This window comes from Pantoea sp. SM3 (genome assembly GCF_000963995.1).
Lineage (GTDB): Bacteria > Pseudomonadota > Gammaproteobacteria > Enterobacterales > Enterobacteriaceae > Pantoea > Pantoea rwandensis_B.
Map to the genome: position 1 here is coordinate 1 of NZ_JZRD01000047.1, position 43,110 is coordinate 43,110.

The 43,110-nt window shown below is 53.9% G+C and carries 43 protein-coding genes and 2 pseudogenes; 27 read left to right on the forward strand and 18 right to left on the reverse strand.

The features are described from left to right. Positions 1–93 precede the first annotated feature (93 nt). The gene (locus tag VI01_RS22360) at positions 94–774 is read right to left on the reverse strand and encodes an SDR family NAD(P)-dependent oxidoreductase (RefSeq protein ID WP_045816675.1); all 681 of its coding nucleotides are present in this window, start codon (positions 772–774) and stop codon (positions 94–96) included. A 133-nt stretch (positions 775–907) separates the two neighbouring features. On the opposite strand from VI01_RS22360, the gene VI01_RS22365 reads away from it, so the two are divergent. Beyond that, positions 908–1,828, forward strand: coding sequence for a LysR family transcriptional regulator (locus tag VI01_RS22365; RefSeq protein WP_045816676.1), 921 nt, complete (start codon positions 908–910; stop codon positions 1,826–1,828). Here the strand turns inward: VI01_RS22365 and VI01_RS22370 are convergent. Beyond that, positions 1,803–3,086, reverse strand: a complete 1,284-nt coding sequence (locus tag VI01_RS22370; RefSeq protein ID WP_045816677.1) for a histidine-type phosphatase — start codon at positions 3,084–3,086, stop codon at positions 1,803–1,805. The genes VI01_RS22365 and VI01_RS22370 overlap by 26 nt on opposite strands. 60 nt (positions 3,087–3,146) lie before the next feature. Continuing rightward, positions 3,147–4,181 (reverse strand): LacI family DNA-binding transcriptional regulator, encoded by a 1,035-nt coding sequence (locus tag VI01_RS22375; RefSeq protein ID WP_045816678.1) that lies wholly within the window; start codon positions 4,179–4,181, stop codon positions 3,147–3,149. Positions 4,182–4,396: 215 nt separating this feature from the next. Between VI01_RS22375 and VI01_RS22380 the strand changes: the two genes are divergently transcribed. The 5 genes from VI01_RS22380 (at position 4,397) to VI01_RS22400 (ending at position 10,598) form a co-directional block, all read left to right on the forward strand. After that, positions 4,397–5,425 carry an ABC transporter substrate-binding protein gene (locus tag VI01_RS22380; RefSeq protein WP_045816679.1) on the forward strand — a complete coding sequence of 343 codons (1,029 nt, stop codon included), beginning with the start codon at positions 4,397–4,399 and terminating at the stop codon, positions 5,423–5,425. A 118-nt stretch (positions 5,426–5,543) separates the two neighbouring features. After that, positions 5,544–7,766: an iron ABC transporter permease gene (locus VI01_RS22385; protein ID WP_045816680.1), complete on the forward strand. Its 2,223-nt coding sequence runs from the start codon at positions 5,544–5,546 to the stop codon at positions 7,764–7,766. Beyond that, on the forward strand, positions 7,763–8,824 hold the full coding sequence (locus tag VI01_RS22390) for an ABC transporter ATP-binding protein (RefSeq protein WP_045816681.1): 1,062 nt from the start codon (positions 7,763–7,765) through the stop codon (positions 8,822–8,824). Before VI01_RS22385 ends, VI01_RS22390 begins: the two co-directional genes overlap by 4 nt. Before the next feature lie 14 nt (positions 8,825–8,838). Continuing rightward, complete coding sequence (locus tag VI01_RS22395) at positions 8,839–9,639, forward strand: inositol monophosphatase family protein (protein ID WP_045816682.1); 801 nt, start codon at positions 8,839–8,841, stop codon at positions 9,637–9,639. A gap of 158 nt (positions 9,640–9,797) precedes the next feature. Next, positions 9,798–10,598 carry an AraC family transcriptional regulator gene (locus VI01_RS22400; protein WP_045816683.1) on the forward strand — a complete coding sequence of 267 codons (801 nt, stop codon included), beginning with the start codon at positions 9,798–9,800 and terminating at the stop codon, positions 10,596–10,598. Here VI01_RS22400 and VI01_RS22405 read toward each other — a convergent pair. Beyond that, a complete protein-coding gene (locus VI01_RS22405; RefSeq protein ID WP_045816684.1) occupies positions 10,569–11,207 on the reverse strand; it encodes a LysE family translocator in 639 nt (212 codons plus the stop codon). The genes VI01_RS22400 and VI01_RS22405 overlap by 30 nt on opposite strands. Positions 11,208–11,402: 195 nt before the next feature. Here VI01_RS22405 and VI01_RS22410 point away from each other — a divergent pair, with 195 nt between their 5' ends. The 8 genes from VI01_RS22410 (at position 11,403) to VI01_RS22445 (ending at position 18,928) form a co-directional block, all read left to right on the forward strand. Beyond that, positions 11,403–12,260 carry a MurR/RpiR family transcriptional regulator gene (locus VI01_RS22410; protein WP_045816685.1) on the forward strand — a complete coding sequence of 286 codons (858 nt, stop codon included), beginning with the start codon at positions 11,403–11,405 and terminating at the stop codon, positions 12,258–12,260. Positions 12,261–12,388: 128 nt separating this feature from the next. After that, on the forward strand, positions 12,389–13,717 hold the full coding sequence (locus VI01_RS22415) for an aspartate aminotransferase family protein (protein WP_045816686.1): 1,329 nt from the start codon (positions 12,389–12,391) through the stop codon (positions 13,715–13,717). Beyond that, on the forward strand, positions 13,714–14,268 hold the full coding sequence (locus VI01_RS22420) for a carboxymuconolactone decarboxylase family protein (RefSeq protein WP_197079617.1): 555 nt from the start codon (positions 13,714–13,716) through the stop codon (positions 14,266–14,268). Before VI01_RS22415 ends, VI01_RS22420 begins: the two co-directional genes overlap by 4 nt. 129 nt (positions 14,269–14,397) lie before the next feature. Beyond that, positions 14,398–15,150, forward strand: a complete 753-nt coding sequence (glnH, locus tag VI01_RS22425; protein WP_034830281.1) for a glutamine ABC transporter substrate-binding protein GlnH — start codon at positions 14,398–14,400, stop codon at positions 15,148–15,150. A gap of 51 nt (positions 15,151–15,201) precedes the next feature. Next, positions 15,202–15,858, forward strand: coding sequence for a glutamine ABC transporter permease GlnP (gene glnP / locus VI01_RS22430; RefSeq protein WP_045816687.1), 657 nt, complete (start codon positions 15,202–15,204; stop codon positions 15,856–15,858). A gap of 2 nt (positions 15,859–15,860) precedes the next feature. Then, on the forward strand, positions 15,861–16,583 hold the full coding sequence (gene glnQ, locus VI01_RS22435; protein ID WP_045816712.1) for a glutamine ABC transporter ATP-binding protein GlnQ: 723 nt from the start codon (positions 15,861–15,863) through the stop codon (positions 16,581–16,583). Between the two features lie 21 nt (positions 16,584–16,604). Beyond that, a complete protein-coding gene (locus VI01_RS22440) occupies positions 16,605–17,624 on the forward strand; it encodes an acyl-CoA--6-aminopenicillanic acid acyl-transferase (protein WP_045816713.1) in 1,020 nt (339 codons plus the stop codon). A gap of 194 nt (positions 17,625–17,818) precedes the next feature. Next, entirely contained in the window at positions 17,819–18,928 is a 1,110-nt protein-coding gene (locus VI01_RS22445; protein ID WP_045816688.1) for a lactonase family protein, read from the forward strand. Between the two features lie 41 nt (positions 18,929–18,969). Here VI01_RS22445 and VI01_RS22450 read toward each other — a convergent pair whose 3' ends face one another. The 6 genes from VI01_RS22450 to nthA form a co-directional block, all read right to left on the reverse strand. Next, positions 18,970–19,869, reverse strand: a complete 900-nt coding sequence (locus VI01_RS22450; RefSeq protein ID WP_045816689.1) for an alpha/beta hydrolase — start codon at positions 19,867–19,869, stop codon at positions 18,970–18,972. A gap of 192 nt (positions 19,870–20,061) precedes the next feature. Beyond that, positions 20,062–21,048, reverse strand: coding sequence for a HoxN/HupN/NixA family nickel/cobalt transporter (locus tag VI01_RS22455; RefSeq protein ID WP_052697021.1), 987 nt, complete (start codon positions 21,046–21,048; stop codon positions 20,062–20,064). A 17-nt stretch (positions 21,049–21,065) separates the two neighbouring features. Further along, a complete protein-coding gene (locus tag VI01_RS22460) occupies positions 21,066–21,524 on the reverse strand; it encodes a nitrile hydratase accessory protein (protein ID WP_045816690.1) in 459 nt (152 codons plus the stop codon). Continuing rightward, positions 21,517–21,888 (reverse strand): SH3-like domain-containing protein, encoded by a 372-nt coding sequence (locus tag VI01_RS25965; protein ID WP_052697022.1) that lies wholly within the window; start codon positions 21,886–21,888, stop codon positions 21,517–21,519. Before VI01_RS25965 ends, VI01_RS22460 begins: the two co-directional genes overlap by 8 nt. Positions 21,889–21,894: 6 nt before the next feature. Further along, positions 21,895–22,197 (reverse strand): SH3-like domain-containing protein, encoded by a 303-nt coding sequence (locus tag VI01_RS25970; protein WP_045816691.1) that lies wholly within the window; start codon positions 22,195–22,197, stop codon positions 21,895–21,897. 13 nt (positions 22,198–22,210) lie between these two features. Beyond that, positions 22,211–22,702: a nitrile hydratase subunit alpha gene (nthA, locus tag VI01_RS22475; protein WP_231638578.1), complete on the reverse strand. Its 492-nt coding sequence runs from the start codon at positions 22,700–22,702 to the stop codon at positions 22,211–22,213. 558 nt (positions 22,703–23,260) lie between these two features. Between nthA and VI01_RS22480 the strand changes: the two genes are divergently transcribed. The 6 genes from VI01_RS22480 (at position 23,261) to VI01_RS22505 (ending at position 28,573) form a co-directional block, all read left to right on the forward strand. Then, positions 23,261–24,496, forward strand: coding sequence for an ABC transporter substrate-binding protein (locus tag VI01_RS22480; RefSeq protein WP_045816692.1), 1,236 nt, complete (start codon positions 23,261–23,263; stop codon positions 24,494–24,496). 12 nt (positions 24,497–24,508) lie between these two features. Next, a complete protein-coding gene (locus VI01_RS22485) occupies positions 24,509–25,378 on the forward strand; it encodes a branched-chain amino acid ABC transporter permease (protein ID WP_045816693.1) in 870 nt (289 codons plus the stop codon). Further along, positions 25,378–26,409 (forward strand): branched-chain amino acid ABC transporter permease, encoded by a 1,032-nt coding sequence (locus tag VI01_RS22490; protein WP_045816694.1) that lies wholly within the window; start codon positions 25,378–25,380, stop codon positions 26,407–26,409. The genes VI01_RS22485 and VI01_RS22490 overlap by 1 nt, the downstream gene beginning before the upstream one ends. Further along, positions 26,406–27,137, forward strand: coding sequence for an ATP-binding cassette domain-containing protein (locus VI01_RS22495; RefSeq protein ID WP_045816695.1), 732 nt, complete (start codon positions 26,406–26,408; stop codon positions 27,135–27,137). The genes VI01_RS22490 and VI01_RS22495 overlap by 4 nt, the downstream gene beginning before the upstream one ends. Beyond that, positions 27,130–27,834, forward strand: a complete 705-nt coding sequence (locus VI01_RS22500; RefSeq protein WP_045816696.1) for an ABC transporter ATP-binding protein — start codon at positions 27,130–27,132, stop codon at positions 27,832–27,834. The genes VI01_RS22495 and VI01_RS22500 overlap by 8 nt, the downstream gene beginning before the upstream one ends. Positions 27,835–27,982: 148 nt before the next feature. Beyond that, entirely contained in the window at positions 27,983–28,573 is a 591-nt protein-coding gene (locus VI01_RS22505) for an ANTAR domain-containing response regulator (RefSeq protein ID WP_045816697.1), read from the forward strand. A 40-nt stretch (positions 28,574–28,613) separates the two neighbouring features. Here VI01_RS22505 and VI01_RS22510 read toward each other — a convergent pair whose 3' ends face one another. Beyond that, a complete protein-coding gene (locus tag VI01_RS22510; RefSeq protein WP_045816698.1) occupies positions 28,614–29,555 on the reverse strand; it encodes a helix-turn-helix domain-containing protein in 942 nt (313 codons plus the stop codon). A gap of 118 nt (positions 29,556–29,673) precedes the next feature. Further along, positions 29,674–31,068 (reverse strand): amidase, encoded by a 1,395-nt coding sequence (locus tag VI01_RS22515; protein ID WP_045816699.1) that lies wholly within the window; start codon positions 31,066–31,068, stop codon positions 29,674–29,676. A gap of 226 nt (positions 31,069–31,294) precedes the next feature. On the opposite strand from VI01_RS22515, the gene VI01_RS22520 reads away from it, so the two are divergent. Further along, entirely contained in the window at positions 31,295–32,716 is a 1,422-nt protein-coding gene (locus tag VI01_RS22520) for a hypothetical protein (RefSeq protein ID WP_045816700.1), read from the forward strand. A gap of 108 nt (positions 32,717–32,824) precedes the next feature. Here VI01_RS22520 and VI01_RS22525 read toward each other — a convergent pair whose 3' ends face one another. Continuing rightward, on the reverse strand, positions 32,825–33,727 hold the full coding sequence (locus tag VI01_RS22525; protein ID WP_045816701.1) for a LysR family transcriptional regulator: 903 nt from the start codon (positions 33,725–33,727) through the stop codon (positions 32,825–32,827). 100 nt (positions 33,728–33,827) lie between these two features. Here VI01_RS22525 and VI01_RS22530 point away from each other — a divergent pair, with 100 nt between their 5' ends. Continuing rightward, positions 33,828–34,895 (forward strand): SDR family oxidoreductase, encoded by a 1,068-nt coding sequence (locus tag VI01_RS22530; protein ID WP_045816702.1) that lies wholly within the window; start codon positions 33,828–33,830, stop codon positions 34,893–34,895. Between the two features lie 89 nt (positions 34,896–34,984). Here VI01_RS22530 and VI01_RS22535 read toward each other — a convergent pair whose 3' ends face one another. Then, complete coding sequence (locus tag VI01_RS22535; RefSeq protein WP_045816703.1) at positions 34,985–35,338, reverse strand: hypothetical protein; 354 nt, start codon at positions 35,336–35,338, stop codon at positions 34,985–34,987. Between the two features lie 135 nt (positions 35,339–35,473). On the opposite strand from VI01_RS22535, the gene VI01_RS22540 reads away from it, so the two are divergent. The 4 genes and pseudogenes from VI01_RS22540 to VI01_RS22555 form a co-directional block, all read left to right on the forward strand. Then, complete coding sequence (locus VI01_RS22540) at positions 35,474–35,803, forward strand: TonB family protein (RefSeq protein ID WP_045816704.1); 330 nt, start codon at positions 35,474–35,476, stop codon at positions 35,801–35,803. Positions 35,804–36,041: 238 nt separating this feature from the next. Beyond that, positions 36,042–37,565: pseudogene (locus VI01_RS22545) on the forward strand (MFS transporter). Then, positions 37,546–38,559 carry a 3-dehydro-L-gulonate 2-dehydrogenase gene (gene yiaK, locus VI01_RS22550; protein ID WP_045816705.1) on the forward strand — a complete coding sequence of 338 codons (1,014 nt, stop codon included), beginning with the start codon at positions 37,546–37,548 and terminating at the stop codon, positions 38,557–38,559. Before VI01_RS22545 ends, yiaK begins: the two are co-directional and overlap by 20 nt. Before the next feature lie 109 nt (positions 38,560–38,668). After that, positions 38,669–38,893, forward strand: a pseudogene (locus VI01_RS22555) (winged helix-turn-helix transcriptional regulator); the annotation flags it as partial. A gap of 135 nt (positions 38,894–39,028) precedes the next feature. Here the strand turns inward: VI01_RS22555 and VI01_RS22560 are convergent. The 4 genes from VI01_RS22560 to VI01_RS22575 are packed head-to-tail and all read right to left on the reverse strand — an operon-like array spanning position 39,029 to position 42,037. Then, positions 39,029–39,658: an NrsF family protein gene (locus VI01_RS22560; protein WP_045816706.1), complete on the reverse strand. Its 630-nt coding sequence runs from the start codon at positions 39,656–39,658 to the stop codon at positions 39,029–39,031. After that, complete coding sequence (locus VI01_RS22565) at positions 39,651–40,202, reverse strand: sigma-70 family RNA polymerase sigma factor (protein ID WP_045816707.1); 552 nt, start codon at positions 40,200–40,202, stop codon at positions 39,651–39,653. Before VI01_RS22565 ends, VI01_RS22560 begins: the two co-directional genes overlap by 8 nt. Before the next feature lie 17 nt (positions 40,203–40,219). Further along, on the reverse strand, positions 40,220–41,449 hold the full coding sequence (locus VI01_RS22570; protein WP_045816708.1) for a protein-disulfide reductase DsbD: 1,230 nt from the start codon (positions 41,447–41,449) through the stop codon (positions 40,220–40,222). 15 nt (positions 41,450–41,464) lie between these two features. Beyond that, complete coding sequence (locus tag VI01_RS22575) at positions 41,465–42,037, reverse strand: peroxiredoxin (protein WP_045816709.1); 573 nt, start codon at positions 42,035–42,037, stop codon at positions 41,465–41,467. Between the two features lie 144 nt (positions 42,038–42,181). Here VI01_RS22575 and VI01_RS22580 point away from each other — a divergent pair, with 144 nt between their 5' ends. Continuing rightward, a complete protein-coding gene (locus VI01_RS22580) occupies positions 42,182–42,724 on the forward strand; it encodes a chorismate mutase (RefSeq protein WP_045816710.1) in 543 nt (180 codons plus the stop codon). Positions 42,725–43,110 lie beyond the last annotated feature (386 nt).

Genomic DNA, 43,110 nt, shown 5'->3' on the forward strand with positions numbered 1-43,110 from the left:
AGCCCACAGCCCACAGCCCACAGCTCACAGCTCACAGCTCACAGCTCGCAGCCCAAAGCCCACAGCCTTCAGCGTACGGTGCGTCCTTTTACTTCACCAGGGCACGATGCGACCCAGATAATCGAGATAATGCAGGCCGGTGCGACCCGCATACGCCTCCATAGTGTTGAGCAGATTCGGGATACTTTCGTCGATGGTCAGGCGCGCTTCCGGCCCGCCCATATCGGTTTGCACCCAACCCGGCGCCATCAACAGCAATGTACGCGCATCCTGATGACGGGCGGCAAAGCTGCGCATAAACATGTTCAAGGCTGCTTTGCTACCGCGATACACCTCGTAGTTGCCATTGGTGTTGTTGGTCAGACTGCCCTGACCGGAAGACATCACGGCAATCGTGCCGCTGATGCTGACCCGATCTTTGAATGTCTCGATCACGCGTAATGGGCTGAGCGCGTTGGTCACCATCACACGGGTGAACTCCTCGGTTGAAACATCGGCGATGGTTTCCCGATCGTCATTTTTCACCCCGGGATTGACGAACAGCATGTCAAACTCCGTCCCGGTCAGGCGTTGATGCAGGGCGTGAACCTGGTCGGGTGCTGTAATATCCACCGTTTCCACCGTCAGCTGTTGCGGATAGCGTGCAGCCAGCTGCACCAGTTTATCGGTAGAATGGGCTCGCCCGGTGGCCACAACCTGATAGCCTCGCTGCAGCATGGTTTCTGCCAGTGCGAATCCCAGCCCGCGTGATGTGCCAATCAATAATGTTTTCATCATTTGTTCCTCAGTAAGCGTTGATGGGGAAAGTCTAGCCCGTGACAAGGGGAGGCGGAACACGCAGCCTATGCAGTGATAACCTGCATCAAACGCCTTGTTATGCAGCGTGACATCCAGCAGGATATTGACCATGAACACCACCGATCTGAATTTACTCACGGCACTCGACGCGCTGCTCACCACGGGCAGCGTGGTGGGCGCGGCACGCCAGCTCAACCTGAGCGAATCCGCGATGAGCCGTACGCTGGGCCGCCTGCGCAAGGTGACGGGCGATGCGTTATTGGTACGCGCCGGCCGGCAGATGGTGCTGACCCCTTATGCAGAAGCGATACGAGAACGGACGCAGCGTACGTTGCGGGAAGCGCATGCAGTGCTCAGCCCGGATGCTGAAACGCTGGATTTGGCACAGCTGAATCGCTGTTTCAGGCTGCGCACCAATGAAGGCTTTGTTGAAGCGTTTGGCAGCGCGCTGATTGCGGCTGTGACCGCGCAGGCACCGAATGTCGAGTTGGTCTTTGTGGCAAAACCGGAGAAAAGCGATCGTGAGTTGCGTGATGGCAGCATCGATATAGAGATTGGCGTGCTCGGCAATATGGGGCCTGAAATTCGCTTGCAGGCGCTGTTTCGCGATCGTTTCGTCGGCGTGGTGCGTGCGGGCCATCCTTTGACACAGCAGATGGATATCAACCAATTGGCCCGATTTGGTCACATTGTGGCGTCTCGTCGGGAAGAGCGGGGTGGACCGATCCATGAGGCGATTGAGCACGCCGGATTGCAGCGCAAGATTGTCGCTGTCGTGCCCGCGTTCTCCGCCGCCGTGGCGTTGGTGGTGAATTCGGATTGGGTGGCGCTGGTACCTCGTTCGCTAGTTGAGCATCACCCATTGATCGTGCACAGCCAGGCGTTGGTGATGCTTGCGTTGCCCTTTACCACGCCAGAAATGACAGTGTCACAAATGTGGCATCCACGACTGGAAAATGATGCCGCGCATCGCTGGTTGCGCGGCGTGGTGAAACAGGTGTGCGTTATGGCGCGTAACTCACCGGCGTAATGGCAGTGGGATCAAGCTGCTGACCCAATACCGCTAACGTGGATGCCATTGGACAGAGCGTGCCGATCTCGGTGACCCGACAGTCAGGCGCTCGCCACTCTTCACGCAGCAGCGGGTGCGATTGATCCACGGAGTACAGATTACGCAGATCGTCGAGGCTTTGTGCCTGGAAATAAACATGCAGCCAATGCTTGCCGCTCTGCTTATCGCGCCAGCGTTCAAACACCAGGCTACTGCCGGGGGGAATGTTGCCGCGCGTATAGCCCGGCAAAGTCCAGGTGAAGCCCATCAAAGTGCGCACCATCGCGATATTGGTGTCATGTGCGACAAACAGCAGCCAGCGTGCATCCGGCACGGCATCTGAAACAGGGCTGACACCCTGTTCAACACCCTGAATCATTTCATTCAGCAGAATGGAACCACGCTTTTTCGCCGTATACAGCACGTCGTTACTGAGATCGTAATTAGCGGTTAACAACGGTAATACAGCGGTAATCTGCGCGGAGTGGGTGATATTGCCCCAGGCCAGTTGATCTGCCGGCAGGTTCTCACTCCAGCCCAGACGCAACGTCTCCACCATGTTGGCAAGGACACTCAATCCCTGCACATAGGTCTTGCCGCTCTTGCTCTGCTTGATCTGCCACGGATTGTCAAAGAACGAGCAATCGCTGCCTGGCTGACAGACAGCACTCTTTAATGCCTGCACAGCAGGTTGTAGCGTCTGCTGGCGAGCCACCAGATCCCCCGTCGTTGCTGTTACGGCGGCAAGTTGTTGTGCCGGATCGGTATCGGTAGCCGGAAAGGCTTCGGTCTGGAACAGGGGATCATCTTCACCCGCCACGTGATGCACGGTTACGCCACAGCCTGGAAAGGCACCATCCACCAGCGCCTGGGCAGTGGCGCGGGTGCGTTGCAATGGGCTGGCGCGAACATACACCTCCTGTGCCTGTGGACAGCCTGACGTCAATAAACCCAGCTGACGATAGTGATCGCCTTCCCAACGCCCCTTGTTCACGACGGCCGCGTAGCCGTGCCCGGTCAACTCGCCATCGTGTGTGGTCCAGATTGTCCACGGGCGCTGAGTCGCTGCTTCAATCTCTTTACGGTTGCCAGGCGTGGGCGGGCGAATACCATGACGGCTCAATTCCACGACCTTTTCCAGTTGATACTGCGCTTCCGCGTGCGCCGGTAGGGCGCTTAACCAGGACGCACCGGCAACCAACAGGCTGGCGGCAAACAGATTTCTACGAAGGTTCATCGTGATCCTTATATGAAAATAGGGCGCTTAAGCAGAACCGGGTGAGATAACACGCTGTGTTTAGGCACCGCGCACGGATCCACGCCACACCACATCGGCCTGGTACAGCAAGCTGTCATGCTGTTGCTCAGTTTGCGGAGTAAAGCCGGTCTCATCGGCCTCGGTTTGCATCAGCCAGTTCACGGCATCGCGTGCAAATTGCTCAACCGGCTGGGCAAACGTGGTGAGATGGTAAGAAGACCAGCCCGCTTGCGCGATATTGTCATAGCCGATCAGACATAAGTCCTCGGGCACGCGCAGGGCAAAACGGTGGCGTGCTTCATCCATAAATCCACAAGCAACCAGGTCGGTCACGCAAAACACGGCGTCGGGTCGTTGATGCTGAGTCAGCAATCGATGGGCCAGAATCTGCCCGCTTTCGTAAGAGGTGGAGCCGAAGCGCTCAACGGTAACCGTCATCCCAACGCGCTGCGCTTCGGCAACAAATGCCGCTTCGCGTTTCATCAGGCTGGGTGTGCCCGCCAGGGAGTTAGCGAAGGCGAGGTGTTGACAGCCGGCGCGCTGAAACGCCATCACCGCTGTGGCAGCGGCTCGCTTTGCATCCAGATTGATGCTGAGTGAACCGGGTAGTGCTTCATCGCGGTTAATCAAAATGATGCGCTGACCATGCTGATAACACTGGCGCGTGATGGTGCGATCCGGCATGCCGGAAAGGATGATCGAGGCGTCCGCACGGAAGTTAATCGCCTGCTGTAACGCGGCTGACACGCTGTTGTCGGAACGATCCGTATTGATCAGCATGGCAATTTTTCCCGCTTCCTGCAGGAACTGGGTCAGCCAGCGCACCAGGCTGGCGCGATAGGGTGTGGCGATTTCCGAGACAATCAAGCACACAATCCCACTGCGATTACGCACCAGGCCGCGCGCCAGATGGTTGACGTGATAGCCCAGTTCTTGCGCGGCTTTCATGACGCGGATTCGCATGGCAGGGGACACGCTGGCACCCGGTGTAAACACGCGTGACACCGCTGAACGTGATACGCCAGCGCGTTCTGCCACATCCTGCGCACTGACCACGGTTTTCTCACTCTGCATGCTTAATTCCTGCGCAAACATCGGTTGAAAATGAGTCTGCCTCAAATTGCAAAGCTGTGCAAACCGTTCGGGATCTATTTTGTTGCATTTTTGTGACACAGCATATCAATTGCATTGTAAGTAGTTTGACAGCTGTTTTTTTGTTCATTACTACTTTGCACAGATGTGCAAATAGGTGCCAGTGAAGCACCACCCTACAATCCAAGGAGAACACCATGCGAGCTACCTCAATCGCCGTCGCACTATCCCTCTCTTGTACAGCACTGCCCTTTGCTGCCTCTGCGGCGGGCAATCTCAACATGGTTTGTTCCGCTGACGTGGTGGTGTGTGAGCATATGACACGCATCTTCAGCCAGAGCCATCCGGATATTAAAGTCAGTATGGTGCGTTTGTCGGCGGGGGAAGCGTATGCGCGTTTGCGCAGCGAAGCACGCAATCCACGTACCGATATCTGGTGGGCCGGAACCGGCGATCCGCATATGCAGGCGGCCGATGAGGGGTTAACGCAAGTGTATAAATCACCGCTGCTTGATCAGCAGCAGGATTGGGCACAGAAGCAGGCTGAGAACTCGGGCTATCGCACGGTGGGAATTTACGCGGGAGCACTGGGCTGGGGCTATAACACCAAACTGTTAGCCGATAAAAAACTGAAAGAACCCCTCTGCTGGAAGGACTTGCTGGATCCCGGCTTTAAGGGGGAAATCCAAATCGCCAACCCTAACTCTTCCGGTACCGCCTACAACACGCTGGCCACCCTGGTGCAAATCATGGGGGAAGATCAGGCCTTCGACTACCTGAAAAAACTCAATGCCAACGTCTCGCAATACACCAAGTCAGGCTCTGCACCGGTGAAAGCCGCGGCGCGAGGTGAAACCACGGTCGGTATCGTGTTCATGCATGATGCCGTTGCAATGCAGGTGGATGGCTTCCCGATCAAAACCGTGGCGCCCTGTGAAGGTACAGGCTATGAGATTGGCTCAATGTCGATTGTGAAAGGGGCACGCAACCTGGCGAATGCCAAAGTCTGGTACGACTGGGCGCTCAGCGCTGAGGCGCAGTCGCATATGAAGGAAGCGAAATCCTTCCAGCTGCCGTCAAATCGTCACGCAGAAATCTCGGAATACGCCCCGCGCTTCGAGAACATCAAGCTGATCGATTACGACTTCAAAACTTATGGCGACTCAGCCAAACGCAAAGCGCTGCTCAGCCGCTGGGATAAAGAGATTGGTGCCAGCGCACAGTGATGACCTGACTGCGTGAACCCGCGCCACATCCTGCGAGATCCTCTCCTTGCCGTGGCGCCTTTCAACACATCATTCCACTGCGAGCCGGAGAGCCAGACTCTCCCTCTTGAGGTGTTTTATGCATGCAAATAATCGTCGGCTTACCGGCGCACTGTTGATCGGCCTGGCATCCCTACTCTTGCTGCCGTGGTACAGCCTGGAGGCCGGCTTTTTTGATGGCGGCTGGCTGTTCAATCTGTGGAGCGACCCAGCCAATGCGCCCGCCTTATGGCAGGTCAGCTCACATCCGTGGCTGGCGATTGCGCTGATCGTGTTCGCCCTGTGCGCCGCGTGTGGATTACTTCCATCTGGCGCGCGCAGCCGCCTGATGCTGTTATTTAGCGCACTGGGCGTCATTTTTCTGGTGATTGAAGGCCATGCCATCGGTTACAGCGGCTGGAGTTGGCTGTGGCTGGAAAATCGTTTCGGGCCACTGGATCAGGGCCAACCGGCGATGGGCGCGGGTGCGTTGCTGATGCTGACCACCTTTTTACTGCTGTTCTCTTTTGCGCTGGCCGAGCGGGGCGTGCTGAAAGGCGATGCCTTTGTGGTGGCGTCGTTGGTGTTACTGACCGCGCTGGTCAGCATATTTGTGCTCTATCCGGTACTCAGCATGTTTGTAGTGTCGGTACAGGATGTTGATGGCAGTTTTAAACCCGACGGACTGATCAGCAACATTCAGGACCCTTCGATCTGGAGTCTGGCCTGTCTGAAAGGCGGCACCTGCGGCACCGCCTGGCGTACGTTGTGGCTGGCGCTGATGACGGCCTCTGGTTCTACGTTATTGGGGCTGGCCTTTGCGCTGGCCGCTACGCGCACGCCGCTGCCCTGTAAAAAAGCGCTGCGTATGCTGACCATTTTGCCGATTATCACGCCGCCGTTTGTGATTGGTCTGGCGCTGATTCTGCTGTTTGGCCGTTCAGGCGTGGTCACGGAATATCTGGCGGCGCTGTTTGGCATCGAACCCGGAAGATGGCTGTATGGTTTAGCCGGCATCTGGATTGCGCAGGTGCTGTCATTCACGCCTATCGCGTTTCTGGTGCTGATTGGTGTGGTCGAGGGGGTAAGCCCTTCACTGGAAGAAGCCTCACAAACGCTGCGCGCTAACCGCTGGCGCACCTTCAGCCGCATTTCTCTGCCGTTAATGGCGCCCGGTCTGGCCAACGCTTTCCTGATCAGCTTTATCGAAAGCATGGCTGATTTTGGTAACCCGATGGTGCTGGGCGGCAGTCACGGTGTGCTCTCCACCGAAATCTTCTTCTCGGTAGTCGGAGCGCAGAATGATCCCAGTCGGGCAGCGGTGCTGGCGATGATTTTACTCAGCTTCACTCTGGCGGCGTTCGTACTGCAGCGTTGGTGGCTGGGCGGCAAAAACTTCGCCACCGTCACCGGTAAGGGCGATGGCGGCAAACATGGTCAACTGCCCAGACTGTTACGCTACGGCGTGTACGGCATGGTGATTCCGTGGGGGCTCTTCACGTTGGTAATTTACGGCATGATCGTCGTCGGTGGGTTTGTGCAGTCATGGGGGCTGAATGACGCCCTCACTGTCGAGCATTATGTGCGGGCCTTCCGTGTCAGCGTCAGTGACGGGCATCTGTTGTGGACCGGCGTGGCGTGGAACTCGTTCTGGACCACGCTGGAGATTGCGCTGATTGCCGCGCCGCTCACCGCGATTGTCGGCTTGCTCACCGCCTGGCTGATTGTGCGGCAGAAGTTTGCCGGCCGTCAGACGTTTGAATTCTTGCTGATGCTGAGTTTTGCTATTCCGGGCACGGTGATCGGTGTGAGCTATGTGATGGCCTACAACCTGCCGCCGCTGGAGATCACCGGTACGGCTCTGATTCTGATTGCCTGCTTTGTGTTTCGTAATATGCCGGTGGGGGTGCGCGGGGGCATTGCGGCGATGAGCCAGCTGGATAAAAGCCTTGATGAAGCCTCACTGACGCTGGGTGCCAACAGTTTCCGCACGCTGCGCAAAGTGGTGTTGCCGTTGCTCAAACCGGCGATCAGCGCCGCGTTAGTGTATGCCTTCGTTCGCGCGATTACTTCGATTAGTGCCGTGATCTTCCTTGTCAGTGCGCAGTACAACATGGCGACCTCCTACATTGTCGGGCTGGTGGAAAACGGTGAGTACGGCGTGGCGATTGCTTACTCCACTGTATTGATTGTGGTGATGCTGCTGATCATTGGCGTGTTTCAGTGGCTGGTCGGTGAGCGAAAACTGCGCCGCGCTGCCCGCCCCGTTGATATCGCCATGCCGCCTTCTTCAACTTCGTTAACTCAGGAGAGAACCGTATGACCAGTATCAATGCGGGTTCCGTGGTATTTGAGCATGTCACCAAACGTTTTGCGGGTTTCAACGCCTTGCCGGATCTGTCGTTGACGGTGGAACCCGGTACGCTGGTCACGCTGCTTGGCCCCTCTGGCTGCGGCAAAACCACCACACTGCGCTTGTTGGCGGGGTTGGAACATCCCACCTCCGGGCGCATTTTGATTGGCGGTAAAGATGTGACGCATCTGCCTGCCAACGAACGCGATGTGGCAATGGTGTTCCAGTCTTACGCGCTGTTTCCACATATGAGCGCGCTCGACAACATTATGTATGGGCTTCAGTCCTCGGGAATGAACAAGCGAGAAGCGCTGGATCGTGCCCGCGAAGGGTTGAAACTGGTTGGACTGGAAAACCAGGGGCAACGATTGCCATCCGAGCTTTCAGGCGGTCAGCAACAGCGCATCGCCGTGGCGCGTGCACTGGTGCTGGAACCCCAGGTGCTACTGCTGGATGAGCCGTTATCTAACCTCGATGAACGTTTGCGCCGCCGTGTCCGTACTGATATTCGTCAGTTACAACAAAGACTTGGATTTACTGCCGTCTACGTCACGCACGATCAGGAAGAAGCGCTGGCGGTGTCTGATAAAATTATTGTCATGAAAGAGGGTGATATTGCCCAGCAGGGCGCACCTGAAAGCCTCTACCACGCGCCGAATTCGGTGTTCATCGCTGATTTTATGGGGGAAGCCAACATCCTGCCGTGCGAAGTCGAGCAGGTGGAGGGCAACGATGCGCTGGTGCGGCTGGGAAATCTGCGTTATCGCGTGCGCGGTAACGGCGTGCCAACCGGCTCGGCCCAATTGTCGGTGCGTCCACAGTTTATTACGTTGCATAGCGATGGGCAGGGAGCCCTGCAAGGCGAAGTGACCCACAGCACATGGCTGGGTGATCACATCGAATATGAAGTGGCCACGCCGCTCGGTTCCTTGTTTATCGTTGATGCGCAGATGGAGCAGCGTCTGCCGCTGGCTGCTGCCGTGGCGATTGATTTTAAACCTCAGGGATTAGCCCTGATTGCCGGTTAATGTAAGGACAGATAATGAGTGACACCGTAAATGACGCACTGCTATCACGTTTGATTTTGGCAGAGAAAGTGGCACGCGCAGGGGGCGAAAAGGCGCTGGAGTATTTCCATCAACGCGACACGCTGGTGGTCGAGACCAAGTATGACCTGCAGGATGTGGTGTCGCGCGCTGACCGCGAAGTCGAGCAGATGATCGACCAGCAGATTCGCGCCCAGTTTGCCGATGACGGTTTTCTGGGGGAAGAGTACGGATTGCAGGAAGGCACATCGGGATACACCTGGGTGGTGGATCCGATTGATGGCACCAGCCCGTTCCTCAATGGCATGCCTAACTGGTGCGTGTCAGTGGCGGTACTGCATGACGGCGTGCCGGTGATTGGCGTGATTTTTGCCCCTACTTATCAGGAGTGCTATGTGGCGGCGCTGGGGCAAGGCGCGACTTTAAATGGTCGCCGCTTGCAGGTTGATCCGAGCCGCACGCTACAAAACCATGTCACAGGCTTTGGTGCTAACAGCCACGTTAGCCCTGCTGAAGTGGGTAAAATTCTGGCCTCATTGCTGGAAGCCGGTGGTAACTTCATCCGTATCGGTTCCGGCGCATTAATGCTGGCGTGGGTGGCGGCGGGTCGGGTAGTGGGCTACTACGAACCCTATATGCACGCATGGGATTGCCTGGCGGGTTATTGCCTGGTGAAAGAGGCGGGCGGTTGGTATCACCCGTTTAATACCGAAGGTGAACGTTTGCTGAAAGGCGCTCAGGTGCTGGCAGTAGCGCCTGGGGCTGAAGCTGATTTGAAACGGATTGCGGGAATTTAAACGCTGCCTTCTTTGTCGGGAGCCGTTGTCGTTACGCCGCTCCCGGCAAACACTTTAAAACGCCACTAAAGCTAGTCAGCCCGCAACAACCCAGCAGCATTGCAATTCAAAACTGGCGATGCTGTTATAACGCATCACCCTATTCACCAGAGCATCATGTGTCCCTCTCCTCATCTGATTGGTTCAGCCGCAATGGCATTGAATGTTCGCGCGTTAACGCCACTGGCAGCCGCTTTCCGCGTCATCTGCATGACGAATATGTGATTTGCGCTAATCTCAGCGGGCGTGAAGAGATTTGGCTCGATGGCAAGGTCTCTGACGTGTTTGCCGGGCAGGTGACGATTTATAATCCCGTCGCGGTTCAATCATCTTTGTTCAGCAATGATCCGGTGAGTTTTATCAGCATCCACTTGCCGCAGGCGATCTTAACCGAAATGTTTGGCAGCACCGCTGCGCCAGCTTTGCGCGAAGGAGTGTTCCATGACACGCGGTTGTTTCAAGCGATCACTGAATTCGACCAGGCCGCGCGCGCAGGAGATGAATTACTGCTGGAACAACAATTGTTGTGGCTGTGTGGTGAACTCCTCGACGACAAAGAGAGCGTGCATCAGGGGGAAGTGCAGATTATTGAGCAGGTGAAGCAGTTTCTTGGTGAACACTTGCACGAGAAGCCGCAACTGGATGCGCTGGCGCAACGGGCGGGGCTGAGTAAGTATCATCTGGTGCGCCGTTTCACCCAGCTCACCGGGCTGCCGCCGCTGCAATATCATATGCAACTGCGGCTGCAACAGGCGCGCCATCTCTTGCGACGTCGGGTACATCCGCAGGAAGTTGCGCTGCAACTCGGTTTTTACGATCAGAGCCACTTCATCAACACCTTTCGTAAAGTGATGGGCATTACGCCTTACCATTATTCTCAGCAAATTGCTTCAGCCCAGCACAAACTCCCGATAGCCTGACACCATCACATAGGCGGCGAAGTAGCAGAAGATCAGTGCCGAGGCGAGATAAGAGTATTTCAACAGGCGCTGACCCAGCAGCTTACCGCCCATGCTGCCCACCAGGCACAGCACACAAGTCCAGACCACTCCCGCGATAAAGAATCCGCCGAGGAAAGAGGAGGTGGCATTGACGCTGCCATGCCCCATACGAGCAATCAGTGCGCCGCCCACGCTGGCAAACCACAAAATCGCGGTGGGCGATGACATCGCCAGCACGACGCCTCGACTAAACTCGCGCAACAATGAGCGATAAGGCTGTTGCTCTGCGGTAGGTAACGGCGCGTCTTTACGCAGTGCGGCGATCAGCATTTTACCCGCGAACCACAGCAGTAAAACTCCGCCACCAATCCACAACACCCAGCGTACCACGGTAAACTGCAAAACCACTGCCATGCCTGCCAGCGCCAGCAGCGCATAAATCAGGTCGCCAATACAGGTGCCTATTCCCAGCCAAAAGCCGTGAAAATAGCCGCGCTGCATCGCGAGGGTAATCATGGCGATATTGGCCAACCCAATATCAAGGCACAGCGATAAACTCAGCAAAAAGCCATTTGAAAACTGCAGCATAGCAACGAGCCTGTCCTTATTTTTTTCTGTGGGCGTGATTAAACCACGGCAAGGATCAACTGTATTGGAAAGAATTGCGCCTTCGTGGCTGCTCTACCGGGGAGATAGCCACATGAGGAATCGTCATCGCGCCTGGTTTTCTCATCGTTGCAATTATGGTTATATGCATCCATCTGCCATCAACGACCAAACGTTATGAATCTTCGGGATAAAATTGTCAGTCAGTTCAGTGAGCTGTCACCGGAACTGCAGCGCGCCGCCGAATTCGCACTGCAAAACGCCAATCAACTGGTGGTGCAATCGATGCGCGCATTTGCGGTGGAAGCAGGCGTCAAACCCGCAACCCTGTTACGCCTGGCGCAACGTTTGGGCTATCAAGGCTGGGGCGAACTGAAAGATGCTTTTATTGATGATATCGGACTGCGTAATGATACATACGTATCCAAAGCCGAAAAACTGATTGCGAAAGGCACCCAGCCGCAGCTGTATGATGAGGTGTTCAACGCGCATCAGGCCAATCTGGCCTACACGCAAAACGAAAACCAGTCAGAAATGGAGCAGGCTGTCGCTTTACTCGATGCCGCTGACAACGTTTACATCTGTGGTTTTCGTGCCAGTTTTCCCATCGCCTGGTCACTGTTTTATGTTTACCGACTCTTCAATCGCCAGGTCTCACTGATTGATGGCCTTGCCAGCAATATTGAAGTGTTTACCCGTGAACTCACCGAGCAGGATTGCGTGCTGCTGACCAGCTTTGCGCCTTATTCCCGCGAGTCATTGGATGTGCTGCACGCCGCGCAGCAGGCTGGCGCGAAGATTATCGCGATTACCGATTCACCGGTTTCCCCGCTGGCACAGGCCGCCGACTGCACCCTATTATTCTCTATCGACAGCCCGTCGTTCTTCCCTTCTGTGGTCTCTGGCATGGGGCTGGCAGAGTGCTTACTGGCAATGCTGGTGGCGCGCCATGGCCGTGATGCCGTGCATAAAATCGAAAATGCCGAACGCTATCTGATCGAATCGGGCGCTTATGTGGTGCCAGGCAAATCCTGATAAATGATTCATTTGCATCCGTCATAAGAAAATAGAATGCATGTGAATCATTATTGCATTGACGTGATCCAAATGAATCCTGCAAGATGCGCTTAATGACCGTCGCGTATTCAGGAGCAGTACCCAGCATGAGCCACATTATTCACCGCAGTTTGCGTAGCACGCCCGCCGTAGCCGCACGCGCCGAAGGGGCGTACATCTTCGATAAACAAGGAAAGCCGTATCTTGATGCCTGCGGTGGTGCCGCCGTTTCCTGCTTAGGCCATGCACATCCTGATGTGTTAGCGGCCATGCATCGTCAAATTGACCAACTGGCTTACGCTCACACCAGCTTCTTCACTAGCGATACCGTTGAACAGCTTGCCGAACAGCTGACGCGCACGGCGCCTGGCGATCTCAACTATGCCTATTTCGTGTCCGGCGGCTCGGAAGCCGTGGAAACCGCGCTGAAATTAGCACGTCAGTATTTCGTTGAAATCGGCCAACCGTCACGCACCAAATTTATTGCGCGCAAACAGAGCTATCACGGCAATACGCTGGGCGCGCTGGCCGTCGGCGGCAATGAGTGGCGTCGTCGTCAGTTTGCCCCGTTACTGATCGACGTGATTCGCGTGTCAGCCTGTAATGAATATCGCGATCGTCGTGCTGATGAAACACAACAGCAATACACCACGCGTCTGATCAATGAACTGGAACAGGCGATCATTGATGCAGGCCCGGAAACCATTATTGGCTTCTGCGCTGAAACGGTGGTGGGTGCCACCACCGGCGCGACACCGCCAACGCCGGGCTATCTGAAAGGCGTGCGTGCGCTGTGTGATAAATACGGCATCCTGTATATCGCTGATGAAGTGATGTGTGGTATGGGCCGCACCGGGACGTTGCACGCCTTTGAACAAGATGATGTGGTGCCGGATTTGGTCACTATCGCCAAAGGGTTGGGCGGGGGTTATCAGCCTATTGGCGCCGTGTTGGCCAGTGAAAAGATCGTTTCAGCACTACAGTCGGGCAGTGGTCTATTCCAGCATGGTCATACTTACATCTGCCACGCGACAGCGGCTTCAGCGGCATTGGCGGTGCAGCAGGTTATTGAACGCGATAACTTGCTGGATGCCGTGAAGCAGCAGGGCGCTTACCTGCAAAATGCACTGCGTGAAGTGCTCGGGGGATTACCCCATGTGGGTGACACGCGTGGGCGCGGCTTATTTGCCGGTGTGGAGCTGGTACGCGACAAAGAGAGTAAAACCCCGTTCGATCCCGCGCTGAAATTGCATGCCGGTATCAAAGCCAACTGCATGGCTCGCGGCCTGATGGTCTATCCGATGGGCGGCACGATTGACGGGCAGTATGGCGATCATATCCTGATTGCTCCACCGTTTATTATTACGCCGGGCCAGCTCGATTTTGTGGTGGATACGCTGGCGACCGTGATTCGTGAAGAGACCGGTAAATTATGATTAATCGTTTACCGCCACTGGCGGAGCATGAGTGGGACGAGCAGCAACGTCCACTGGCAGAAGAGATCATTAACGGTCCACGTGGTGCGCTGCTTCCACCCTTTGAACCCCTACTGCGCAGTCCGGAGTTGATGGCGCACGCGCAGCGCATGGGAGAATACCTGCGTTACCGGAGTGCGCTCGGTCAGCGCTTATCGGAACTGGCGATTCTTATGACCGCCCGGCACTGGTCGCAGCCGGTGGAGTGGGCGATTCATGCGCCCATCGCCCGTGAAAAGGGCATATCCGCCGCTGCCGTACAGGCCATTAATGAAAAACGCCTGCCCGATGATTTGCTGGCCGATGAGTGGGTGATCTACCACTTTTGTCAGCAGCTGCATCAACAGCAAAAAGTCTCTGACGCCACCTGGCAACAAGCCATCGATTTATGGGGCGAAAAGGGTGTGGTCGATCTGATTGGCATCAATGGTTATTACAGTTTCCTCTCGATGATCATGAACGGCGCACAGACGCCGGTACCCGAAACACGGGATGTTATTATCCCGGCATAAGCCGTCGTTTTTATCAGGGCGTGATCGGATGCGCCCTGAATATCAAATGGATTTATCTTCTTACTCCCGCCGAAATATTTCGCTGGGTGACATTTATCGCACACTATTTCACTGACGCTGAGGGTTATTATGTCTGCATTATTCTCTAAATTAAAAGTTACGTTAGCATTGGTTGCTTGTTCAGCCAGTTTTGTTGCAGCAGCACAAGATAAATTAACCGTCGGTGTGGATACCGCATTTGTACCGTTTGAATTTAAACAAGGCGACAAGTATGTAGGCTTTGATATCGATTTATGGGATGCCATTGCTAAGAAAATGCACGTCAGCTACGAATTACGCCCAATGGATTTTGGTGGTTTAATTCCTGGCTTGCAATCGCGTAATCTGGATGTGGCAATGGCGGGCATTACCATTACCGATGCGCGTAAACAAGTTGTCGATTTCAGTGAAGGATATTATGACGCCGATTTATTGATGGCGGTGAAAAGCTCTGATAATTCCATCACTAAATTTAGCGATTTATCTGGCAAAAAAGTGGGCCTGAAGCAAGGCACAGCCGCTGCCAGCTTTATGAAAAGCAAATATAAAGCAAACTACGTCGAATTTCCGAACATCGATAATGCCTATCTTGATCTGCAAGCCGGCAACCTCGACGCCGTGGTGCATGACTCACCTAACGTGCTCTATTACGTGAAAACGGCAGGCGATGGCAAAGTGAAGTCCACCGGTGAAACCGATAGCATTTTGCCACAGCAGTATGGCTTTGCGATGCAGAAGAACAGCAGCTTAACGCCAAAAGTGAATGCTGCGTTGCAGGCACTGCGCGCGGATGGCACCTATAACAAAATCTACGTGAAATGGTTTGCTAAGCAGCCAAAATAATCCCGCCAGGCCGGTGAGAATCGGCCTCGTTTCGCTTTTACGGGTTGAAAGATGAATTTCGAAAGTAAATATATTTGGGAGTCCCTGCCACTGCTGTTACAGGGATTACAGTTAACGCTGATTATTTCGCTATCAGGATTGCTGGGTGGTTTTATTATTGGTTTGCTGGCGGGAACCTGTCGTGCATTGGGCGGTAGAATATCAAAAACACTTTCACTGATTTTCGTTGAGTTAATTCGCGGAACGCCGATTATGGTGCAGGTGATGTTCATTTATTTTGCACTGCCGATGGTCATGCCGATTCGTATCGATCCGGTCACGGCTGCGATTGTAACCATTGTCATTAACTCTGGCGCCTATATTGCGGAGATTACACGCGGTGCGATTCTTTCCATTAATAAAGGTTTTAAAGAAGCCAGCCTGGCCATGGGATTATCACAACGCAGTACCGTATGGCACGTTATCATGCCGCTGGCGCTACGTCGTATGATCCCCGCGTTGGGTAATCAGTGGATTATCAGCATCAAAGACACCTCGTTATTTATCGTTATTGGTGTGGCGGAATTAACTCGCCAGGGCCAGGAGATTATTGCCGGTAACTTCCGTGCATTGGAAGTCTGGACAGCAGTGGCAATGATTTATTTGCTGGTGACGTTGTGCCTGAGTTTCCTGTTGAAACAACTGGAGAAAAGGATTCATATTCTATGAGCATGGTTGAATTTAACGCGGTGTCGAAAAATTTCGGCACCACTCAGGTACTGCACGACATCAATTTAAAGATTGAAAGCGGTGAAGTGGTGGTGATTATTGGGCCGTCAGGCTCCGGTAAGTCGACGCTGTTACGCTGCATCAATAAACTCGAAGAGATATCCTCTGGTACGTTGTTGGTGGCAGGCATGCACATCACCGATCCGCACGCCAATGAGTGCGATATCCGTCGTGAAGCAGGCATGGTATTTCAGCAGTTCCATCTGTTCCCCCATCTCACCGCGTTGGAAAACGTGATGTTTGGTCCAATTCGCGTGCGCAAGCTGAGCAAATCCGCGGCTCGTGAACAGGCGATGGCACTGTTGGATCGTGTGGGTTTGCGTGAGCGCGCCAATCACTATCCTTCCGAACTCTCTGGCGGCCAGCAGCAGCGAGTGGCGATTGCGCGTGCACTGGCCGTCAAGCCGAAGATGATGCTGTTTGATGAACCCACCTCGGCACTGGACCCTGAATTACGTCATGAAGTGCTGAAAGTGATGCGCTCGTTGGCGGATGAAGGCATGACAATGGTAATCGTGACACATGAAATCGGTTTTGCGCGTGAGGTGGCCTCACGTCTGATCTTTATTGATGGCGGAACCATTGCCGAAGATGGCCCACCTGATATGCTGCTGACAGCCAGCAGCAATCCGCGTCTGAAAGAATTCTTGCAGCACGTCTCCTGAACAGAAGTGAACGATAACAACATGAAAAAACTCGCAATCCGTGGTTCCGCCTTTGAAATCGGTCAGCAACTGGGTGAATTTGGCCGTGAGGCGTGGCACCAAAAACTGAAGCTCACCGCCCTTTGGCAAACGGTGACCGGCATGAAAGACGCCGATCAAACGTTGACCCTGCGCGCGTTGGTCGAGACGCGCTATCCACTGATCTGGCAAGAGCTGGAAGGGCTGGCCGCAGGTTTACAGGCGCCGATTGAGGAGGTGTTTGCCTGGAACTGTCGCGGTGACTTAGTGCGTTCAACTTCGGATGGCTGCACTACCGTGGCGGGGCAGCGTGCTGATGGTGTGCTGATCATCGCGCACAATGAAGATGGCTTCCCGCAATTACGAAATGACTGTGCCATCGTGAGCATCCGTCCGGATAGCGGAATGGGGTTTACCAGCTTTGCTTATCCGGGTTCGATTTGCGGTCATACCATTGCCGTTAATGATCGGGGCGTGGTGAATACGGTGAATAATATTCGTGCGCTGCATCGTCCTGAAGGCGTGCCGCGTCAGATTCTGGCTCGCGCCGCGTTGAATGCGGCCACGCTGGATGAGGCCATCAGCATTCTCACCACATCACCGCGCGCAGGGGCTTTCCATCATACGTTGGGACAGATGGGCGACAGCCGTTTGTTTAGCGTGGAAGCCACGGGTTCGGGTTGCTCGGTGATGCCACTAACCACAGTGTTCGCCCATGCTAATCATCTGATTCATCCGCAGCTTGATGACGTTGAACAGGTGATTACGGACAGTTCCGGCTCACGTCAGCAGCGTTTAATAGCTTGGCTGGAGACACAAACGCAGTTGGATGGCGATGCAGCTATCGCGATTCTCTCTGACCAGCATGATGCGGAGCTGCCGATTTATCGCCTCTCGCCGAACGATCCGGATGAAGAGAACACCCTGGCGACAGCAGTATTTACCTTGCATGCCAAACAGGTTGACTGGCAGATATTTACCTTGAATCGTGATGAGCCAGAATTTAAAGGCACGATTTCCTAAAAACTATTCTGCTATATTGTGAACCCGGTCACCATGACCGGGCGCTGTACAATTTAATCCCACTATAGTCGTTAAACATTCCGATTATGGTGGGGTACAAAATGAATAGAAATAAAAAAGCCGCATTCAGCGGTTTAGCATCAAACATAACCGTGGCATTATCGCTAGCTGTTTTTTCACTGGCGGGGAGCGCTATGGCAAATGCCGCGAAACATCATCAAATCGCTTTAGTGGGTACCTGGACGTCAATTCCGGATGCGCCATTAGAGCAAAAACCGGATCACCCTAGCGAAGGATTGTATCGCCTCAAGGTGAATGCAGATGGCACCTTAACACCACTTGATGTGATCAAAATGAAAAGCCCGTCATGGATTGTAAAATCCAAAGATGGACGCTTTGCTTATACCACCAACGAAGAAAACGCCGGGGCCGTCACCGCACTGTCCGTTGATAAAAACGGTCAGGTGAAGGTGCTGAACGTGTTGGATAGCCATGGCCAGCAGCCGACGCATGCCACTATCAGTCCGGACGGAAAATTCCTGTTTGTCGCCAACTATTCGGTGGCGAAAGGCGGCGCGGGCGTGTCGGTGTTCCCGATTCATCATGACGGTAAACTGGGTGAGCAGGTGCAGCACTTTGCCTTTGATCAGGGCACGGGCGCGGTGAAAGGGCGTCAGGATGGTGGCCACGCGCACTCAACCACCTTTACCCACGACGGCAAATATCTGTACGCTGCCGATCTCGGCGGTGACAAACTCCATGCCTATCGTTATCACGCCACTCAGTCTGAGCCACTGGAAGCGGACAACGCGCGTGACGTAACCTTTACCGCAGGTTCTGGCCCGCGTCATATGGTGTTCTCACCGGATGGCAAACATGCCTACGTCAACACGGAAATGGCCGGTGAGATCGCGGTGTTTACCGTGAAAGATGATCGTCTTGATCGCAGCGCTACTGTGAAACTGAACACTGATAATAACAGTGCTGAATACCGTAGCGGCGGCGGAATTATTCTCAGTCCGAACGGTAAATATGTGATTGCGGCGAATCGTGGCTCAGATAATAAACTATTGGTGTTTAAAATTGAGACAGATGGCCAGTTAGGCAAGCCGGTCAGTTATAAAGCGAATGGTATCGAACCTCGAGCGTTCTCATTTGATGCCAGCGGAAAATATCTTTATGTCACAAACGTGTTCACCAACAATATTTCTCTGTTCCATTTCGATGCGAATAGCGGTGCGCTGAAAGCGGCGGGCGATGCAGCGAAAATATCCACGCCCACGGATATAAAGTTCTTTAATTAAGCAACGAAGTGGGCGCATTGTTTTGCGCCCACTTCGTCATGTTATTTTATCTGCGACATGTCCAGCAGCGCCTCTTCCATTGAAGCACCAAACATTTGTCCGTGGGAAAGTCCTGGAAAGAGTTGATAGCGTGCAACCGCGCCGTTCTCTGCCATATCCTCGATAGTGGTGCGTACTGCGCGCAACACTTCAGGTTCTGCCGTATTGCTATCGCTGCGGCGGTCGCCATTCCCTTCCATCAGAGTGATCTGCGTATCACTGGCTTTTCGGGTCTGCATCTCACTTAATAAAGAAGTGTACCCCTGGCCGATCGACGGGCTGGCAGCGAAATAACGCGTAAACACTGGAGAGGAGAGGTAGCTGTCGAGTACAAATAACCCGCCGTAGGAGTGTCCCCACAGCCCACGTTGCTGATGATTGATATGCAAACCTTTCTCCGCTGCGGGCAAAATACGCTGCTCAAGCAATTCGCGGAATGCGATGCTTCCGCCGCCCTTGCGACCGCGGCTGAAGGTGTATCCTGCATCGCCATGTTCTTTATCAGGCGGGGTGTAATCGAAAGTCCGCGCGTTGACATCAAACGGCAGGGTGGTTTGATACCCAACCACCACCAAAACCGGCGGGTTACCTGACGAGAGTTTTTGCAGCAGCGGGTCACTGAGTCTGTCCATCACCGCGTTGCCATCCAGCATCGTGATGATTGGATAGCCCGAAGCCGGAGGGGCTTTATCTGGCACGGCAGTCCAAACCTTGTAATGCCGCAGGCCATCCGCCGAATCAAATCCGCGAAGAGAGAACTGGTAAAAAGCGGAGCCCTTGTCGGCGATATTGGGTCCGAGTGGCGTCATATTGGGGCGTGCAAAAACGCTGGTGGCGACACTGCCAAGCAACAATAACAGCAGGCCAATGGAACGGTTTATCGCTGAAAATCTATAAGGCATTGAAATCCTAATAATCTGATTTGTTGGTGCACATCACTTCGCACCATAATGAGAATGATTATTAATTTCAATGATTTTTAACTCTCAGCAGTATGTGTCAGTAGAGATGTTTTGACAGGAAGGTCTGCCATTATCGGTAGGATTTCATTCGATCAGTTCCAATCAACAGGGCGGCACGAAGCCGCCACCGTTCTATAACGTACGACGCTTTGCCCGCTGGAAAAACACCAGCCATACGCCCATCGAAGTGACGATCAGCACCCAACCCATCTGGCTGATCACTGCCTCCATAATGCCGTCCAGTGCAGGCGAGATCAGCGTGTTGAGCTGCAACACCGTTGACACTTCGTAACAGCCAATCGCAAAAGCCACCACAATCGAAAGTGACGAAATGGCGAGGGTATAATTGAGACTGCGCAATGGATCGAACTGCGACCAGCGATACAGCTTCAACATCATGACGCCATCAGTGGTATCGATGAGCATCATGCCCGCGGTGAACAATAGCGGCATCAACATAATGTGGAGTATCGCTTCGCCGCCCGCAGCATGATTGGCCGACATGCCGAAAATCGCCACTTCGGTGGCGGTATCAAAGCCAATGCCAAACAGAAATCCAATCAGGAACAGATGATGGCTTTTGCTCACCATGCGAAACAGCGGGGCGCACAGCCTGGTCAACACGCCGTGGTGATGGCTCTCCTGCGGAACAGGGGTTGCATCGCCGCGCAGCAACCTCTGACGTTGACGAAAACATTGCCACAGCGTTCGGCTGTTAGCCCAGGCGAGCAACAACAGAAACGCGCCGGAGATCAGCGTGCTGATCATACCGCCGACTTCCTTGACGCCCGGAAACATCTGTTGCAACGGTCGAGTGGTTAAGGCGAATATCAGGCAGGCGATTAGCACCACGGAGGCATGCCCCAGCGAAAACCACATTCCCGCCGTGAAAGGGCTCTTCCCCTCATTGCTCAGCTTGCGCGTGGCATTATCGATGGCGGCAATATGGTCGGCATCCACGGCATGGCGTAACCCAAACAGATACGCCAACAGCGCTACGCTGAGCGCGGCGGGTGAATGCTGAAACGTCACCAGCGCCGTGCCGATCACCAGCAAGTTGAACAGCATCGCGCCGCTTATCACCGCCATGCCTTTCTGCTTATTACTCAGCACTTTCATAGGTGCTCCCCAAATGATTATCCAACGGCGGCGAAGACCCGCAGCGGCTGGATTGATGGCGGCATTGCGTGGTGATCATGATGGTGGTGATGATGATGGTCATGGTCATGTAAATGGTCGGGCGGACAGCTGGCGGCGGCGAGATCCACCGGGCTGCCGTGAGGGGTGTTGAGGAACGCCTGACGCCATTGCTCTTCACGACTCAATAATTCGGACCGCGGGATCAGATGATGCTGGGACAAGATCTTTTCCAGGCAACTCAGCCATTGCCGATAGTAAGCGGTGTGAGCACTTTCATCGCTGCGTTGTGGAGCGTGATGAATCTCCTGCGCAAATTGTTCTACCCATTGCGGCCAACTAAAATAGCCGCGCTGTGATAGCGCCACCGCGATAACAAAGGCATCGGCTTCCCACGGTTGTGCGAAAGCAGGATCGGCTTCTGTGACTTGAGCGATGATGGCATGCAACTCATCCATGCGTCGCCTCCTCAGTTTTGCCCTGAATATAGTCGGACCAGACGCTGAGATGAACACTGAAATTATCGTTGGTCTCTCCCCATAATTCAGCGGCGCTGAATTTCACCAGATAGACATACTGCGGCTTTTCCTGCTGATGCGCGACCAGTGCATCGGGAAACACGCAGGCACCGTAGTTCGCGACAATCACCCCTTTTTTACCGCGCGCATAGCGAGGCAAACGTGTATGACTGAGCGGATTCAGATTCTGCGTAATAATGGTGTCGCCGGGTTGATATTGAGGAGTGACATCCACCGGACGATGATAATTAGGTGGCGTGGTGATTAAATCGAGATAGCCTTGCGGTGAATAGGTGTTCATCATAAGTCCTCAGGCAGAGAGTTCAGTGAGACGCTGTTGTAATTCCTGCTCGGTAAATACACCGGTCTTACACATCAACTGTTCAATCGCAAACAACCAGTGCTCGTAATAGCTCGACTGCAAATATTCGGTCACCGGCATTTTTTCGATTTCATAGCGAAAATCATCCAATACGATCTTTCCGCTCATGAAAAAGACCAGCGTGGTGGCGAAAATATCTTTTTCCCACTGGCTGTGAAAATTAGGTTCGTTGGCCTCCATTTCAATGGGGCCTAAATTCTGCATGCCGCCGCAGTCGTGGATATTATTCATGGCTGCTCTCCGCTTAAAGAATACGTGTACCGATCATTGAATCCCGGGTGACTAATTGGGCTAAGGCGTTTTCATCCAGCCCCTCACTGTGAGCAGGCGGCTGTGGCAGGACGAAATAACGGATTTCTGCGTTGCTGTCCCAGACGCGAATCTCTTTGCTGGCGGGGATATCCGTACCAAATTCCGCTAAGACTCCACGCGGGTCGATGACTACACGCGAGCGATAAGGCGTGGATTTAAACCAGATGGGAGGCAAACCCAGTACCGGCCATGGGTAGCAGGAGCACAGCGTGCAAACCACAATGTTGTGCACGCTATCCGTGTTTTCCAGTACATGCAGTGTGGCCCCTTCAAACCCGGCAAAGCCCAGTTCGTTAACTGCATCGCGACCGTTTTCCAGCAAACGTGCTTTGAACGCGGGATCGCACCAGGCTTTTGCTACCACCTGCGCGCCATTGCGTGGGCCGACTTTGGTTTCGAAATAGTCCACGATGGTGTCAGTCACGTCCTGGCTCAGGAAACCTTTTCTGACAAGAGGGACTGAATAGCACGGATCTTTAACGCAGCATCAGAAGGTAATACAGAATGGTCCGACATTGTGACTCCTCAATAAGATGATAGGGGTGAGGACGATCAGAATTTAAAACGGTAATCCATCTGTAAATTACATCTTTGTTCAGACCGCCATCTGCTGTGTTTTATCGGACAGCGTCAGTGACTGAATTTTATTTGCACCGAAAGAGTGCCTGTTGCTGTGTTTAAGTGCATTAAAAGAGTCAGTGAATAAATAAATTATCGCTATTTGATTGTGCGCTTTAAAGTGGCTGGCGGATGAAGCCCAGCTCTGAACTCGCTGGCGGCCAGTGGAGCCAGTATATAAATAACCTGGGCATTCATTTTTAATTTCTGGCCCGGTTATTGCTAATCTCAATGACATGCCCCAATGCTGTGGCTCTTGATTTCTATTTATGCAGACAGTGCAGTCTGCTGCTCATCTCTATTTCTTCCGGTTCCCGGAATACTCCATCTCTATTCATTCCAAAAACTTCATTGCGAGGGTGCTATGGCTATTAGTCGTCGTTCATTTCTTCAAGGATCTGCCGTATCGGCATTAGGCCTGGCAGCAGGGGTTGCACCAACATTCACCTTAGCCGCTGACAGCAAAGACGCTATCAAAGTGGCGAGCATTCTTGACCTCTCGGGCGGACTGGATATTTACGGCAAACCCATGTCCAACGCCATCAATCTGGCCGCGGATGAGATCAACGCCGCTGGAGGATTATTAGGCCGACCGCTGCAAATCATCAATTACGATGCGCAATCCAACATGCAGCTCTACGCGCAATACGCCCAGCAGGCCGCGCTGAAAGACAAAGTGGCGGTGGTGCACGGCGGCATTACTTCCGCGTCGCGCGAAGTGATTCGTCCGGTATTGGATCGTTTTCGTTCGCTCTATTTTTATCCTGCGCAGTATGAAGGCGGTGTGTGTGACCGCAACTACTTCTCATCTGGCTCCACTCCAGCGCAGACCGTGGAAAAACTGGTGCCCTATGCGATGAAAAAGTGGGGCAAAAAAGTCTATGTATTGGCAGCGGATTATAACTACGGCCAGATTGTTTCATCGTGGGTGAAGAAGTCGGTACGTGATAACGGCGGGGAAGTGATGACGGTGGAGTTCTTCCCGCTGGATGTGACTGACTTTGGTGCCGCGATTTCAAAAATCCAGAGCGCTAAACCTGACATGGTGTGGTCAGCCCTGGTCGGTGGTGCGCATATCTCCTTTTATCGCCAGTGGCACGCCGCAGGTATGAGCAACAAAATCCCCATCGCTTCCACGGTGTTTGGCGGCGGTAATGAACACATCATCCTGTCACCTGAAGAGAGCAACGGCATTCTGGTGGCGGCAAATTACATGCAAGAGATCCCGTCTGCTGAGAATAAAGCCTTCGTGGATAAATTCCATGCACGTTACGGCGACATGTACATCAGCGACCTGGCGATGGGCGCGTATCAGGGCATGTTGATTTGGGCCGAAGGGGTGCGTAAGGCGGGTGATATTGACCGCATGAAAGTGATCGAGGCACTGGAATCAGGCGTCACATTGACGTCTCCAAGCGGCCAGTTAACGGTCGACCCCACCACGCATCACTGCTCGCTGGATGTGCACATTGCCGAGGTCGAGAACCATCAGATGAAAATTCTGGAAACCTTCACCAATCAGGCACCGGTTGATACGGCAATGGTGTGCGACCTGAAGAAAAATCCACGCGATACCAAACAGTATCAGATCGAGCTGTAACGGGAGCCCTGTATGGATCTGTCGATTATCTATGGCATTGAAGTGCTGAATGCCATCGCGGTACTGGTGATTATGAGCCTGGGCCTGGCGGTGGTCTTTGGCATGATGAAGATCGTCAATATGGCGCACGGCGAATTTATGATGCTGGGCGGCTATAGCGCCATCATGGCTACCAACCACTTTGGCGTGCCGATCTGGATTTCGATGCTGGTGATTGCACCTCTCAGCGTCGGGGTTTTTGGCATCGTGATTGAGCGCGTCATTATTCGCCATCTGTATGGCCGGATGATCGACACCATGCTGGCCACCTGGGGGTTGAGCCTGGCGCTGATTGGCGCTGCCACTATGCTGTTTGGCAACACCACGCTGGGTATCAGTTCGCCGCTGCCGAGCGTCAGTGTCGGCAGCTACAGCACCAGCGGCTATTCACTGTTTATGATTGTGTTTGCGCTGTGTCTGGTGGCGGCATTGTGGCTGCTGCTGCGTTTTACCACGCTGGGTTTATGCGCGCGTGCCACGATGCAAAATGCACGCATGGCGGCGGCACTCGGCAGTAATCCCGGCAAAATTTACAGCCTGACATTTGGCCTTGGCGCGGCTCTTTCGGGGTTGGGTGGCGCGTTGCTGGCACCGATCACCGGGGTGATCCCGACGATTGGTGTCAGCTTTATCGCCAAAGCCTTTATCACGGTGATTGGTGGAGGGAGTGCCATTATTGCCGGCACACTTTCTTCCTCCACGCTGTTCGGCACCATTTCGCAATTGGTCACCTATCTCTCCACACCCGTGTTTGGCGCGGTGGCGTTGTTGTTAAGTGCCATCGTACTGCTGCGTCTGCTGCCGCAGGGCATCACCGGCCGCTTCTTCAGGAGATCGCTGTAATGAAACTGTTCTCAGAAAAAGTGCGCATCGTGTTGAGTGCGCTGATGCTGATTCTGCTGGCATGTTGGCTCTCTGGCGTGATTGAACTTTACACCTTGCTCTCTATCACGGTGTTTCTGGTGATGGGTTTGTTGTCACTGAGCCTGGCCTTTATTTGGGGATACGGCGGCATCCTCTGTTTTGGTCAGGCGGCATTTTTTGGCCTGGGGGCGTATACCTACGCCATTTGCGCCATTAACTGGGGTGATTCCACCTGGGCGGTGGTGATGGCGATCCTCTTGCCCACGCTGTTCTCGCTGCTGCTTGGTTACGTGATCTTCTACGGCGGCGTCAGTGATGTGTACCTCGGTGCGATCACGTTAGCCGTGAGCCTGGTGCTGTTTAACTGGGTGAACTCCACTTCAGGCAGTGAGTACCATATCGGCGAAGCGCTGCTGGGTGGATTCAATGGTATTCCGTCAGTGCCGACACTTAACATGCCATTCCAGCCAGATGCCATTTTGTCACCGGAGGCGATCTTTATGGTGACGGCCGGTGCGTTGGCGCTCTGCTATGCGCTGCTGAAGTTTGTGCTGCTCAGCCGCTTTGGCAAAACGGTGGTGGCCATTCGGGAAAACGAACAGCGCGCAGGGCTGCTCGGCTACAACGTACCGGCACACAAGCTCGTCACCTTTGCCATTGGCGCGGCAATTGCCGGCTTAGCGGGATGCTTCTACGTTAACTGGGGTGCCTTTGTCAGCCCCGGCGTGTTTAGTATCAGCCAGTCGGCACAGATCATCATTTGGGTGATTGTCGGAGGGCGCGGCACGTTAATTGGTCCGGTGATCAGCTGTGTGCTGTTGCAGTGGATGGTGACGCGGCTGGGAGCGCAGCAAACGGTGGACGTCAATCTGGTATTGGGCGTCATTCTGGCGGTGTTTGTGCTGCTGATCCCCGGAGGCATTTTGCCGACCCTACAACGATTGTGGCGGCGTAAGCGCCTGACCACGTCAACCCCATCCCGCACGCAGGTGACAGAGGTAAAACAATGACGGCAACAGTCCTGTTAGAAACCCGCAAAATGGGCGTCAGTTTTGGCGGTGTGCATGCCGTTAAAGCAGTGGATTTCACTCTGCATGAGGGAGAGCTGCGCTGTCTGATTGGCCCTAACGGTGCGGGGAAGAGCACCTTTTTCAAAATGCTCAGCGGCCAGGTGACGCCCACGCGCGGAGAATGCCGCTACCGCGATCAGGTGATCTCCGGTAAACGCCCCTGGGATATCGCACGGCTGGGCATCGGCATCAAAACCCAGGTGCCAAGCGTATTTGAAGGGTTAAGCGTACGGGAAAATCTCTGGCAAGCAGCGGCGAACAAGCTGGCGAAAGCGGCGCTACCCGCCGCGATTGATCAGGTGTTGCACGATATCGGACTGCAGGATCATCAGGATGCCGTGCTTTCTGAGCTGGCGCACGGGCAGCGTCAGTGGGTGGAATTAGGGATGATCCTGATTTCACGTCCTCAGTTGGTACTTCTGGATGAACCCGCCGCCGGCATGACACATCAGGAAGTACGCAAAACCGCGCAACTGATTAAAGCCATCAATCAGCAGAGCACCGTGGTGGTGGTGGAGCACGATATGGAGTTCATCAGCATGATCGCGCAACAGGTCACGGTATTTAATCAGGGCGCGGTACTGGCAGAAGGGAGCTTCCGCGAAGTGACGCAGAATCCATTGGTGAAAGAGGCGTATCTCGGCAATCTGGAGATTAAACATGCTTGAAATTAAAGAGATGGTCTCGGGCTACAACAAAATTCCGGTATTGCACCTGTCCGAATTGTTCGTTGGGGCGAAGTCCTTCACTGGCGTGTTAGGGCGAAATGGCATGGGAAAAACCACGTTATTACGCACCATTATGGGAGAACTCCCCGCCTGGCAAGGAACCCTTGCGCTCAACGGCATTGATATCACGCGCTATCAGGCGCACCAACGGGCGTCGGCGGGCATTGGATTTGTGCCCCAGGGGCGGCAAATTTTCCCGCTGTTGACGGTGGAGGAGAATCTGCGCATGGGCTGCGTGAAGCATTTTTCCCGCGCGGGTCAGATCATCGAACAGATGCTGGAGATTTTTCCGCGTCTGAAACGTTTACTGGCCCAACCGGGCGGCGCATTGTCTGGCGGCGAGCAGCAGTTGCTGGCTTTGGCGCGTTGTCTATGCGGGCAGCCACAGCTGGTGTTGCTGGACGAACCCACCGAAGGCATTCAACCGAATATCTGTGAGGAGATCATCGAGACGCTGCAACGGCTGAGGCATGAAATGGATATCTCAATCATTCTGGTGGAGCAGGATATTGAGTTTCTGTATGCGCTCTCGGATCGGATCCATGTGATTGAAAAAGGTCAGATTGTGCAGCAGATTGATCCGCGCACCCAACCGAGTGCGGCTGTTGCCGAGCAATATTTAGGGTTTCATGTTTAAGGGTTCTCTCACCTGCACCGGCTGTGCGGGTGAGTGGATTCGCCTCCGCTGTCGCTATCGACACAACATCCGGCAGTGACAACACAGCACCACCGCATTGACTCATTTAACGTGATGCTTCCTCTTTCAGGATGCACACAGGTGAAACATGAATGAGTCATCACTGCTGACCTATCTTGCAGGTGTCCGATTGCATATTTTCCATCCTGACTCACAGAGCGTGCGGGCCTTTTGCGCCTCTCTGGCACAACTCGGCTGTCATGCACAATATAGCTGGCCGCCGGTGGCAGATCTTCCGGCGGATAGGCAGCTTCTGCTGGTGGCGATTGAAAATCATCATGAAGCGGTGCTGACGCGCCTGTTTAGCGCGCTGCAGCACTCTCACATACCGACCATTGCTTTGGCGAATTGCCATGATGCACGGTTGTTTCCGCTGTTATTAACGTTACAACCTACAGCGATTGCCGAGCGTGAACTCAATCCGTTTGCTCTGATTGTGCAGATGATTGGCACCTGGCAATCCGCGCAGCAACAGGTGCAATTGCGCCATGAACTGTTGGCACGTCAACAGCGCACGGCAAGAAATGAGCGCCTGGCGCAGGCCAAAGGCGTGCTGATGCAAAATTTTGGTTTGGATGAATCCGGCGCCTATCGGTTGATGCGCACCGAAGCGATGAACACGCGCAGCAGCCTGGAATTCACGGCCGAGCGCGTGATTAATCAGCTTGAAAAAGGGTAAGGCTGGTGGGACTTGCGGCCTGAAGGCCGCATCCGACAGCTTATCGTGACGCTTCAGCCTGGCGCAAAAGGCTGCTGGGGGTATAACCAAAGGCTTTGCGAAACGCCAGACTGAAATGCGACATGTCGCTAAAGCCATGATCCAAAGCCACCTGCGTGATGTTACGCGCTTTACCCTCTGCCAGTGCTCTGCGGCATGACAGTAAGCGCTCCTGCCAGACGAAATTCATCGGCGTCGTACCGTGCGCGGCAAATACCCGGCTGATAGTGCGTGGGGAAACATGGTGTGCATTGGCAATTTGCGCCATTGTGAGATCGGCTTCGTGCAGATTTTGTCGCAGATAGCTCACAACCCGCGAATAGAGATCCGGCTTCAGCGCATCATCCCCTTTCTGCAGATTGACGCTCACCGAGATCATATTGATCAACGTGTTAGCGAACTGCTCGGCAAGAAAGCCATTTTCACACTCGGCGTTGAAAATAAAAGCTTCCTGCAACAGTTGCTTAAGCGATGTCATACCGGGGCGTTGCAGATCCAGCGTTTTCCCTGCCAACCGGGTGATGGCGGGTGCCTCTTTTTCAATCATTTGTCGTGGAAGATGCACAATATTGATTGCCACGTTATCCATGGTGAAATCAAAGGGTGTGGCGGCATCGTAGATCACAATATCACCCGCGCTGACGCGCGATTGATTTTCATTCTGACGCAACGTGCCGCTTCCAGAACGGACATAGCCAAGATAAAAGTCATGGTTAGGATGGCGACGAATGCACTCTGGTGTTCGTTGCCACACCAGTGCGGTTTGTGACACGTGATGGGCGATATCGACATGACCCAGCATGGAGTAACTAAAGCTACCGGAGAATGCACCTGCGTGGGTCTGCCGTGCTTCTGCTTTAATCAGGCGCGAACAGACAGCATCGCGCCAGGCATCAAAACGGTGGCGATTATCCAGATGATCGGTGGTGAAAGTTTCTTTCATAGTTACGTCCCCTAAACCTGGCGAAAAAGGGCGAAATCAGGACAAATCAAGCAAGTTTTAGGCCATAACCACATAAAAAAGCCGCGTTGATTAATCAACGCGGCTGGCGTGGGGAGGGTTACAGGGCAGGATGTTTTTTATGCCATTCAGTCACTTGCTGGTACGCCCAGGCCCCCTGAATCATCGCGGTTTCATCGAAATGCGCGGCGACTAACTGGAAGCCAATCGGAGCACCCGCCACCGTCATGCCACAGGGCAATGTGATGGTGGGATGCCCGCTGGCGTCAAATGCACTGGTATAGCGCAACACGCCATTAAACAGTGCCTGATCGGTACCAAAACGGGTCATGGTGTCCCAGGTTAATCCGGCGTAAGCGGTGGCCGGTGCCAGGATCAAATCAACTTGTGTAAACAGGGCGGAAATATCACCACGCAGCGCGGCGCGGCTTAATAACAGGCGTTGATACTCCAGCGCGGTCACCTGATGACCTAAATCGAGCAGACCCGACAAACCTGGACCGTATTTCTCTTTCTGCGCGGGATACGTTTCTTCATGCGCCAGCGCGGTTTCGACTGCGCAAAGGGCGCTCCACTCGGCTGCGGCCTTTTCGGTATCCGGCACGGTGATTTCTACCATGGTCGCACCCAGTGACGTCAGGGTCGCAATCGCTGATTCCAGTGCGGTGCGTGTTTCCGCATCCACCTTTTGCAGCGCCCAGTTTTTATCGATGCCGATGCGCATTTTGCTGACGCCGCGTGTCATCATCGCCAGATAATCGGGCACTGGCTCACTGCTCGAGGTGGGATCTTTGTCATCACGCCCGGCGATAGCCTGCAGCATGGCCGCCGCATCGGCGGCTGATCGCGCCATTGGCCCAATATGGTCAAGCGAGGCAGCCAGTTCACAGGCACCGTGGCGCGTGACGCGCCCCCAGGTCGGTTTGATGCCGGTCAGGCCGTTGGCGTTGGAAGGAAAACGAATTGAACCACCGGTATCCGTTCCGATCGAACCAAAGCACAGGCCAGCGGCGGTTGCCACGCCAGAACCGCTTGAAGAGACGCCCGTCCAGAGTGCGCTCCCCCATGGGTTGTTCGGGCGAGTGATGTCGGGATGGTGATCGGCAAAGGCACTTTCTGTTTGCGTGAGTTTGCCGAGGATCACGGCTCCGGCAGCACGAAAACGATCAACCACCGTTGAGTCTTCTGCCGGGTAATGATCTTTATGGATGATCATGCCGTGGCTGGTAGGTGCATCTTTGGTCCAAATCAGATCCTTCAAGGCAATGGGAACGCCATGCAGCGGGCCGCGCATTTGTCCGGCGGCAATTTCTTTATCTGCTTCTGCGGCTTGTTTCAACGCGCTGTCTCGCATCACATAGAAGAAGCTGTGCAGATCACTATCAAGCATATCGATACGCGCCAGCATCGCTTCCGTGACTGCCACTGAGGTGATGTCACCTGATTGAATCAGGCGTCCAATTTCCAGCAAGCTTTTGTAGTGCAGGTTGTTCATCGCGACCGTTCCTCCGGGGAAAAGGGCTGCCTGTAAAGCAGACAATGTGTTGATCAACAACCTAAATCAGACTTACGGGCTCGGCTGTGTTTAAGCAGACAGATGCTGTGCCAGAAGTGCCAGCGGCATATTCGGCTGCTGACGTTAAGCGGATGGAATGGAGATTAAAGCCTGGAAAAGTGGTGCCGATAACCCTAAGGAATAGTTCACAAGAAGGATTATTTTGATGCTAAATGGGATTGGCAACAGCGTGTTACGCAACCTGATTTCCGTAGGTTCAAACGTAAACACCACCGCGAACAGTACAGCAGCACAAAGTCACTTGCAGGCGGAGGCATCGACTAAAGTCACCTTCAGTGAGGCAAGTGAAGCAATAGCGGCAATTTATAAAATTGTGCCGGCACAGGTGCAGAACAGTGGCGCTTTGAGCAGCAATTTACAGGCGCAACTCAACGCGGCGTCGCAGTCGGGTGGGGTTGGCATGAGTGGTATCGGCAGCAGTTTGCTCAGGGGCTTAACACAGAGTGGTGACAACGTCACGTTGAGTGTACCCGCTACCGCCGCGACCCGCGTCGCCAGCAGCAGCCAAAGTGCAGTGGCACTCACTGTCACCACACAATCGGGGATTGAGGTGAGTCTGCAAATGACGCGCCAACAGGGCGGATTGGTGGTGGAGATGAATACCAGCGGGGGTAAACTCAATCGTGATGAAGCTGCAGCCATCAGCCAGCTCTCCGACGGCTTGCAAAAAGCGCTGGACGGTTTGGATGCAGGGACCACGCAATTAGATATCAGCGACCTGATGAAGTTTGATAGCGCGCAATTGAAAAGCGTCGATTTGAAGACCGATCTGCGCAATGGCAACAATGTGACGCAATCACTCAACCTTCACGCGGACGATAAAGAGCGTTGGCTCGGTTTTCACAATGGGGATGTCAGTATCAAACTCGATACTGATGTGTCAAAGCTGACTCAGGCAGGCAGCACCGAACAGCAGGCAGCCGCACTCGATCAGTGGTCCGCCAAATTTGATCAGGCAGCAGCGCGTGGGCACGGCGATCGCGACATGCTGGACCTCTTTAAGGCCAGCTTCCGCGCACTGAATACCACGGAAGGACAGGCAAGCCACAGCATAAACACGCAGCGAGTGATCGCCATTGATGCCAATGCTGCTAAAAACGGTGCCATTAGCGGTTTAGCCGATTTCTCTGCCAGCTATCAGCAGACGCCACGCTCTGATAATCCTTTTAAACCGGAAGAGCAGGACACTTTTTCATTAGAGGTTGCGCAGCAAACTCGCTCGCAGCAGCATTCTGATACCCAGGATTTGACACAGGATACGCTGTTCAAACTCAAAGCCAGTTTCCACACCGCACTCGATTCTGACGGGGCAGCGAAACTGACTGCACTTAAGTCATCACAGAATTACCGCTACCATCTGATTGACGATGAAGAGCGTAGCCAGACCGCGGTTTCGCAGAACAAAAAGGGGGAGCTGACAGTGCAAACCACGCAGCAACTCACCCAGCATGAAACGGTAAAAAGCTATCAGCAGGCGAAGCTGATCGACAGTATCGAAATACCACACAGGGAAAAAAAGGTCTCTTCGCAGAACTACGCTCGTGCGCTGTTTGAGCGAGAAAATTAAACACGATGACCGGTGCGGTGATCTCATTACGGGGCATGGGCCTGCTGCAGCACGTGCACGTCATGATGGTCGCTGTTGCGTTTAAAGGCGGCTCTTAGGCCGCCCACCTCAGCGAATCTGTAATTCTGCCAACGCTGTCAATAGTGCATCGACTTTTGGCAACAACTGCTTGCGGCGCGGCCATATCAGCGTCAAAGCCAGACCATCTGGCTGTTGCTCCGGCAAAATGATCTCCAGTTCACCGCGTGCCAGCGGCTCACGCACCAGCCAGGAGGGCATCTGCGCCACGCCTAATCCGCCACACAACGCTTGCACTTGCGCATCGACGTCACCCAGTGCCATTCGGTGCGACACATTACGCCAGTGCGGATGTCCATCGGCAGTGGTAAACAGCCAGGGCTTGCTGCTGCCATCGACACGTTCATACATAATCGCCTGATGCTGCAACAACTCGCTATCATTGCGGGGACGTCCGTGGCGCGCCAGATAATCGGGTGCAGCGCAAAACACCATGCGCTCGCGGCCCATCTGACGGCAGCCAAGCGAGGCCGGCACATCTGGCGATCCGCCAATGCGTACTGCGATATCAATCCCCTCATCAAACAGATCAATAAAGCGATCGGAGAAGGTGAGATTGAGTTCGAGTTCCGGGTGTTGCTGACAAAATGGAATCAGCACCGGCATGACGCCAAGTCGGCCATAGGTATTGGGCACGGCGACGCGTAATCGCCCTGAGGGAATGCTGCGCTGTGCTGCCAGTACCGCTTCGGCTTCGGCCAGTTCCTCCATAATGCGCAGGCAGGTTTGATAATAGGCGTTGCCGGCATCGGTGAGTTTCAAGCTGCGCGTGGTGCGTTCCAGCAAGCGTGAGCCGAGTCGCGTCTCAAGTCGCGTGACGCTTTTACTGACGGCCGAACCGGTCAGGTGTAAACGTTCTGCCGCCGCCGCGAAACTGCCGCTCTCGACGCTGGCCACAAAGGGAACGATATCTTTCAGGCGTTGATCGTGCATCTATTCGTGAATCCAGGTTGTGAATGATGTGAATTAAAGCCAGAGATAGGAATTGAATTCTCTATTAGGCTAATCATTACTGAAACCGAGGAGAATTGAAATGCAAAAGCAGGCGTTAATTGTGGGCATCAGCGGCGTTATAGGGCGTGCGCTGGCGGAAAAACTGCAAAGTGAAGGATGGCAGGTGACCGGATTATCCCGTGGACGTGGCGCGATCCCTGAAGGTTGTCGTAGTCTGACCGCGGATCTCAGCGATGCGGATGCGGTAAACACCGCACTGTCACTAGAGAAGCCCGATGCGCTGTTCTTTAGCGTCTGGTCGCGTCAGGAAAATGAAAAAGAGAACATCCGCGTGAACGGCGGCATGGTGCGCAATGTGATTGAAGCGCTGGGCGAGCGCCTCAACGGCGCACATGTTGCGCTGGTGACCGGGCTGAAGCACTATCTGGGGCCGTTTGAAGCCTATGGCAAAGGCGCGGTGCCGGTGACGCCGTTCCGCGAAGAGCAGGGACGTCAGCCGGTGGATAACTTCTACTATGCGCAGGAAGATGAAATCTTTGCTGGCGCTGAGAAATATAGTTATCGCTGGAGCGTGCATCGTCCACACACCATCATTGGCTATGCGCTGGGTAACGCCATGAACATGGGGCAGACACTGGCGGTGTATGCCACGCTGTGTCGGGAGAAGGGCTGGCCGTTTATCTTCCCCGGTTCGCCTGAGCAGTGGAACGGTATTGCGGATGTCACGGACGCCGGTTTGCTGGCAGAGCAGTTATTGTGGGCGGCAACAGCAGATGAAGCGGCAAATCAGGATTTCAACGCGGTGAACGGCGATGTGTTCCGCTGGAACTGGTTATGGCCGCGTCTGGCAGCGTATTTTGGCATTGAGGCCGCTGCCTATCCTGCGCAGATGATGCCTTTAGAAGGGCGGATGCAGGAGGCTGCAGACGCATGGCGTGAGATTGCCGCACGCGAGAATTTACTTGAGGCGGACATCAACAAGCTGGCTTCCTGGTGGCACACTGATGCCGATCTGGGACGTCCGATGGAAGCGTTCACGGATATGAGCAAAAGCCGTAAAGCCGGGTTTACCGGTTATCGCGCCACGCTGGATTCGTTTATCAGCTTGTTCGATAAACTGAAAGCGGAGAAAGTGATTCCAAAGTGACGTTTTGATTTTTCACCCCCTGCGTGTAGCAATGCACGCACGAACAATGCAGACCATTTTGCTATACGGTCGCCATTTATGGCGACCGTTTACACGTCTTCCAGTTCACGCAGTTTACACATGACCGGCCTGACATCGTTATTTAAATATTCCATCGTAGTCAGAAACACCCTGCGACGTTTGTCGAAGTTCTTACGGTAAAACATAAATCGTAACCCTGGTGTAAAGACCAGTAATTGCACGTCATTGGCAATAAGCGTGTCGATATTGGATTCGCTGGTATCAAGCGTGAAACACCAATTAAGCTGTCGCTTACTGATGGCACTTTGTACCGCAGCAATATATTTCTCTGCACGAAAATATCCAAATCCACCATTCGCGCCAAAACCTGGTGCTCTGAATAAGGTGGGGCTGGGTATGTCAATAAAAACGATGCTTTTCATAGGCAGTGATTCCTTCATCTGCTTTGCGAATTAACCCTTAAGACGCTTAGAGCGGCTTCTTAAAAAAACTGGCACTATCCTGTTGATATCTTTGGATGATAGCATGAGAATGATTCTCAACAACAGGAGGTTGTTATGTATAAATCATTCCATATTATTCTCTCTCTGGCATTAATGGGATGTAGTTCGGCCCATGACGGAAAAGTAAGAATGCCAAAGCCCCTGCAAATGGAAAAACCTGTCTATCCCTACTACGCCTATAAAAATCATATAGAAGGTAAGGTAAAATTCCTTTTTGACGTGGATGCTGAAGGGAAAGTCAGTGAAATGCGCATTATTGAATCAACGCCCGAACATCTCTTCGATGACGCGGTCATTCGTGCGGTCAGTAAATGGCGTTTCGAAAAAGGCCATCCAACCAAGAATATTCCTTTGATTATTGAGATGCGAATAAGTCACCCATAGGCGAATGGCCACTCACCGCCATAGTTCATTCCGCCAGAAATCAAATGGGGTGAATGAAAAAAACGTCTAAGTCATCACATATCAACCAATGGTGCTGTTCAAAATGTGATCTTTTCCGTAAAAAGTTACAAGCATTCTTGTATGGTAGTTGGCGCGAGTAAATCATCGGTACCTACTCCCAGAGAAGGTGCCGATGATGATTAACCGTTCGGAAGAGAAACCTATCAATCTAAAGAACATGCTGGCGTACGGCGGCGGTGATGTTTTTGGCGGTGGCAGTTTTACCGTACTCGGCCTGTGGCTAATGTTCTTTTATACCACCTATGGTGGACTGAGCCCGGCAGAGGCAGGCGCAGTCATTGCGTTTGCGCGCTTGCTGGATGCTTTTTTCGATCCGCTAATGGGGTATGTCACTGACAACTTCTGGCGTAATCGGTTGGGACAGCGTTTTGGCCGTCGTGGCTTTTTCTTCTTGATTGGCGCGCCACTGGTGTTTCTCAGTTACATCATGATGTGGATGAGCGACATGGGCTTTGCCTATTATCTCGCGACTTACATCCTGTTCTACGCCTGCTATACGCTGGTTATCGTGCCGTATGAAACGCTGGCGGCGGAGATGACTCATGATTTCCACGTGCGCTCCCGCCTGACTGGCGTTCGCATGTTCTTCTCAATGGGGGCCGGGATTCTGGCTGCCTGGCTACCGGGTGTCATTATTTCGCTACTCGGAGAAAACGCATCCTCTTCCTTCTTCTACATGGCGATTATCTTTGCCACGCTGTTTGCTATCGTCATCTTCGGGCTCTACTTCTTTACCTGGGAGCGGGCGATTGAGATCACTGAAAAACCCGCGCCAGTGGATTTCAAACGTGACATGAAAGCGCTGTTTCGCTCCTTGCTCTCGACCTTCCATGTTCGGACCTTCCGCCAGCATGTTGGCATGTACCTCGGCGCTTTTGTCGCGCTGGATGTGTTAGGTGCCGTGTTGGCTTACTACATCATCTTTGTGCTTGGTCATAACGCTGTCGATGCCGCAAACAGCATGACGTTTATGTAGGTGGTGCAGTTCATCTGCATTGCGGCGTGGATTCCATTCTGTATCCATATTGGTAACGGTGCGGCCTATAAACTGGCGCAATATTTGATGTTAACCAGCGTCGCGATGTTTATCAGTTTCTATGCCTTTGGTGTTAGCGCGGAGATGTGGATGGTATGGGGCGCGGCGATTGTGATGGGGATGGGGCGCTCGGGAACACAGTATGTCTGCTGGAACATCTACAGTTTCATTCCAGATGTGGATGAGATGTTGACGGGGCAGCGCCGTGAAGGGATTTTTGCCGGTGTGATGACCTTTGTGCGCAAGGCCGTACAGGCGGTAGCCCTGTTTATCGTCGGATTGGTGCTACAAGCTTATGGCTTTGCCGGAAAAGGCGCGGTGAGCCAACCGCCTGAAGCGATCCACGGAATTGCCCTGGTGTTTGGCGTGGGCGCGGTGATTTTCCTCGCCGTTGGATTATTCAGCGCACGTGGCTTTAGCCTCAACCGTCATAACCATGCACTGTTAATTGCAGAGATTCAACGCCGTCATGCGGGTGGCAATCCCGCGGAGGCCAGCACCGAAACGCGTGCCGTAGCGGAAAAACTCACCGGCTGGCCGTGGGCCAGTCTGTGGGGCAAAAACGACATTATGAAGCGCATTGATCCACGCGCAGAATCTCTCACTGCTAAAGGAAATCAGCAACATGACACGCATAACCTTTGACGTAATGCAGGCCACCATTGAGAAAGCTTTGTTGAACGCCGGTCTGGATGCGCAACAGGCAGCGCTCTGTGCGCGCATCCATACAGAAACCAGCTGTGATGGCATTCCCTCGCATGGATTAAACCGCGTTGCCCGTTTCGTAGACTATCTGCAAAAGGGTTGGGTGGATGCCCATGCGATACCGGAGCGCGTGAAAAGCTTGTCGGTGATGGAAGTGTGGGATGGACAGCGAGGCCCAGGCATCACCAACGCCATCCGTGCGGTGGATCGCGCCACAGAGTTGGCGCGTGAACATGGCATGGGGTTGGTGGCGATGCGTAATACCACACACTGGATGCGCGGCGGGACCTACGGTTGGCGCGCCGCCGAACAAGGCATGGCCGCCATTTGCTGGACGAATACCGAATCTTGCATGCCCGCGTGGGGTGGTAAGAATACGCGCCTTGGCAACAATCCGTTTGTGATGGCGGTACCCGGAAAACAGGGGCCGTTAGTGCTGGATATGGCGATGTCGCAATACTCCTATGGCAAGTTACAGGTCACCCGATTGAAAGGGGAACAGTTACCCTACGCGGGCGGTTTTGATGCGCAGGGTAATTTAACCTGCGATCCTGCACCGATCGAAGCGTCAATGCGGATCTTGCCGACGGGTTACTGGAAAGGATCGGGTTTGGCAATTTTGCTGGATGCGATGTCGGCATTGCTGTCTGGCGGCAGTTGCACTGCAGAGATTGACCGTATTCAGCAGGGCAGTTGCACGGGTGCCAGCCAAATCTTTATGGTGTTCGATCCTGCGCAGATCAGCGGTCAGAACTTTAGTGAGCAACTGGCAGAGACCATTCAGCAATACGTCAATGGCTCAATGGTTGCCGAAGGATTCAGTGGCGTCACATGGCCCGGTGAGCGACAAAAAGCCACGCGTGAACGCAATCGTGAAATGGGCATTCCCGTGGACGACGGTGTGTGGGCTGAGGTGCAACACCTGGCAAGTTAGCCACAGGCTTCTCACATTGCGGCAAACAGCCATCGCAGCGTGGCTGTTTGCCTTAACAGATTAAACTTGTGTTAACCCGCCATCGACGCAGCTTTCCGCACCGGCAATAGCATTGGCCGACGCGCTTAAACGGTTAGAGCGCAATGGGCTGGTGAACCGTGAAGTGTTGCCGACTGCGCCGGTGAGTGTGGAATACAGCATCACACCTTTGGCGCAGATACTGCAGCAGCCATTTATGGCCCTGGCGAGTTGGGCGATGGATTACGGGCCGGAGATGGAGAGAGCACAGGCCGCTTACGACCTCACGCGAAAAGAAACAGAAGTTGATGCGTGATAACCGGGGGAGCATGTATTTAGCTCCCCCGCCATAGTTATTGTTTAAAGGTTAAGCTCACCCTTAAAGTTTTTATAGGGATCAGTATTAACATCTCGGCATTAATGGATAGGGATTATCATTTTAATAAGCCGATTATCCCAACTTCACCCAGCGTTTGCCCAGCAGCACCGTCATGGATACGATCACGGCGATAGCCGCCAGGTGCATGACAAAATCCATGGCGTGCAAATGCACCGGATGGCAAAACGCCAGCATGGTAACTGCCATGCAGGCGACACCCAATCCAGCCATTGCCAGGCTGCGTACCGGGTGGAGAGCGCGAGTGCGGCGCAGCGTTGCGATCATCAGAACCATCATGGGTGTGCTGACAACCAACAGGAAAGTAAAGCATCGTGTGCTGTCATCGTCATGCGGCTCAATAACCGCGTGCGGAATACTGCTTAGACTCAAACCCAACCACAGTAAGCCCAGCGGCAACAGCACTTTCCAACTGATGCTTTGACGCCCGGCAATACTCATATTAAACGCGCTGCGAATCGCCATTAGACCCAGAACAAAGGCCAGAGCCAGTTGTACCATTGCGCGCATCGCGCCAGGTTGTGACCAGTCGGTTAATGTACGCTGCACCAGAAAACTGGCGGCGATGCCGCAGGGCAGTGCCAGTAGCAGCCACATCAAGACACGCCAGTAAGTTGGCCGCATCGGTTGAACGGGCTGCATGTCGCGGCTGAGTTTTTCGATTAACAAATCGTGATTATTCATGGTGTGCTCCAAAGCGACGCAGATTACTCAGCGCGCGATGCAACAGCGATTTCACCGCTGCCACACTTAAATTGTTATGTTCTGCCGCTTCAGTCAGGCTCATTTCGCGTAGATGGACGTGTTCAACAATCTCACGTTGACGAGAGGGAAGCTGGCGCAAATAGCCTGCCAGCTCCTCTTGCGTATCCAGCGGTGGTGTTTCTGGCGCAATGGCGGCTTCAGTTAACGTCTCTTCATGAACTTCCCATTGCTGATGACGTCCGCGCCGCCGCAGGGCATCGACTGCGCGCGCGGAGATGATGGCCATCAGCCAGGGTAAGAACGGGTAGGCAGGATCATAGGTGTGACGCACCCGATGCACCGTTAACAGCACATCCTGAATCACATCTTCCACTAATGCCTGGTCGGTGAGTTGTTTGCGTATTTGTCCGCGTATCACCGGCACTAGCGCTTTGAGCAGTCGGGTGTAGGCGAGCTGATCGCCCGCCTGCGCCTGTTCCATTAGCGCGGGCCAACTTTCGCGCGCGCTATCACTTGCTTGCATAATCTGCCTTGAAACATTTACGCCTTCGAGCTGGCCGCTTGCAGCGCATTCACCACAATGCTTGGTGTCAGCACTTGCGGCAGCACTTTTGGCGGTCCGCCATCGGCGGGGTAAACCAGATACATCGGGAGTCCGCCCTGGCCAAACTCGCTCATGGCGTCATCGACATCAGGGTTAAATTTGGTGGAGTCAGCCACCATATACAACGTACCGGTTTTAGCCAGCGCGTCTTTAACTGCCTGCGTCGAGAGTGAGGTTTTTTCATTTACCTGACAAGTGATGCACCATGATGCCGTGAAATCGACAAAGATGGCTTTGCCATGTCCGCGCTGTGATGCAACGGCCTGCGGCGTCCACTTCTCTTTGGTGAGCTGTGCGGTGACCTGATCGCCAGCCAATCCTTCGCCCGGTTTAATCAACTGCGGCAACGGCGCCAGTACGGCGACAATCAATACGGCGGTGACGGCGAACAGGACTTTATGGCCTTTACCGGCAAAACGGCGATGTTGCGCCATCCCATACAACCAGCCAGCAAACGCGACAACGACAGAGGCTGCTAACAGTGTAGCTAAAGCTGCGCTGCCCGCCTGTTGCGCTAATACCCACACCAGCCAGGCGTAAGCGCCGAACATTGGGAAGGCCAAACCGCGTTTCAACACATCCATCCATGAACCTGGTCGTGGCAGGAATTTTGCCAGTCGCGGGAACAAGGAAATCAACGTGAAGGGCGCGGCAAAACCCAGAGCCAGTGCAAAGAAGATCACCAGGGCCACAGCCGGAGGTTGCACCAGCGCATAACCAATGGCACTGGCCATGAAGGGGGCGGCGCAGGGGGTGGCAACGATAATCGCTAGCGCACCGGTGAGCGCAGATCGTAAAAATGCGCCGCGATTGATTTCCACCGCGCCCACGCGCTGAACGGACAAGCCCACTTCAAACACGCCGAGTAAGTTAAGTGCGGCGGCGAGGATCACCAGCGACAGCAGGGCGATCACCAGGGGGGATTGCAGTTGGAAACCCCAACCGACAGCGGCCCCGCCTGCGCGCGCGGCCAGTAAAATCCCTGCCAGCGCCATCATGGTGACGATCACACCCAGCAGGAAACCCAAACCTTCGCGTCGCGCGCTGGCAGCGTTGTCCGTGTGGCGTAACAAACCCAGCGCTTTCAGTGAGATGACTGGAAAAACGCAGGGCATAAGATTAAGAATAATGCCGCCAATGAAGGCGGCCAGCATGGCGGTTAACATCGCTGGCCTCTTTGCTTAGTGAGTTTGCGGATGCGCGTCGTCGTACTGCTTCACGGCGGCGAGGGCTTTCTCAATGTGCGTATCCGGGTTTCTATCAGTGTAACTCAGCAGGATGTTGCCATCCGGCGCAATCACATAGGACGTACGATCGGAGAGCGTTTTCCCTTTCATTTGCATGGTGGTCTGGTACTCAGCAGCAATTTTGGCACCAGGATCCGCAGCGACGGCAAATTTGTCACGGCATTCCAGTTTGGAGAAGTCGCTGACCTGATCGGTATTCCCAGCGGTCACGCCAATCACGGTGGCGTGCATTTTGGTGAAATTATCGGTGGCTTCGGCGAAGTCATGCGCTTCAATGGTACAGCCCGCGCTAAAGGCAGCTGGGAAGAAATACAGCACCACAGGGCCTTTTTGCAGCGCTTTTTGCAGTGAGAAGGTGAGTGGTTTGCCCGCTAAAGCACCTTGTAACTCGAAATTCGGCGCTTTGGCACCCACGGGCAGCGCGGCGCTGGCATTAAAAGCGGTGGCAGAGAGGCCCAATGCAGCGGTGATGCTCAGAGTACAAACGAGGGTTTTAAACGATTTCATTATCTGCTCCTGCGATGTAAGGGAGGTCCGGTTTTGGTGACTCAATACATCAGTTCGCTGGAGGAGGCGGAAAGGTTTCGGTGTCAGAAAAAAAAAGTTAAATTAGCCACGCTATATGACTCATGGAAAAAGAGGCAAACAGAGATGAATCGGAATTATTTCAGTAAAATCATTTTATTAGTCGGATTATCTTGTTCGGCTACCGCACTGGCGGCACCGGCAATAAACAGCGATGTCGCTTCGCTCATCAACCAGCGCTTGTCGTATATGAAGGATGTCGCTGGCTATAAGGCCGTTAATCATCTGCCTGTAGAAGACCTGCCGCAGGAAGACAAAGTTCTGGCCAGTGCGGTACAGCAAGCTGAAAAACTAGGCTTAGCGGGGGAGTCTGTCAAACCCTTCGTGCAGGCGCAGATGGATGCCGCGAAAGCGATTCAGTATCGCTATCGTGCAGATTGGCTCTCCACGCCCGAGCAGGGATGGCAGCCTTTGCCGTTAGACCAGGTCAGGACCAAGATTAATGCGCTGAGCGCCAGTATCCTGAACGGTATCAGTGAGCAATTAGCCCAGGGCAAACCCTTCACTGATAAACCCGCCTTTCTGCACGCGCTTGATCAAGCGCATCTGGAACAGGGTGATAAAACGCGGTTGTGGGAAGCCTTGCAGAAAATCAGTCTGAAAAAATAGCGGATATGCCATGCCAGAGGTGTCATGAATCACGCCTCTGGAATGTTTAACGCAACATGCTTCATGGTTTCAGTCTACTCAGCATGCGAAGCGCGTTCTCAAACCACTTTTCTGCAATATGGACTGGAATTTCAGCGGGTAAAATTTTCATCACGCGCCTTCCATTCATCACTGCAATAAACGCCTGTTTCACCCATCATTCTCCGGCGCGATGGTGTCGTGAACTCCATTTTATCTTCTGCAGTCAGCGTCACGCCATTCCGCCACCTTTTCCTTATATCCCCAATTGAACTCCCTATGTCCTGCTGGAGAATGCCCTCTGCTATAACTGCTGCGAGTTGTTAACGTGTGGGAAAAGCTTGTCATGGATATTCGTAAAATTAAGA

Coding starts and splice junctions, on each gene's coding strand:
- VI01_RS22480 (WP_045816692.1), top strand. CDS start 23,261: ATGGCTATTAGTCGTCGTTCATTTCTTCAAGGATCTGCCGTATCGGCA.
- VI01_RS22535 (WP_045816703.1), bottom strand. CDS start 35,338: ATGAAAAGCATCGTTTTTATTGACATACCCAGCCCCACCTTATTCAGA.
- VI01_RS25970 (WP_045816691.1), bottom strand. CDS start 22,197: ATGAATAATATCCACGACTGCGGCGGCATGCAGAATTTAGGCCCCATT.
- VI01_RS22485 (WP_045816693.1), top strand. CDS start 24,509: ATGGATCTGTCGATTATCTATGGCATTGAAGTGCTGAATGCCATCGCG.
- VI01_RS22500 (WP_045816696.1), top strand. CDS start 27,130: ATGCTTGAAATTAAAGAGATGGTCTCGGGCTACAACAAAATTCCGGTA.
- VI01_RS22505 (WP_045816697.1), top strand. CDS start 27,983: ATGAATGAGTCATCACTGCTGACCTATCTTGCAGGTGTCCGATTGCAT.
- VI01_RS22415 (WP_045816686.1), top strand. CDS start 12,389: ATGAGCCACATTATTCACCGCAGTTTGCGTAGCACGCCCGCCGTAGCC.
- VI01_RS22540 (WP_045816704.1), top strand. CDS start 35,474: ATGTATAAATCATTCCATATTATTCTCTCTCTGGCATTAATGGGATGT.
- VI01_RS22560 (WP_045816706.1), bottom strand. CDS start 39,658: ATGAATAATCACGATTTGTTAATCGAAAAACTCAGCCGCGACATGCAG.
- VI01_RS25965 (WP_052697022.1), bottom strand. CDS start 21,888: ATGATGAACACCTATTCACCGCAAGGCTATCTCGATTTAATCACCACG.
- VI01_RS22445 (WP_045816688.1), top strand. CDS start 17,819: ATGGCAAATGCCGCGAAACATCATCAAATCGCTTTAGTGGGTACCTGG.
- VI01_RS22565 (WP_045816707.1), bottom strand. CDS start 40,202: ATGCAAGCAAGTGATAGCGCGCGCGAAAGTTGGCCCGCGCTAATGGAA.
- VI01_RS22520 (WP_045816700.1), top strand. CDS start 31,295: ATGCTAAATGGGATTGGCAACAGCGTGTTACGCAACCTGATTTCCGTA.
- VI01_RS22420 (WP_197079617.1), top strand. CDS start 13,714: ATGATTAATCGTTTACCGCCACTGGCGGAGCATGAGTGGGACGAGCAG.
- VI01_RS22515 (WP_045816699.1), bottom strand. CDS start 31,068: ATGAACAACCTGCACTACAAAAGCTTGCTGGAAATTGGACGCCTGATT.
- VI01_RS22395 (WP_045816682.1), top strand. CDS start 8,839: ATGAGTGACACCGTAAATGACGCACTGCTATCACGTTTGATTTTGGCA.
- glnQ (WP_045816712.1), top strand. CDS start 15,861: ATGGTTGAATTTAACGCGGTGTCGAAAAATTTCGGCACCACTCAGGTA.
- VI01_RS22460 (WP_045816690.1), bottom strand. CDS start 21,524: ATGGATGAGTTGCATGCCATCATCGCTCAAGTCACAGAAGCCGATCCT.
- VI01_RS22410 (WP_045816685.1), top strand. CDS start 11,403: ATGAATCTTCGGGATAAAATTGTCAGTCAGTTCAGTGAGCTGTCACCG.
- VI01_RS22580 (WP_045816710.1), top strand. CDS start 42,182: ATGAATCGGAATTATTTCAGTAAAATCATTTTATTAGTCGGATTATCT.
- VI01_RS22575 (WP_045816709.1), bottom strand. CDS start 42,037: ATGAAATCGTTTAAAACCCTCGTTTGTACTCTGAGCATCACCGCTGCA.
- VI01_RS22385 (WP_045816680.1), top strand. CDS start 5,544: ATGCATGCAAATAATCGTCGGCTTACCGGCGCACTGTTGATCGGCCTG.
- VI01_RS22525 (WP_045816701.1), bottom strand. CDS start 33,727: ATGCACGATCAACGCCTGAAAGATATCGTTCCCTTTGTGGCCAGCGTC.
- VI01_RS22495 (WP_045816695.1), top strand. CDS start 26,406: ATGACGGCAACAGTCCTGTTAGAAACCCGCAAAATGGGCGTCAGTTTT.
- VI01_RS22530 (WP_045816702.1), top strand. CDS start 33,828: ATGCAAAAGCAGGCGTTAATTGTGGGCATCAGCGGCGTTATAGGGCGT.
- VI01_RS22370 (WP_045816677.1), bottom strand. CDS start 3,086: ATGAACCTTCGTAGAAATCTGTTTGCCGCCAGCCTGTTGGTTGCCGGT.
- VI01_RS22375 (WP_045816678.1), bottom strand. CDS start 4,181: ATGCAGAGTGAGAAAACCGTGGTCAGTGCGCAGGATGTGGCAGAACGC.
- VI01_RS22450 (WP_045816689.1), bottom strand. CDS start 19,869: ATGCCTTATAGATTTTCAGCGATAAACCGTTCCATTGGCCTGCTGTTA.
- yiaK (WP_045816705.1), top strand. CDS start 37,546: ATGACACGCATAACCTTTGACGTAATGCAGGCCACCATTGAGAAAGCT.
- VI01_RS22405 (WP_045816684.1), bottom strand. CDS start 11,207: ATGCTGCAGTTTTCAAATGGCTTTTTGCTGAGTTTATCGCTGTGCCTT.
- VI01_RS22490 (WP_045816694.1), top strand. CDS start 25,378: ATGAAACTGTTCTCAGAAAAAGTGCGCATCGTGTTGAGTGCGCTGATG.
- VI01_RS22510 (WP_045816698.1), bottom strand. CDS start 29,555: ATGAAAGAAACTTTCACCACCGATCATCTGGATAATCGCCACCGTTTT.
- glnP (WP_045816687.1), top strand. CDS start 15,202: ATGAATTTCGAAAGTAAATATATTTGGGAGTCCCTGCCACTGCTGTTA.
- VI01_RS22455 (WP_052697021.1), bottom strand. CDS start 21,048: ATGAAAGTGCTGAGTAATAAGCAGAAAGGCATGGCGGTGATAAGCGGC.
- VI01_RS22360 (WP_045816675.1), bottom strand. CDS start 774: ATGAAAACATTATTGATTGGCACATCACGCGGGCTGGGATTCGCACTG.
- VI01_RS22365 (WP_045816676.1), top strand. CDS start 908: ATGAACACCACCGATCTGAATTTACTCACGGCACTCGACGCGCTGCTC.
- VI01_RS22570 (WP_045816708.1), bottom strand. CDS start 41,449: ATGTTAACCGCCATGCTGGCCGCCTTCATTGGCGGCATTATTCTTAAT.
- VI01_RS22440 (WP_045816713.1), top strand. CDS start 16,605: ATGAAAAAACTCGCAATCCGTGGTTCCGCCTTTGAAATCGGTCAGCAA.
- VI01_RS22380 (WP_045816679.1), top strand. CDS start 4,397: ATGCGAGCTACCTCAATCGCCGTCGCACTATCCCTCTCTTGTACAGCA.
- VI01_RS22390 (WP_045816681.1), top strand. CDS start 7,763: ATGACCAGTATCAATGCGGGTTCCGTGGTATTTGAGCATGTCACCAAA.
- glnH (WP_034830281.1), top strand. CDS start 14,398: ATGTCTGCATTATTCTCTAAATTAAAAGTTACGTTAGCATTGGTTGCT.